This is a genomic window from Mesorhizobium sp. M0563 (assembly GCF_040321065.1).
Taxonomy (GTDB): domain Bacteria; phylum Pseudomonadota; class Alphaproteobacteria; order Rhizobiales; family Rhizobiaceae; genus Mesorhizobium.
On the sequence record NZ_JAMYQV010000020.1, the window covers coordinates 1 to 57,671 of the forward strand.

The following is a 57,671-nucleotide window of genomic DNA, read 5'->3' on the forward strand; positions in this document are numbered from 1 at the left end:
AGTTCCCATCAGCCATCGCATCAAGAAATGCGCCTGGAACGACGACTATCTCATCAATGCCATCACTCATATGCGATAGCCCTGCTATTCCCAGGGAGTAAACCGTGGCGACGCGCAGATCGCCGGCGGCCTCGGCAGCATGATGGATGCGTCGATGTCGGGCCACGTCGGCAATGTCGACAATCGCGAGCGCGATGGTGAGTGTCTTTGCTTCAGCACGCCGCGAATGACCGGACGGTAGACCCCAGATCAGGAACCGATTGATAGGGTTCTTGTGCTCCGGGACGCTAAGCAGAGCTTGCAAATGATGGTGTCCCGGGCGTGACGATCAGGCTTGCCGGTAAAACAGCGCCCGTCCGGTCGGAATTAGCTGAAGAAGATAATCGAAGTCGCTGATGTTCGCTGTGAGTACCGTGAACCCTAGCTTCTGCGCCTGCAGGAACAAGACACAATCCTGAAGCGCGCGGAGGCGAGCATCTTTCTGGTAGCCCTGAAGGCGGCACATGATGCCGGACAGCAGCGCAGCTTTTCCAAGCACGTCCGTATCCGGTGCGAAGACACGATGCGGGTGCATGCCGCGAACGGTAGCGCCAATCTGTTTGATTGCAGTCTTTGTACCGGGATGCTTGGGGTCCAGCACGCCGACGGTGTGCATGAGTTTCTGGATGGCAACTGTCGAATGATTACTCAGTCTGAGATCGAGCAGATCGGCGACAACATCCGGGGCGTGGCTCTGCAAACCATCAATGTAGACACAGGTATCGAGCATCAGCTCTTGCCCCGCCTCGGCAGTATCACCGAGGAACGGAAGGTCGTCGTCCTTGCGGCGAGACAGCCTTTCCTGAGGATCGAATCGTGCCCAGCGGACAGAACTGGCAAAATCAAAGTCAGTCAACTCAGAACCCGAGCTTAAGCGTCGGATCGACGGTGCCTCTCGTCTTTCTGAACGTCTGTCCGAAATTGTCGTCGAGGGCGACATTGGCGAGGGCGAATTCGATCAAGTCGGTGTCAGTCTTGATCCCGGTCTGCTTCTTGGCTTTTTCGATCAGCGCCGGACTGATACGACCACCGATCCGCGTGCTCTTCTCACCCAGCAGACCAGAACGTTCCGCCGCCTTCATGACGGCCTCAACACGGGTTCTGCTGACCGCGACAGACTTGCCGGTCTTTGTTGCCCGACCAGTCTTCGGAAGTGGCTCGCCGGCCTTCCTCGTCATTTCGATTATACCGGCCATACCGGCGCGCTTCTGAATGGCAAATCTCCCTTGCCGTTCCGCGCCACCACCCGTGTGTTTCTTCCTCGCTGCCTTCGCCATGACGCAGCCTCCAATGTCTGACATTTCACGATTTCGTCCAACATAACATGATTGAGACAATTTTCAAGGAGCCACCGAAATGCGGCGACGGCTGGGGGTCTCGGAAGCCCGGCAGGGCGAACGCCTGGATGCGATGCTTCTCGCCGACGCCGTGCGGCGCGCCTATGCGAGCGCGGCCACAGTCGGTTCCTCGATGCTGGTGGTGGATACCATCAGCGAGCGCGCCGCTGCCTTCTATGAGGGAAACGGCTTCGTGCGGCTGCCGGACTCCCTCCGGCTGGTCCTACCGATGCACGCAATCCAGCAACTGGTGGAGCCATGATCGACGCAGCACCTACATCGCCTAACGTCAGGCGCTCTGTCGCTCGGGCGGCCAAAGCCGGGCAACAATGTCGCAAAATCGCGTCACCGCATCCCTTGTTGCGCCGCTTCGCCAAAACAGAACCGAAAAATAGGCGACTTTTGTGTGCACCGAGCGTGCACGTAGCGCTCTAAACACTGGCTTCCTGTCCTGTTGCCAACCCATCACTGGATACCTCAGAGCACGCTGGATGATCCAAACGCTAATTCCGCGGCGTCATGGTCGGCCTTCAAAGCCCTTGGCCGGGAAGTTGGTACGCATAGTCGGAATCAAGCAACACCCTTCCGAACTGGATTTTGAAGCCGCGGATAAGCGGCTATGATGAGCGTGCCGAATGCAAGTAAGGTTCGAGGAGGCTCGAACAATCGGCATTAGAGGAGATTACGTCGATGACGAACGTTCGCGCCCTTGTCCTTGAACGCCAGCACGAACTCAAGCTGCGTGACATCGATCTGCCACAGACCGTGGGCCCGTGCGAAGTTCGCATCAAGATCCATACGGTGGGCGTCTGCGGCTCTGACGTGCATTACTACACGCATGGCCGCATCGGCCCGTTCGTGGTCGAAGCGCCGATGGTCTTGGGCCACGAAGCCGCCGGCACCGTCGTCGAAACAGGGGAAGGCGTCGAGCATCTGAAGGTCGGCGACCGCGTCTGCATGGAGCCGGGTATCCCCGATCCCAATTCGCGGGCGAGCCGGCTCGGCCTCTACAACATCGATCCGGCGGTCAGGTTCTGGGCAACGCCGCCGATCCACGGCGTCCTGACGCCCTATGTCGTCCACCCCGCCAACTACACTTTCAAACTGCCCGATAATGTTAGTTTCGCCGAAGGCGCCATGGTGGAGCCTTTCGCTGTCGGAATGCAGGCGGCTGCCAAAGCGAAGATCGCGCCGGGTGACACCGCGGTGGTGATTGGCGCCGGGCCGATCGGCACGATGGTGGCGATCGCTGCCCTCGCCGGCGGCTGCGCCCGCGCCATTGTTGCAGATCTCGCCCAACCCAAGCTCGACATCGCCTGCGGCTATCAAGGTGTGATCCCGGTCAACATCCGCGACAAGAGCCTGGCGGCGGAGGTAAAGCGCCAGACCGATGGCTGGGGCGCCGACGTCGTCTTTGAATGCTCGGGCTCGTCCAAGGCATGGGAGACCCTGCTCGATCTGTCGCGGCCCGGTGGCGCGGTGGTGGTGGTCGGCCTGCCGGTGGCGCCGATCGCATTCGATGTCGCCACCGCCTCGACCAAGGAAGTCCGCATCGAGACTGTGTTCCGCTATGCCCACCAATATGAGCGGGCAATTGCCCTGATGGGGTCGGGCCGGGTCGACCTAAAGCCACTCATTTCGGCGACCTTCCCCTTCGAAGACTCCATCACCGCCTTCGACCGCGCAGTCGAAGCTCGGCCGGCGGACGTAAAGCTTCAGATCCGATTGCCGGAATAAGGCGAGTTCCAACGAAGCCCGGGCGGTCCTCCCGATCTCCTGGACGCGTTCCGTAGCTTCTTGGGCCGCCAAGTTGGCGGCGACCCTGGCGCTTTTGATGCTGGTACACGGCATTGCCAGCGGCGTTGCCTCCAAAAAGAGCTCATATCAGGCGATGACGGCGTCCCGTGGGACCGGCGTGGGACCGCGAGCCATCCCTTGAGCACTGATGGAACCGACACTTGACAAATCGGCGGCCGTCCGACACGTTCTTAACAAAAGGCACAACAAACTTACAAAAGTTCAAGTTGGCACAATCTGGCCGATAGGGAGAAGGGCCGATGCGTCTCTGTGACCGAACGGAGATTTGCGCGTGAGCACGGTGACCGTGACCCACGAAACGCCCAGATGGGCCCTGCCCCGGTTCATGACGGCCGAGCATCCTTTCCCCTGGCTCGCGCCGATCACGGTGATGCTTCTCGTTTTCGGCATCTATCCCCTCGCCTATTCGGTCTGGCTGTCGTTTCACAAACGCAACGTCGTTTCCCGGCAGCTCGACTTCGCCGGGCTCCACCAATGGACGCGCGCCTTCTCGGATGCGCGTATGTGGCATTCGCTGGAAACGACGCTGATCTATACCTTCGTCGCGCTTGCGGTTCAGCTTGCGCTCGGCATCCTCATCGCGCTTCTGCTTGACACCGACCGCAAAGGCTACGGGGTGCTGCGGGCGCTGATGACATTGCCGCTGGTCGTGCCGCCTGCCGTGACCGGAATGATGTTCCTGCTGATGCAGGACGGCTCTTTCGGCGTCCTGTCGTTCTACCTCTATGCCCTCGACCTGATCTCGCCGGCACAGCCGATCCTGACGCAGCCGGGAACCGCATTGGCGGCGATCCTGCTGGCAGACATATGGCAATGGACGCCGTTCATGGTGCTCATCATCCTGGCAGGGCTCAGGGCGCTGCCGAACGAGCCTTTCGAAGCCGCCGCGATCGACGGCGCCAACGGCATCCAGACGTTCTGGCGGCTCACATTGCCCATGCTGCGCAAGGTGATAGCGGTCGCGGTGCTGATCCGCGGCGTCGATCTCTTTCGCATCTACGACTACGTCTACATCATCACCGCCGGCGGGCCAGGCACGGCCACGGAGACGCTTTCATTCTACGCTGGCCGTATCTACTTCACCGGAGACTTCCCCTATGCCGCGACCCTGTCGCTGATCGTGCTCGTCGTCTTGATCGTCGTGTCGAACGTCTTCGTCAGGCTGTTCAAGGTGAGGTTCTGATGGAACCGTCGCGCGCCCAAACGATCGCCCGTGACGTGTTCGCCGTCCTGGTGGTGGCGATCTTCATGTTCCCGATCGCGTGGTGGGCTCTGTCGTCCATCAAACCCTATTCGGCAATCTTCGACCGCAGCGGACCGGTCTACGTCGGTTTCACGGCGACGCCGGACAATTACCGTGTGACGTTGCTTGGCGTTTCGCGCGTCGACATCGGCATGGAACAGGGCGGCGAGGCGGCCGGGGTCATCAAGGGTGGCGCCAGCTCCTACGATTCCCGCCAGTCGCTGCTCGACAGCGCCGTCATAGCCGTCGGATCGACGGCCCTGACGCTGCTGCTGGCCACTCTGGCCGCCTATTGCCTGTCGCGAATGCAGTTCAGCGGCCAGCAGTCCTTCCTGTTCTGGATTCTCTCGCAGCGCTTCATGCCGCCAATCGCGATCGTCATTCCGATCGTTTTCATGTTCCGGGATCTCGGCTTGCGCGATACCTATACAGGGCTCATCCTCGTTCACAGTTTGATCAACCTGCCGCTGGCGGTTTTGCTTTTGAAGTCGTTCTTCGACGATGTTCCGCGCGAGGTTGACGAGGCGGCGCTGATTGACGGCGCGACGCGCTGGCAGACGTTCCGACGCGTGGTCCTTCCCATGGTCAAGGGCGGCATCGCTGCGACGGCTGTGCTGTGTTTCATCTTTTCGTGGACCGAGTTCCTGCTCTCACTGTTCCTGACAACGTCGATCCGCACTGTGCCGGTGAAGATCTCCACCTTTGTCACCTCGACCGCGACCGAGTGGGGCTACATCACAGCGCTCGGCACGTCTGCGATCATACCCAGCTTCATCTTTATCCTGCTGGTTCAACGGCATCTGGTCCGCGGCCTCACCCTCGGGTCCCTGAAGGAGTGAGGCGCAGGCGAGAAGAACGACGACAAAAACGCAACGGAGGAACGATCATGAGCTTCAGAGAACACGACAAGAAGACATTCGTCGCCGATACCTGCAATGACTTTACGGCGCGCCGAATAACCAAACGCGACTTCATGAGGAAGATGGCGCTCGCTGGTGTCGGCTTTTCTGCCTTCGGATCGGCTATGCTAGGTGGTGGCCGCACCAATCGGGGGATGCTGGGCCTCGGGGTTGAAGAAGCCCGCGCCCAGGACGCCGATATGCTGAAGTGGCTGGCCGACGTCGGCAAACCATACGCCGGCACCAAAATCCGCTACACTTCGGAAGCGACGCCGCCAACGATCGTGGCCAACCAGCTTGTCGCGGGTGAATTCACCAAGGCAACCGGCATTGAGGTGGAAGTCGAGATCGTGCCGCTGGAGCAGGTTCTCGCCAAGGCCACGCAAGACGTGCAGGGCCAGCTTGGCACCTACGACGTCTACTATCTCGACCAGTCCTGGATGGCGACATTTGCTCAAGATGTCGTCGATCCGCGCGAGTATTATGACCAGAACAAAGAACTGGCGATGCCCAACTTCGACTGGGACGATTTCTCCAAGCCGCTGGTCGACGGCATCGCCATGTACAACGGCAAACAGTGCGGAATTCCATTCGATATTCCGATCTTCATCCTGATGTACCGCAAGGATCTTTTCGACAAACACAATATTGCGCTGCCGACAGATCTCGACGCCTACCTCAAGGCCGTGCAGGCGCTCACAGAGGCAGAAAAAAGCAACGGCATCTTCGGCACAGCGTGCCAGGCGAAGTCCGGCCACTATTCGCTGGAATGCGACTGGACCTTCGCATTGTGGGGCCATGGCGGTTCGATCTTCAACAAGGACAAGAAGTTTGTCGGCAATGACGAGCGCGGCGTGGCCGGACTGCAATTCTATCAGGAGCTGGTCAAAAACTCGCCGCCCTCGGCGACGACTTGGACCTGGGACGGTCAGGGACAGGCGTTGACACAGGGTCAGGCCGCCATGGCAATCACCTGGGGCGAGGATTTCCCCGGCTTCGACGCCAACGATTCCAAGGTCAAAGGCCTGTTCGAGGCCCTGCCCGCGCCCAAGGAGGTTCCTGGCCGCCGCGCCGCCGCCGATTGCGGCTTCAACGAAATCCCGGCCGTCGGCCACCAAGGTGGCTCGACGATCTCGCTGTCGCAATATTCCAAGAACAAGGAAGCAGCATGGCTGTTCATGCAGTGGGTCTGCTCGAAGGATGTGATGGCGCGGGTATCGACGCTCGGCGGCGGCGCCTCGCCGATGCGCAATTCCTCTTTTACAGATCCTCGGGTCAAGGCGAAGGCCGTTGTCGGGCCCGGAACGACACGCCATTTCGACGCGATCAAATACACTATCGACAACCAGATGGGATCGGAGCCGGACATGCCGATCTGGGCGGATCTGTCGAACAACGACATTCCGGTTGAGCTCGGCAAATTGCTTACGGGCCAGGACTATGGCGGCGATGCCAAGGCATGCCTGGATGCCATTGCCGGCATTGTCGACGGCAAAGTCAAGGATGCCGGTCTTTAGCGGCTAGTCGGTGATTTGGGCGAAGGCGGCTTCGGCCGCCCTCGCCGTTTGGCAATGTGGCGGCAATGGTTCCGGATCTCGTCATCGGCATCGATTCCTCGACCTCGGCAACCAAGGCGATCGCCTGGGACCGCAATGGTCTGGCCGTGGCTGAAGGTCGTGCACCGCTTGCAATGTCCAACCCGCGTTCGGGCTATTTCGAGCAGGATCCGGCCGAATGGTGGGCCTCGACGGTCACGGCGCTTCGTTCTGTCGCGGCAACAGTTTCGCCCGCACGCATTGCCGCCCTTGCGATTGCCAACCAACGCGAGAGCTTCGGCCTTTTCGACGAGGAGGGCCAGGCGGTCGGGCCCGCGACCCTCTGGCTCGATGAGCGCGCCCGTGGGAAAGCGCGGCGCTTCGGCGAGAGCTTCGGCGCAGCACGTGTCCACGCAATATCCGGCAAGCCGCTGGACGTCATTCCTTGCCTCTACCGCATGATCTGGTTTCGCGAGGAACAACCCGAGATTTTTGCCCGCGTGGAGCGAATGGCCGAAGTCCACGGCTATCTGGTCTTTCGCTTGAGCGGCCGGTGGGTGACGTCCACCGCATCCGCCGACCCGATGGGCATACTCGATATGCGAGCTATGGACTGGTCGAACGAAATACTCGCCGCAGCGGGCATCGCCCGGCGCATGATGCCGGACCTGGCAAGGCCCGGCACCGTTCTGGGCCAACTGACTTCGGAAGCGGCCATTTCGACCGGCCTGCGCGAGGGCACGCCGATCGTCGCCGGCGGCGGCGACGGTCAATGCGCCGGAACGGGCGCTGGTGTGTTGCAGCCGCGATGCGCTTACATCAACCTCGGCACGGCGGTCGTCTCCGGCAGCTTCGGCACGGACTACGTCCACGACCAGGCCTTCCGCACCGAGACGGCGGTCGCCGATGACGGCTATATCTATGAGACGTGCCTTCGCGCCGGCACTTTTCTGGTCGACTGGATGGCGCGCGAAATGCTTGGCGTCGATCTGCATGGCTCAAGCGATGCTCTGGAGGCGCTCGAGGCCGAAGCCGCTGCCAGCCCGATCGGCGCAGGCGGCATAATGCTCCTGCCCTACTGGCAGGGCGTCATGGACCCGCACTGGGATAGCGCGGCCCGTGGTGTGATTGCCGGGCTATCTGGCTCCAGCCGCCGCGGCGACATCTATCGCGCCGTGCTGGAAGGCATAGCGCTGCATCAGGCCGCGACAAGTCAGCGGGCCGCTGCGGCTGCCGCCCAGACCATCGACCAGTTCATAGCCATCGGTGGAGGAGCGAAGTCCGACCTGTGGATGCAAATTCTGGCGGATGCACTCGATCGTCCCATAAAGCGTTCGACGACGGTGGAAGCCTCCTCGCTTGGCGCGGCGATGGCAGCGGCAAAGGGCGTGGGCTGGTTTTCCACCATCGCCGAAGCGTCGACCGCAATGGCCAGCGCGCCGGCCAAAACCTTCGAACCGGACGCGAAACGGGCCGAGCTCTACACCGAACTTCTTGCGATCCATGCCGATCTTTGGCCAACGCTTTCAGCCTGGAACCAGCGACTCGCGGCCTTCATGGAGACCGATCATGGCTGAAACGACCAACTGGAACGCGTTGATCGAGGACGTTGTCGCGGGACGCTGGACAGATCCCAAGACCGGCGCGGCCACGATCCTGCCGTTCCAGACGATCGAATTGCTGGAGACGACGGAGGGCCGCGAGGCGGATCTCGTTGCGCCCCTGGCGCTCGGCCGTCGCATCGCTGTTGTGTCCGATGTCAACACCGTCGATGTGATGGGCCGGCGCGTCGCGAAGGCGCTGCGCGCCATCGCCGACATCAGTGAAATCGTGCTGCCTGACGGCCTCGACTGCGATGAGGCAACGATCCAGATGGTCAGGGAGAAGACGCGTCACGCCGACGGGGTCGTGGCCGTCGGGTCTGGCGTCCTCAACGACAGCTGCAAGCATGCAACCTTCCTCGACGAGCGGCCCTATGCCGTCTTCGGCACGGCCGCCTCGATGAATGGCTATGGCGCTTCGACAGCGTCGGTGACCTTGGCTTCAGGGCTCAAGATCTCGCTGCCCTCGCACGCGCCGCGGGGCATCTTCCTGGACCTTGGCGTTTCGGCCGCAGCGCCCGCCTGGCTCAGCGCCGCTGGGCTCGGTGACAGCCTGTGTCGTCCCACCGCCCAGATCGATTGGTGGGCTTCGCATCGGCTGTTCGACACCTACTATTCTGCCGTGCCCTACCTGCTGCAGGCGGGCGATGAGGGACCGATGCTGGCCCATGCGCCTGGCCTTGCCAGGCATGACGTCACCGCTGTCGGGCATCTCCAGCGCGTCTTGACGCTGTGCTCGATGGGTGTGTGCTTTGCCGGCGTTTCCCATCCTGGATCCATGGGAGAGCACCAGATTTCCCATTGGGTCGACATGTTCGCGCAAGACCATCATCCCGGCACCACGCACGGTCAGCAGGTGGGGGTTGCCTCGATGGTCATGGCGCGTCTGCAAGCGCGGCTGCTGGACATGAAAGAGCCACCGCAGGTGAAGCCGACCGCCATCGACGAGGCGGCGATGCTGGCCCGCTATGGGGCACAACTTGGACCACTTTGCATTGCCGAGATGAAGAAGACGGCACTCGACGCCCGCCAGACGGAAATCTTCAACCGCAGGCTTGCGGAAATCTGGCCGGCACTGCGCCAGGAGGTTCGGCCGATGGCGATGCCGGTTGCCCGCATGGAGGCAGCACTCAAGGCTGCCGGGGGGCCGGTCACCGGCACAGAACTAGGCCTGCCGCGCGCGCTTTGGCACGACGCCATTCGCTATTCGCGGGAAATCCGTGGCCGATGGTCCTTTGTCAATCTGGCCGCCGATGCAGGGCTGCTGGAGGAGTTTCTGGAGAGCGAATGGTGAGACCGCATCCGACCGTCGCCAATGACTCGCATGGCGAAAGTTGAACCCAACCGGCAAGGGCAATCGAAGGATAACAATTTATGGCGTCTGTCACCATCAGCAACATAAAGAAAGACTATGGCGCCCTCTCGATTATCGATGGACTCGATCTCTCGATCGAGGATGGCCAGTTCGTCGTTCTGTTGGGGCCGTCCGGGTGCGGCAAGTCCACACTGTTGCGCATGATAGCCGGTCTCGAGCCCATCACGTCCGGTGAGATCACGATAGGAGACAGGGTCGTCAACACACTTCATCCCAAAGACCGCAATATCGCGATGGTCTTCCAGAATTACGCGCTTTACGCGCATATGACCGTCTTCGACAACATGGCGTTTTCCATGCAGTTGAAGAAACGCCCCAACGAAGAAATCAAACAGAAGGTCGGATGGGCGGCATCGATCCTCAATCTGACCCCTTATCTGGAACGGTATCCCCGCCAGCTTTCGGGCGGCCAGCGGCAACGCGTCGCCATGGGTCGCGCTATCGTGCGAGACCCAACTGTCTTCCTGTTCGACGAGCCGCTGTCCAACCTCGACGCCAAGCTGCGCGTGCAAATGCGCACGGAAATCAAGGAGCTCCACCAGCGGCTGAAGACCACCACCGTGTATGTCACGCATGACCAAATCGAGGCCATGACCATGGCCGATGTCATCGTCATCATGCGCGACGGCCAGATCGAGCAGATCGGGCGCCCGCTTGATGTCTACGATCGCCCGGCAAACCTCTTCGTCGCCTCCTTCATCGGCTCGCCCGCAATGAACATGTTCCATGGCGAGGTGGCTTCCGAGCGCGACGCCTGGGTGGTGCGGACCGACGAGCTATCCCTCCCGCTTCCGCCAGAGGCTGCGGTCCGGCCCGGCCAAAAGGTGATCTATGGCATTCGGCCCGAACATCTTCGACCTGTGGCAGACGGGCGCGGCATCCCGGCGAGAATTACGGTTGTCGAGCCGACTGGCCCCGAAATCCATATCTTTGCCGCCATGGGCAACATTGCGATCTGCTCGGTGCTGCATGACCGCATGGAGCTCTCTCCTGGAGCTGTGATCCACCTGGAGCCAGCGCCTGAGCGAATCCACCTGTTCGACCAAGGCAGCGGCGAGCGGCTGGACAAGGAAAGAAGCTGAATGGCGAAGATCATTATCCTCGGCGCTGGCGTCATGGGCTCTGCGATGACGCTTCCGGCCGCTCACGCGGGTAACCGCATCACTCTTGTCGGCACCCATCTCGACGAGGAGATCGTCAGCTCTGTGGCCGACACAGGTCATCACCCTCGCCTCAACATCACTCTGCCTGACGCGGTAGCCGCCTGTTCCTGGACCGAATTCGGGACGGCGATGAACGATGGAGCCGACCTGCTTGTACTCGGCGTCTCGTCGGCCGGCGTTCCTTGGGCGATCGACCGCATTGCTGAAAGCATCAAGTCGCCCATGCCGATACTTATGATTACGAAAGGACTCGCCGCGAGCGACGAAGGCATCGAAATCCTGCCGCATCTGCTTGCCCGCGAGATTGAGCAACGTACTGGCTTGTCGATCTCGGTGATGGCCGTCGGCGGACCTTGCATTGCCGGCGAACTGGCCGCACAGCGCGATACCTCCGTGATCGTGGCTGGGCACGATCCCGACCAGCTGGCCGCGGCGTCACGCATCCTGCGCGCGCCTTTCTATCATGCGCGACCATCATCCGATCTCATTGGCGTCGAGATCTGCGCCGCTTTCAAGAACTTCTATACACTCGCCGTTGGGGCTCCCGTCGGGCTGCTTGAGCGAGACGGCAAGGCGCCCAACGGTGCGCTCATGCACAACCTTGCCTCGTCGCTTTTCTCGCAGTCCCTCGCCGAGATGGCGATTCTGGTCGAAGCTCTGGGTGGAAAAATCGAAACAGTGCTGGGGCTGGCCGGCTCCGGCGATCTTTATGTGACCTGCCAGGCGGGCCGTAACGGTCGCATGGGACGCCTGCTCGGCCGCGGCCTGCCCTATTCCGTGGCGAAGCGCGAACATATGAGTTCGGACACGGTTGAGGGGGCGCAACTGGCGCTGGACCTTGGTCAGGCTTTGAAGAATATGATGGGCCGGGGTGTACTTCCCGATGATCGCCTGCCGCTGACGACTGCCATCATCGACGCGATTTGCCATGATGCTCCGCTGGTTTTGTCCTTCGACCGCTATCATCGAGGCTAGCGGAGCCGGGGAAACTCGATTGATGCCTCATATCGATGAGCACATGGCTCGGCCGAGCCCGCTCTGAACCCGCTGCCGCGGAGTGGACAGGATGATCTGATGGAGAAACCAGCACGAAAGAAACGCGACGGCCGCCAAGCCGTAACGAGTTCCGTCACGGCCGATCGCGAGGAAGGGCTGCTCGTGCGCGCCGCCTGGCTTGCTTATGTCGGTGACCTCACCCAGGCGCAAATCGCCAAGTCTCTTGGCCTGACCCGCCTTCGCGTCAACCGGATGCTGGCGCATGCGCGCCAGCGGGGGATCGTTCAGATTCGCATCAATTCCAAGGTGGCGAACTGCATCGAGTTGGAGAACCGGCTGCGGGACGCCTATGGTGTCTCGGATCCAATCGTGGTCCCGACACCGCCGGATCCTGCTCTGGTGCCACAGGTCATCGCAGCCGCCGCCGGCGAAGCCCTGTCGCTTAGAATCCGTGACGGGATATCGGTGGGCGTGGGATGGGGGCGGACGCTCCAGCTCAGTCTGCGGTCGGTGACCGTGCGCCCGGTCAAAGGAATGTCGATCGTTTCCCTGCTTGGCGGGCTCACACGTGGATCGGCGATCAACATCTACGAGATCGCTTCCCGGCTCGCGGCGCTCTTCGACGCGGAATGCTTCTACATCGCAGCACCGGTGTTCACGGATACCGAGGCCACACGCGATCTGCTTATGCGCCAGTCAATTCTGGAAGATGCTTTCACCCATGCCCGCGACGTTGACGCCGCTTTCGTTTCGGTAGGCGCGGTGCACAAGGACGCCACCATCTTTCGGATCGGACTGGTAGGGGACGATGATCTCAGATCGCTCCGCCAAGCCGGAGCTGTCGGCGATATTTGCGGCCACTGGATCGGCGCCGACGGACAACTGGTCGATCACCCGCTAAACAGTCGCGTCATCGGCCTCGCCCCCGAACATCTGCGCGACGTCGACACTGTGATCCTGCCCTCCGGCGGCCTCGACAAGGTTCCGGTGCTGCGCGCCGTGTTGCGCTTGGGTGTCGTCGATGTGCTGATCACCGACGAGAAAACCGCTGAGGCGATCCTTACGGAAAAGCCGTAGCGCAGACTGATCTCCACCAGCAGAGTGGCTCGCGAGTGATTGCTTCTTCACGTCACAGCACCTCGTGGATTTCCTCGATCGAAGTCTCGCCGATCGGCTTGTCCAGAACGATCTCTCCGCGCGCCATCGCCACGACCCGGTCACAGCATTCGAAAACATGATGCATGTTGTGGCTGATGAAGACGCTAGTGATGTTCTGGGCCTTGAGGCCACGAACGAAGCCGATCACCTTTCGCGTTTCCTTCACCGAGAGATGGTTGGTTGGCTCGTCGAGAATCATGACTTTCGACTTGAAGTGCATGGCCCGGGCGATCGCCACGCCTTGGCGCTGGCCGCCCGACAGTTCGCCGACCAGCGCGTCGGGCGACCGCAGATGCAGGTCGACGTCGGCGATCGCCTTGACGCTTTCGTCACGCATGCGCTTCTGGTCCAGGATGCCGATACCGAAAACCGAACCCTTCACCGGCTCGCGTCCGATGAAAACGTTGCGGGCGATGGTCATGGTCGGGACCATGGAATTGTACTGGTAGATCGTCTCGATGCCGCGTTCCATGGCGTCGCGCGGGTTAGAGAAGCGGACCGGTTCACCTTCGATCCTGATCTCGCCGCCATCGGGCTTTTGGGTGCCTGAGAGGATGTTGATCAGCGTCGATTTGCCGGCGCCATTGTCGCCGACGAGGCCCAGTGCCTCGTCGGGATAGATATCCAGCGTAACGTTTTTCAAGGCGTGGACGCCGGAATACCATTTCTGGAGGCCCTTGATCGCGATGATGGGGGCCGCCATGATCAGGTCTCCACCTTCATTGCCCTGCCCCGCTTTCGAAGCCATGCGTTCATGACGACCGCGAAGATAGTCAGAAAGCCGATCGCCATCTTGAACCAGTTGGCGTCAACCTGGCTCAGCACCAGTCCGTTGTCGATGACGCGGATAAGGGCCGCCCCGATGATGCCGCCGAAGATGGTGCCGATGCCACCAGCCAACGAGGCGCCACCGATGACGGCAGCCGACACGGCCTGCAGCTCCAGCCCCTCGCCGATCGACGGCAGCGGGGCGCCGAGCCGCATCACCTGAATGGTACCGGCAAAGCCGGCGAGCACCGAACAGATCATGAAGCAGGCGACCTTCACCCGGGCCGTCGGGATGCCCATCGATTGCGCGGCGGGCAGAAAGCCGCCGGTGGCGCGCACCCAGTTGCCGAAATTCGTGTGCGACAGGAGCACGGTCACCAGGATTGCCACGGCGAGAAACCAGAAGAACGACATGCGAAAGAGGTCGCCCGGTCCCACATAGACCGTAAACAGCCATTTGGGCAGAGCGTTAGCTGGTATGACAGGAGGGAAGCCGCCGGAGATTACCACCGTCAGCGAACGCGCGATGAACAGCATACCAAGCGTGGTGATGAAGCTTGGTATCGCGAAACGAATCGTTATGAACCCGTTGAAAAAGCCGATGAGGGCAGCGATCGCGAGGCCGGCGGCAAAGGCCGGCGCGAACGGAACGCCTGCCGCGAGCATCACCGCCATGGTCATCGGGGTCAGCGCAAAGACCGAGCCCACCGAAAGATCAAACTCACCGCATATCATCAGCAGGGTCACGCCGATCGCGACCAGCCCCATTTCGGGCAGCAGCCCAAGCATTCCGCGAAGGTTCTGTGTGTTCAAAAATACGCCGTTCGAGCGAATCTGAAAGACAATGAGGAGCAGGAGCAGGAACACGACCGCCGCAAGCTCCGGCTTCTCCAGATAAATCTTCATCAAACGCTTCATCATTCGCTCCGGCTCGGGATCGTTTCCGCTGGTTATCGCATCGGCAAAGGGGATGGCGGCAGTCTGTCTTCTACCGCCCTTGACGGGGAAGATGCCGCTGGAGGATGGGGACGGAGCCAACGCCCAAGACCGTGTTGCCTGGCCCTCCCCCTTGTCCAGCCGACCTCTCCCCGTAAGAACGAGGAGAGGACGCCGGCTTCGTGCCTACCGCACGCCCTTTGCGGCCAGTGCCTTGAGCTTTGGCACGTCTTCCTTGACGATGATGCCCTTGCCGGTGTCGATGTCTGCCGGCAGCAGACCGACGTTCTTGGCGAGATAGGCTTCCATCACCGGCATGAAGCCCTGCATGTAGGGCTGCTGGTCGACCTGGACCTGGATATAACCCGCTTCCATCTGTTGCAGGACTTCCGAGACGATATCAAAGCCGCCCATCAGCACCTTGCCCGGCTCGATGCCGCGATCGATCAGTACCTGGGCGACGTAGGCATGCCAAAGGCCGGTGTCGAAATACACCGTGGTGTCCGGGTGGGCAGACAGATAGGCGCCAACACGATCGGCGACGACGGCGCCATCTGTGCCGGTGTCGAGCCGTTCAATGACCACTTCGCGTCCGCCATTCGCGGCCTTGTATTCCTCAAGGAACTTCATGACGCCGGCAGCGCGCTGTTCCGACCAGTTCTGACCGGGCGCGGAGACGCCGACGAGGGCCCTGATCTTGCCTTCCTTGGGGAAGAACTCGGACATCTTCTTGCCGAGTTCGTAGCCGGCGGGAATGAAGCCCTGGCCGATGAAAGCCTGGCGGGCATTGCCGGCTGCTCCCTCGGTGTCGTCGACATTGGATGCGATGACCGTGACGCCGGCAGCGCGGGCGTCGGCGATGATCTGGTCGAAGGCATTGTTGTCGACGATCGAGGTGATCAGCGCGTCCGGGTTTGCCGCGAGCGCCGCCTGCATGTTGGCCGATTGTTGCTCGATCGAGCCTTCGGTCTGCGTGAAGACCATCTGGCAATTGGCCTGGATCTTGGCGCAGGCGTCGTCAAACCCCTTCTTCACAGCTTGCCAGAACGGGTTTGACGCCGACGAATGATGTGTGAAGACGATTTTCATCGGCTCCTGCGCGCGTGAGCCGATTGCCGAGCCTCCAGCCAGTACTGCTCCCAAGGCTGCCGAGATAAGTAGCTTCTTCATGGTTCTCCTCCTCCGTAGAAAGCTGCTTCAGGTTCATTTTCAGAGAGTCGATGCGTCGGTCACCCGTCGAAGCGCCGTGAAGGCGCGATCGATCTCCGGGTTCAGTTCCATGCCGAGGCCCGGTCCGGAAGGCACGGTGATCATGCCGTTCTTCACCTGCGGCAAAGCGGTCACAAGGTCGCGGTACCAGGTCTTGTAGAAGGCCCTGACACTCTCCTGGACGAGCGCGTTCGGCGCATTGAGCGCCAGGTGGGTCGATGCGCCGAGCACAACTGGACCGGTGCAGTCGTGTGGCGCGACCGGCAGGTGCCATGCTTCAGCCATGGCAGCGATCTTGCGCGCCTCCGAGAGCCCGCCGCACCAGCTGATATCGAGCATAATGACGCCGGCCGCCCCGGTCTCGAGAAGGTCACGGAAGGCCCACCGGGAACCGAGCGTCTCCGAAGCCGATATCGGCGCCAGCGAAGCCTCGGCATAGCGTTTCAGGCTGGACAGGCTGTCCATCCTGATCGGATCTTCGTGCCAGAAGGTCTTGTAGGGGGCAAGCTCGCGGGCGATCTGCATGGCCGGCAGCAGCTGCCACATTGAATGGAATTCAACCATGATGTCCATCTTGTCGCCGACCGCATTGCGGATTTTCTCGAATGGCGCCAGCGCGGAATTCAAATCAGGCTGCGAAATATACAAGCCGCGCGTTTTCTCGGCGGCCATGTCGAAGGGCCAGATCTTCATGGCCGTGATGCCTTCCTCCAACAACGAATGCGCCAGTTCGTCGGCGCGGTGAAGGAAGCCGTTCAGATCATCATAGGCGTCGCCGGGCTTATCGAGCCCGTAATTGGCCGTCGTCTGGCCGGTGGTCTTCTTGATGTATTCGGTACCGGCACAGGTGTTGTAGGTCCTGATCTCGTGCCGTGTGAAACCGCCGAGGAGCTGTGCGATCGGCTGACCCGTCGCCTTTCCGAACAGATCCCAAAGCGCGATATCGAAAGCGGAATTGCCCCTGACTTCCGCGCCCGTCGATCGGAAACCGAGATAGCCGACGAGGTCGGCGGCAAGCAGGTCGATCTGCAAGGGGTCGCGCCCGATCACGCACGGCGCGACATATTCGTGCAGATAGGTCTCGACGGTTTCGGCCATGAAGAAGGTCTCGCCCAGCCCGACGAGGCCTTCGTCCGTGTGAACCAGGACCCAGAGAAGGTTCGGCCGCTCCTTGAGCCGCAGCGTTTCCAGTTTCGTGATCTTCATCGCGCACCCCGCTCCTCAGGCGATGCCAGCCGCCAGCAGGGCCTTGACGCTCTCGTCAAAATGCCTCGCCATCAGGTCGCGAGCGGACTGAGGATCACCGGTCTCGATTGCTTCGGCGAGATCGATATGGATTTGGATCATCTCCAACTGCTCGGCATCCGAAGGGCGGCTCCGCCAGCCGATCGGCCAGGTCTGGCGCGATACGCGCTCGAACGCGCCGACGATGAGGCTGAAAACCGGATTCTTTGCAGCCTTGGCGATTTCGAGGTGAAAGGCGAGATCGTGCTCCATGACCTGTTCCGGCCGCTGGAAATTCTCGCGCATGGCGAGCGCATGCGTCCTGATCCTTTCCACTTCGTCGGCTGTTCTGCGCAAGGCCGCCAGCATGGCGGTGCGGGTCTCAATCGTGCGGCGCACGTCGTAGATTTGCTGCACCGTGATCTGTTCCGTGTGGACGCCATGCTCGATCACCAGTGACATGGCGCCATAATCCAGCTCGGCGACGGTAGCCCGTCTGCCTGCCCTAAGGTCGATAAGCCGCATGGCAGCGAGCGAGCTGAAGGCCTCGCGAACCACGGTACGCGAGACGCTCAATTGTCTCGAAAGCGCGGCCTCGCTGGGCAGCCGGTCGCCGGGCCCGAGTTCATGCGCGCGAATATGGCGCGTGATCTCGCCGATCGTATTGCTGACCAGGCTCGCTGCGTCGGAATGTTTTGCGGATACCGCCGTGCTCACGCGATCTCCAGTTCAGGGGGCCAACCTGTATGGCAGGTTTTCCAGATGTGTTGATAGTACGCAAGAAAGATGTATGTCAAGATCAGGCGGGCCGGCGTCGTCGCCAGGAGACCGATGGCAAGAGGCTTGCACGAAAGATGCTCTTGACGCGACCGTCGCCGGCTCGGCCGGGTGCAGGAGCCCGCGCGGTCGAGCAGGCGATTGTCTGCTTGGTGCGCTCGACATTCTCGTCGTGAACAGCGGCGTGCCGCCGACCATGTCGTTCGATTTTCTTGGCGGATGATTCACTGATATTTCGATCGACGCACCCCATATGAGCGGAAAGAGTGTCACTTGAGGACTTGCCTATGCTGATTTCGCGTTCAGGACGGTTTGCAATTTTGTTTGCGGGATTGTTCCTGGCATTTTCCATGGTCGCTGTGGATCACGCCGATGCGCGCCGTGGCGGCAGCTTCGGCAGTCGCGGCATGCGCACTCTCCAGCCGGTCCCGCCGACCAGGACGGCGCCACAGCCTTCCGCACCGGTCGAGCGCTCGATGACGCCCAATGCGGCAACGAACAATGCGGCCCGCCAGCCGCAGGCATTCCAGCGCCCAGGCTTCTTCAACGGCCTCGGTGGATCGATGATGCGGGGGCTGCTGCTCGGCGGCTTGATCGGCGTTCTTTTGGGCCATGGGTTCGGCGGCTTGGCCGGCATGTTCGGCCTTCTCCTTCAAGTGCTGCTGATCGGCGGCGTGGTCATGCTGGCCATTCGCTTTTTCCGCTCGCAATCGGCGCAAAACCCAGAGCCCGCTATGGCCGGTGCCTCGCGAGGTGCTGGGAGCTTTGGGCGAAGCGCAGCAGCCCGGCCCGAGCCGAGCGACGTCCAAGCATTCCCCATTCCAGGCATCGGGTCGGGATTTGGCGGAACGAGCCAGGCCAGCCCTTCCGATGAGATCACGCTCACTAAAACCGACCTCGACACGTTCCAGCAACGGCTGACGGAAGTTCAAGAAGCATTCGGGCGCGAGGACCATGCTGCCTTGCGCCGGTTGGTGACGCCCGAGATGGTTTCCTATCTGTCCGAGGAACTTGCCGATAATGCCAAAAAGGGCGTCCGGAATGACGTGTCGGATGTCAGCCTGTTGGAGGCCGATATTGCGGAAAGCTGGCGGGAGGATGACCGCGACTACGCGACCGCTGCTTTGCGCTACGAGTCTCGCGACGTGACCCGCGATCGCATCAGTGACAAGATTGTCGAGGGCCAGGCCGATCAGCCGACAAAGACAACCGAACTGTGGACCTTTACGCGGCAGAACGGCGGTGACTGGAAGCTTGCCGCAATACAGCAGCCGAGCTGATGTGCCCGGCCTTGATGTCTGCCAAGAGTTTTGTTCAGGTTTCTCGCTACCACTCGAAGGCCAGCGCGCCCCTTCCGCGCGCTTCTTTCCCCCAACGCGCGTTGAGGTAACATTATACCACCGGCTTCAACCGGGACCGGACAATCAGCATCGCACCGCGCGACTTTTTGCGTTTCCGGTCTCGTGTAACCCAATCGACGACCTCCTGCCGGGTTGCAGCCCGCCACCCCTCGATCCTCAGGCAGGCAGGCTCTTTGACAGCCTGCCTCTTCTGGTTTACGTGCGGCCATCAAGAATGTTCAACGCGTAACGTGTGTGTCGCCGTTCGCCGGTTCTTATCAGTGCACCGTTGGCAACGAGGTCCTGCAAATCTCTTGTTGCCGTCGCGCGCGATGCCTGCGTGATGGCGATATAATTCTCGGCGCTGAGCCCCCCTTTGAACCCGTCGATGCCCGCGCGGAACATCCGGGCGATGACCTTTTCCTGGCGCTCGTTGAAGTGATCCCGGTAGCGTTCGTGAAACTTGGCCTTGACGACGGAGAATTCGACACGGGCGAGCGTTACGCGCTGCGCTTCGAGGATCGTGTTGGCGAAGTAGAGCAGCCAATCTGTTACCGCGTTGCTCGTGTTGCTGGCCTCCAGATGGTCGTAGTAGGCCTTGCGGCGGCGCTCTATCGTATAGGCCAACGCGATGAGGCTGGGCTCACCCAGATTTTGCGCCAGCGCCTTTTCGCAGAGGGCACGGCCTATGCGACCGTTGCCATCCTCGAACGGGTGAATGCTCTCGAAATAAAGGTGCGCGATAGCGGCACGCGTCAACGCTGGGAGCGGTGTCTTGCCTTTGGGTGAGGTATCGTTGAACCAAGTAGTGAAGGCATCCATTTCGGGTTTCACCCGCGCGGAGGGCGGCGTTTCGAAATGAACTTTGGGCTTATCCAGCCGATTGGAAACGATCTGCATGGCATCGGCATGCTGGCGGTAGTTGCCGATGGTCTCGATACGACGCTCACCCGACATCACCATCGTATGCCAAGCGTAAAGAGTGCGATGCGTCAGCGTATCGGCAAAATGCAAGTAGACATCGGCCATCATTTCAGCGATGCCCCGCTCGGCAGACGGAATGCGCCTGGTCTCGCCGCCCAGACCAAGTTGCTGGCGCAGGGATGATTGCAGGCTCTCGCGGTCGAGGTACTCCCCCTCAATCGCGGATGTCTTCAAGGCCTCTTCGCTGATAAGCTCGATGCGGATCTGGTCGCGATCGTCGGAACCGACATGACGAAAGACGCCTAGGAACTCGCCCGATCGCAACAGGAACTCGCTTTCCAGCGGTTCCAACGCCTTCTTATCGTAGGTAAAATGCGGCCAGTCCGCTTGCTCCCAATTCCATACCATGAGTTATAGGGCACCTTGCTATAACTCACGATAGCAACAATTGTGAGCTATAGCAATCTTCTCTATGCCTCAGAAGTCGCGGCTTTGCCCCGGCGCGATCCAACGGCTAACCATCCAGATCAATTTAATCATGCTTGTAGGGCCGCCGCATTGCGGGCCGCGCTCAATCGTTGCTCGAACGTTTCGGTTTTTTCTCCCAGCTGAGCGGCTTAAGTTCTTCATACCCCGACGTGCAGCGACACGCGACGTGGTGCGACGGGATGACAACGGCGTGTGACCAGGCCGCATGCTTCCAGCCGCTTGAGCAACGGCGTCAGCGTCGCCGAATCAAGCCCAAGCACTTCGCCAAGCTCGCCCACCGTGCTTGGCGCTCGCTCCCACAGCGCGAGCATCGCCAGATATTGCGGGTAGGTCAGCCCCAGCGGATCGAGCAGCGGCCGGTAAAGCCGGGTCATCAGCCCGCTTGCCGAATAGAGCGCAAAGCAGAGCTGCTGATCAAGCCGCCGAATCCCGCCGGAAACCGCCGGGAGGTCCTCGGGTCTGGTTGTGATCTCTAGGGCATGCTGCCTTTGCCGGAAGTAGCACCGCCGAAAGCGCCACTTCGACATTGCCCCTGATGGCATTGGAATAGGGGCACATCCGATGCGCCGCCGATACAAGCGATCTATGCGCGACATCCGCTGTCGGGCCGCGGCGCCGAGGACGATTCCATCCAAAGGGCGTACCAGCGCTCTATTCTTCGCTATCGGGGGTGACGGCGCTGAGGGGAGCCAATCAGGCGGCAGCCTTCAGCCGACCACCCTGCTTGCCTATGACGCCGAGATTGAGGGCATATTTGATAGCCGGGATGAGGACGCCCTGAAAGCTGAAGGGATGGATCCCGCCGCCCTTGCCCACATGACATGGCGACCAGATGAAAGTTTCTGGAGAGGCGAGAACCCAGGCCATTGCCCGGCGCCTGACGGCCAGTGGGTTCAATGCGCTGTTGGTCAAAAGTTTCGCGCCCGGCGCGCCCGACAGCGACTTAAATCTCGCGCTCTGGCGTTGGAGCGACAAAGCCCCCTCGCGCCTCACCTTGATTGATGATGAAAATCGGCTTTCGCGCTGACGCGGTTTTGATAAGCGCGCCAACAGGTGCACTGGAACGAAAAGACGAACAGGGGATTGGAATTATCTACCCGTCGAACATCAGGACAGCGGCGTTCTATCCCGATCTCGTCCAAAATCTCAGACAAGGCGGCACCTGGCGCCTTGAATGGCAGGGATCCCCGCTTCCCACAGTTATCAACCTATCACTCGCGACGCAGGCGCCATTCAAAAGTGTGCCTGCTTTAGGTCCGGTCGGTCGTTGTCTCCCTCAACGCCCATGCCGTCGACGTCGGTCACTGCGACTTCCGCTGAGACCACGCCCTCGATTCTGTGGCAAATCTCCTTGATAACGCCTGATCGGTCGGCCGGTCTTCGCGCCTTCGAGATGGACGACTGCGGCTGTCGGCATAGGCATGGATCTCGACCGGGCGGCCGACGGCCGTCGACAGGACCGAGTATTTGTTGGTGTCGAAGCGAACCGTGCAGGTCTTCGACACCGAAGCCGGCACCGTGTGGAATCCGTCGAAGGGGCCGCGATACTCGACCAGTTTGCCGCGCTCTTCCTCGAACACGTTCCAGATCGTTCGTTCCGGTTGCTCGACGTGACGGTGCGCCTTGGCGTAGGCGACGCACTTGTCCTGCAGCCAGGCGTTCAGCTCCTCATAGGTCTTGAAGCGCAGCCTGGGCGTGAAGAAGCGCTCACGCACCAGCCCGACCTGGTTCTCGACCTGACCCTTCTCCCAGCCCGACGCTGGCGTGCAGGCGACCGGCTGCACCAGATAATGGCTACACATCTGCAGGAGGCGGCGATTGTATTGGCGGTCCTAGCCAACAAAGATCGTTTCCACCGCCGTCTTCATGTTGTCGTAGATGCCGCGCGTGCAGGCGCCGCCGAAGAAGGCAAAGGCCCTGTCATGGGCGTCGAACACCATCTCCTGCGTCTCGCGCGGATAGGCCCTGACGAACATCATGCGGCTGTGGCAGAGCCGGACATGGGCGACCTTCACGGTCACCGTCACGCCGTTGATCAGGACGATCTCGTGGCTCCAGTCGAACTGGTAGGCCTCGCCCGGCGCGAAGAACAGCGGCACATAGGCGTCCGCCGTCGCCGACCCCTGCGCCTTCGCCCAGCTCTTCGCGGAGCGGCGGACGGCGTCATAGCCACCCTCGTAGCCGAGACTGCAAAGCTCTTCGTAAATCCGGATCAGTGTCAGTTGCTCGCGCGCCGCCTTGCCACGGTTGCCATTCAAAAACCCGTCAAGCTGATCCTGCCACGGACCGATCTTCGGCTTGGGCTGCCGCTCGCGTTCGTAGGAGAGCGATGTCTCATTGGATCTGAGAATCTTGCGGACGGTGTTCCGCGACACATGCAGCTCGCGGCAAATCCGCTTGAGCGACCATCCCTGCACATGGCAGGCGCGCCGAACCCGGGCAATCGTATCCACCGACTTCATCCCCACACCATCCGCTCGCCACGACGAGCCGATGGTCGCAAATCAAAGCATCAGGGGGGCAAAATTGGACGCCGATTCCCCGGCTTATGGGGTCAATTTTGCACGCCGATTCACAGCTAAAGTCTTCGACTGTCGCCCCATGCCGCTCAAGCCCTGCGAGCAGGCTCGCTCGGGCGTCAGCCATCAACTCAAATTGAACGGGACGACCTGTCTTCTGCTGAAACACTATCGCGCGAGTCCGAATTTCGGGACCTGCGACTAACGTGCCGATCCTAAGCTATAGTTGTGCAGCCTTCCGCCACTTAGGTCCCATCTTGGCCCACTTCAGGAGTTCCTCGGCGGCACCCTCGACATTGTTAGACCCGTCGGTCGGTCGGTCTTGACGTACACTGGAGGGGAGAACCAATGGGTTGCCACGACACCTCCTACTCAGGGGAGAGATACATCTTGGCCTCCTTTGCGGCAGCCTCAAAGGCCTTTCGCACCACCTGAGGGTCAATCGAATCGCCCTCCAGATCTGACAGGCACAGCGTCACCGCCTTATGCCAGCAGGGTCCTCTCCGGGTCCACGTTTTGAGCTGCTCAAGGGCTGCCCTCGCATTGTTGCAGCCATGCCTGACACCGGTTTCAGTCTTCACGAACACCGGAGGGACGAACCAATGGGTTGCCATGATACCTCCTACTCAGGGGAGAGATACACGTTGGCCTCCTTGGCAGCCGCCTCGAAGGCTTCACGGACCTCTTGGGGGGAGGATTTGCCCTCGAATGCATCGACGCAGGATTGGACAGCCTTGGTCCACCTCGAGCCCTTTGTGTCCCACGCCATGAGTTCCTCGGCGGCTCCCTCGACGTGGCTGACCCCATGGCGAATGCCTGGACGTTTCGTCTTCACGTAGACCGGTGGAGAGAACCAGAAGGGACCCATGAGGATGAACTTAGAGCGGCAAGAGGCTGCTGACCAACCCAGTTGCAGCCTCCGCTGATAAGGGAACAACGCAGGCCCTCGCGGGTTTAGAACTCGCAGCGGTCGATTCTTCGTGGATGCACCCGCTGTCGGGTCCGTCGCTTTTCTCACGGGCGGCGGGCCCTCGTGGCTAGAGACTGACTTTGCAATCGAATTTAGCTATTTGCCGTTGAGGGGAAGTAACGTCCCCTCCTCCTTAGCGGCAGCCAGGAATGCCTTACGGGCCTCCTCAGCTCCCATCTCGTCGAATATCACGGCCATGCAAACGCGCACCGCGAGGTCCCAGCAAGGCCCACGCTTGGTCCACTTCATCAGCTCCTCGCCGGCTTTCTCGGCGTTGTTGACGTTGCGGATGATCCCGGGACGCTCGGTCCTGACAGGGACCGGAGGGTTGAACCAGTGGAGAGCCATACGTCACTCTTTGTCGGCCCTATCAAGTTCCTCCAGCAAATACCTTTGCTCAGCCGGCAGCTCCCGTTCTACAGGCAGATTTAGCATGTTGCGAAGGTAATTGCGGATTACCTCTGAGGTGATCCACCGCCGCACAACTTCGGCAATAACCTTCTGTTTGGCTTTATCGATTTCAACCAGATTCGGGCCTACATCTTAAAAGGACCGAACTGCACCTCGAGCGGATTTGTTCCTTAAGGGGGCCAGAATGTTTGATACAAAAATCTGGGCGGGTGATCGGATAACTGGCTCGCGCGAGGCCCCCGCGCGCCCTGCGTTTCCCACTGGCGAGGCCCTAACAATCCCCGTCAGAGAAGTTGGAACCGCCAAGCTGCTGCCGTTTCGTCCGCGACGCCATCCACCATTACATGACCGATGCTCGCGAGCAGCGCTCGATCCGCGCCTCGACGCGGTACACATGACGCAAGAGCGCCGGCGTGACGACATCTTCCGGCGTGCCGCAGGCGAACATCCGGCCCTCGGCGATAACGATGCATTTGTCGGCGAACCGGAGGTGTAATCAAGAATTATCTTTTAGAGCAATTCCAATGTACCGCTTTGGGGGAGAGCATTTCGGGTGATGACGGCTCACGCAAACTATTCGCTGCGCGACGAAATTCGGGACTATTGGTCCGATCGCGCCGAGACCTTCGACCTGCAGGTCGGTCACGAGATTTTTTCCGAGCAGGAGCGCGCCGCATGGGATGCGCTCATAAGCAAACACCTCGGACCCGGCGTCGGACGGGTGGCGTTGGATCTCGCCTGTGGGACGGGCGTGATTTCGCATCTGATTCACGATCTGGGGTTTGTGGTGACGGGCCTCGACCTGCTCAAAAGCCATGCTCGCCAAGGCACGCGCCAAGGCACAAAACCGCGGCGCCGGTATACGCTTCATCATAGGGGACGCCGAGCGGACGCTCGAGGACAAGGCGAGCTACGATGTCATCGCCACTCGTCACCTGGTTTGGACGCTGGTGGAGCCAAAGGCCGCGTTTGCCGAATGGTTCTCGCTGCTGAAGCCCGGCGGCAAGCTGCTGGTCATCGACGGCGATTTTGTCAGCCGCAACTGGGCGACGAGTTTGCGGGAACTTTGGGAGAAGCTCACAACCGGCAAGTCGCGGGTCGTGGACAATGACCTCGCCTCCATGGCCAGACGCCACCAGAGCATTCTTGCCCGTGTCTATTTCTCGGGCGGCGCACGGGCGGAAGAGATAGGGCGCCTGCTGGCCGAAGCCGGGTTCGATCAGCCCGTCGTCGTCTGGAGACTGGTTGCGATCCATCGCGCCCAAGCTCAACAGATGAGTTGGCCCAAGGCGCTCGAACGCACCACCCAGCACCGCTTCGCGATCTGCGCGACAAAGCCAAAGTAAACTCCTCGGCGCTGCCGGCGTCGGTCGCTCTAGTCAGGGTGGAACTTTAGGGATTTCTAATAATTGCCTGTGACCATTAGGCACGCTCCCTCCACTGCCCGCTGCAGATCGGGCCGCAACCCGATCGGGCCCGCGCTCTCCGCCAGAGGCGCGGGCTTCTTGGTTGCCTCGCGCTTTGCTAGCGTGTCGGTGAAAGCAGGCTTCGCTACTGAAGCGTGAACTGCGGGACGCGAAGTTGGCCTCAAGCCGTTTCGTGAGCATTACGATGCCATCGGCCAACTGCATCTTGACGTAAAGCGGGCGCTGAACCTGCTCAACGAACGAACATTCGCGCCACCCCGCGCAATTTCGCCTCAGTCGAACTTGGCCGGCGACGAGAACGGCCGATCGGCGTCTAGCACGAAGATGGCCAGCTCATCGAGATCGGTTGTGCCGGCGCTGAACACTTCTATCGGCGTGTCGGCCCCGTGTCCGGTCATGGTTGTGCCGGCTTCGGCATAGGTCACGCCGTAGGGCGTTCTCTGGCCGAGCTTGCCGGCCAGCACGTAGAAGGCCTCCGGTCCCGGATGTGTATGGATTTGCGACTTGGCGCCGGGCGCTCCACCGGCGCGGTTGACGCGCAGCAAATGCTCGCTCGCGCTGATCGGCGGAAGGGGCCCGATCTCGACGACCTTGGTTCCGTCGGGCGTGGAGCCATCCTTCGGTCCGAGCGTGAACAGCCAGACCTTGCCTGCGACCTCCGCCGCAAGCGAGGTCGGGCTTGCAGCGCCCTGGGCCTGCGCAAGCGTCGGGAAACTCTCCAGCCGCCAGTCATTGGCCGTGTGAAGCATCTGCGCGGCGAGGACGACTTGCGGCACGCGTCGTTGCAGGATTTCAGGGACGAAGGAACTACGGAATGAGCACCCGCGGTACGAACTTCTTGCACAAAAGGCTGAGCACGGCCTGCCTGAGAGCCATCTGCCTGCACAAAAGGTAGCATTGTCTTAGCTCCAGATGAACGTGAGGAAGAAACCGGCAATAGCAATTGCCGAGATGACATTGGGCCACCATACGGCATCGTGGGCCGGTTTGGCTGGCTTGTACCTGTGCCCCGTGCGGGGCAGCAGGTCCGGATCGTAGCGCACGTGGCGCTTGGGGTCGTATTTGATTGGCCGTTTCATCGCGGGCCTTGACCACCAGCAAGCTTAAGAGGAGGCGCTGTGCTGGCTGACCAAAAACTTGCGCTCAAGGCAACGGGATAGCATCATTCGAACGAACACTGTTCGTCATGACGAGGAGGGAAGTGAATGCTGTCGGCGGCGCTTTCAAAGCTCTTCCGCAACAGATAGGCGGGTCATTCAGAGGGCCGCATAGTCAGTGGCAGTGGTAGTCGCCTGTCTTGTGGTTCTTGTGACAACCATTGCTGTCGGTGCCGCCGCTGTGTGCATTGGCGCTGGTCGCAAAAGCCAAGATCAAAGCCGCCAATACGGCCAGAATTGCACATTTCATTTTAGCCCTCCCTCAATTAATCTGCACCAAAGTATCTTTGCAGGAGAGGTCCAAGCAACTTGCCGGAGGCGCTAGATCGGGGGCCGGCGCCAAGATCGAAGAGATCACGCCGAAGGTGAAGAGCTAGCCGGTCAGCTTAGTGAAGTCGTGGCGGCGCGCGCGAACATGTGCCAGCAAATTCGTTTCATTGACGACCCCGGATTGAAAGAGAGTCAGCGTCGTCGAGGCCAGAATCTGACCGTCTATCGAGGTGCTGTACCATTTAGCGTCGGCGGTTATTTGGTCGACCACCCGCTGGCAGATCGCCCGATCTTCAGGTCTCAGGAACTGGCTTTGCGGTGCTCGTAGCATCTCGACGCCTTTAAAAGGGGAGTTACTGTGCCTCCCACGCGACACCCATGCTGGTCGCAGACAATGGACCGTAAACGCATTCAGACGGAAAATTGCCATTCATTTGAGCGGTGCAAGCAAGGTCTTAGCACTTCGCCCTAACGGGGACGGCCCAGCGGCTTGGTTGCGGGGGGACTGGTAGCTGGAGGCCGCTGGGCCTGACCAGCGAGCCTTCGGGGGTGCTCGCCTGGCTGGCGAATACATGCGCTCAAGCGTAATAGAATCGAAACATGCGAACGAAGTACGTGGTGGAAATTCCGCTGTGTAGAAGCCATAAGGTGCCCCGGAATGGGTCAATGCGTCCGGCACCGCACTTGCAAGGTCAGGTATGGGGGAATGGGGCGGAGGCCCGTCGCTTCGCAAATGTAGCGGCGGGTCTTCTGCATAGAGGTCCCGTACCGTCCGTCTCGCTTTCCTCATCGATCGCCCGGACCGGCAGATAGGCGTTGGTTTCCAGCACGATCTGAATGCGGTCGGATCTACTGATTTTCATTTCAGCCGCGATGGAGTTGAGAGCGTCCTCCGTTGCGGGCGCCGGAGACGTTTCTAAGCATTAATGCGGCGCGGCGCAGGATGACCTGCAGATCCGCGCGTGAGATGTCCGCGATGCGGTCGGCCGCGCTTTCAAGCTCTTCAGCGATAGATTGGCGGGGCATTCGACTAGCGCTGTTCAAGTTCGCTGACTCTAATCTCCAACACTGCAATCTGCTGCGCCAACTCGCGGAGCAATTCCTGCTGACTATTCTGGTTCTCGACCTCTCTGTCGTTAATGTAGTTGACACAGGCGGCCAAGCGCTCGCTGACGCCATTGAAATGGTCAGCTAAATCGCGCGCGATTCTGCTCGCACCTTTTCGTCGATCTCCCGCCTTGGCAGCTAGGCGTTAGTTTCCAGCCACTCGCGCAGCACGATCGTAATGAGACCCGATCCGCCGATTTCCATTTCGGCCGCTATGCACTGCAAAGCGCCGCCCCCCGCAGGGGCGCGCTTGACGATAGCAGGACGAAGTGACTGGCGTTGATTCAATAACCGCGCGGTTTGGCCTTCGGCTCTGGCGAGCTTTCCGACGGGTTTGCAGCCAATTTTGCAGATCGCCGATCTTTTACCCACAGCGACTTTCTTCTTGCCAGTGAATCGTGGCGATCGCCTTCAGCGGTCGCTCGGCTATGCGTCGCAGCAATGGCATAGTCGGCTCTGTTGGTTCGATAGTCCTCTTCTTTTTGCACAGTCATCGTTTGCTCCCAGTTCGTGGCCCCTCTTTTGCCCTACCGGGGAAATTAACTGCCGGTGCATTCCGCGAGTCAATCGATTAAATAATGCACTCTGCAGTCGCGCCTACATCTCATTGTTTTCGATGATGCCGGCTTAGCCGTCGGGCAGTTTGGGCGCGGGCGAAGGGGACGTCTTGAGCCTCGCGCAGGCCCTACCATTCTCGCGTGGAATGGCTCTGGCTCGGCTTGGCGGTGGCTGCGGCGAGCACGTCGGCCGTGTATCGTGAGGCAGTTATTGGCGATGCGGCAATGGCGAATTAGTCATGGCAATGGCTGTGACCGGAAGCGCTCGCTTATGCGCTGTGCTGGAATGCACATCAAGTATGCGCGTGCGCGCCGCTTCGTCGATCTCTCGGCCTTCGAGGAAGTCGTCGATCTGATCGTACGAGACACTATATGCATCTTCCTCCGGCCGAAGCGGAACGAGGTTCTCCAGATCGGCGGTCGGGATCTTGTCAACAAGTTCACACGGAGCGCCCAGATGCGCTGCCAAGGCGCGAACCCTGCGCTTGTTCAACCCGGAAAGCGGAAGAATGTCGGCGGCACCATCGCCGAACTTGGTGAAGAAGCCCATCAATGCCTCAGCCGCATGGTCGGTGCCGATGACCAGCCCTCGGGTGGCGCCGGCGAGCGCGAACTGGGCGATCATGCGCTGACGCGCCTTAATGTTGCCAAGCAAGAAATCCTCGCGGCCGGCATCGCCGAGCTCGACACTGGCCAGCTTGATCGAATCCAGCATCGCGTCGGCAGCCGGCTTGATGTCGACCCGGTGCACTTCATCCGCTCCTATGGTGTCCAAAGCTCGCTGGGCGTCCTTCTCGTCCGCCTGAGTGCCGTACGGGAGACGAACCGCCACGAATCTTGCCTCGTATCCCGCCTTTCGCAGTTCCTCGACGGCCCGTTGAGCCAGAAGGGCCGCGGCGAGTGAATCCACTCCGCCGCTGATCCCCAGCACATACGCACTGAGGCCCGATGCACGAAGATAGGTGACGAGAAAGTCCACGCGCCGGCGCGCTTCCAGCGCGACATCGAAACTCGGAGTGACGCCCAATCCGTCGATGATCATTTCCTGTTCCGTCATGCGCAGTGGTGCTCCTGATGTCACAACATTCCGTCCAGCCGCGCGGCCAGGAGGTCGGCGGTGGTCACCGTCTCGACCTGCATGCCGTAGCGGCTCTCATAGATCGCGAGCATGGCATCGTGGGTCGAGTCAGCTCCGGAACATACCGCATCAGCCACGATGACCACCCGGTAGCCGAGATCGATCGCCCCCATCACAGTGGCGAGCACGCAAACCTCCGTCTCCGCCCCTGACACGATGAGTGAATCAATGCCCGCAGACCGCAGGCGAGCATGCAGTGACCCGTGCCAAGCGGACATGACGGGTTTGTCCTCCAGCAAAGCGGGCGGCACGAACCGCGCCAGTTCCGGAACAAGATCAATCAGCTGAGGATCGAGCCGATCGCGGGTCATCGTCCCCCACTTGTGATAGTACCGCCGCCAGGCGCCGACTGCGTCGTCGGGAGATTGAGGGGGAATAAACCGGGTGAAGATCGTCCGCGCCGGATCAAGTTCGACGAGGGCGACGACATTGGGCAATACACGCTCCATCCACGGCGTGTGCCATTCAGTCGCCTCGGCAAACATCCGTTGCATGTCGACGCAGAGGTGAACCCAGCGCTCACGAAGCGGTCCAAACCGCAGGGCTTGGTCCAATTTCGTCAAGGCCCGACCGCCTCCCTGACAATGCTCTGCGCCTCGGACTTGTCCTGATGACCCACGATCTTCGCTTCCTTGCCTTCGGCGACTTGGCAGCCGACGAAGTAGTCCTCGATATTCTTGAGCTTGTTCAGGGGCATGTAGGCGAACTCATATGGTGGATGATCCTGGTGCAGCAGGAGCGGTGCCGCCAGTAGGCGGTTGTTGCGTTTGGCGGTTCCCCGCTCCACACATCCGCCGCGATTCCTCCGAGGACGCGGCACCGCAGCAGTGAGCCCATCGGAAGATTGGGATCCGTAAGCAGCGACATTTTTCATTGGATCACCTTCGTCAGCTTGCGTCGAACCGAGAAGCCGAACGAAAAAGGCAACGCGAAACCCAAAGAGAGCAGTTTCTTGGCTCGCAACATCCTGATCTCAGCATCGTGGGCGTTCTGCGTCCGGCCTTCTTGGGGCGTCTCAACCGCAAAGCTGTAGCCGCCGGCCGCGTAGAGAGAGATATTGTCGATTGACTCGTTCATTTCGGGATAATCCGGTTCGACCATCCGTGTTCCTCGTGGTTCAATTGAGCTCGATCCAGGCCGGCGCATGGTCGCTTGGCTTCTCCCACCCGCGAAGCTCGACATCCACGCCGGCATTACGCAGCCGGTCGGAAAGAGAGGGGCTCACCAGGAGATGGTCCATGCGCAGGCCGGAACTCCGATCGAAGCCGCCCCGGTAGGAGAAATTCCAATAGGTGTAGATGCCCTTCTCCGGATGGATGCGCCGGACGGCATCGATCCAGCCACCTTTGAGCATTTTGGCATAGGCCTGCCGGCTCTCCGGGAAATAGACCGCATCGCCCAGCCATCGCCTCGGCACCACGGCGTCGATTGGGGTTGGAACGACATTATAGTCGCCGCAGAGAACGCTTGGTGCCCCGTCGTCGAGCAAATGCTGGCCGTAGCTGATGAGACGATCGAACCAGCGCAGCTTGTAGTCGAACTTTGGGCCAGGCGCTGGATTGCCATTGGGCAGGTAGAGGCAGCCTACGACTATCCCATCTACCTCGGCCTCGATATAGCGGCTGTGGGTATCGTCTGGATCGCCCGGTAGGCCGCGTCGACGTTCCACCGGCTCGATTCGGCGAGCGAGGATTGCCACACCGTTATAGGATTTCTGGCCGTGCCAGATGGCGCCGTAACCCGCCTCTCTGATCGCATCGACAGGGAACTTGTCGTCCGACGTCTTCAATTCCTGCAGGCAAATGATGTCGTAATCGGTTTCGCCCAACCACTTCAGGAGCACAGGCAGCCGGCCGTTGACGCCGTTCACATTGAAGGTGGCGATGCGGGTCATGTGCATGCCCCCTCATGAGATACTGGCGGCGACCGGCGCGCAGGGGGGCGTGGCCTATCCCGTTGCGCTGAACCCCCAGCTCTTGGTATGGCCAACTTCGCCGGCATCCTGTGCGGCCGAGGTTCACTTCTTGCCCAGCTCGTCTTCGACCTTCTTGCGACTGTTGCCGAGCGACTTCACCGCCGATTTGACGTCAGCTTTGCTGGCGCCGGTTTTGCCCGCCTCGTACTTCATTTCATGATCCTGCCCACCAGCGACCCTGGCACGGTCCTGATTGCGTCCACGTGTTGTTCCAGTGCTTGCCATTTCTTCCTCCGAGGATTGCCGTTCCAGTCCCAACAACGCAGCCGGACTCTTCCGGTTCAATCCTTCGACGCGCGGGCCATGGAACCGAATCCAGGCCGGGTTTGTTGAATCAGCCCATGTATTCGAGGCCCTCAGTCGACCAGGCGCTCACCGACGACGCCCCCGAGCTCGCCGCCAGCCTGCACGACTTGGCCGACCAGCTGCACACCCCCTGCCCGCCAGCCTGAGCGACCGCGTCGTGCGGCGCAGGCCACCGACCTCGGCCGGGTCGCCAGGGATACGTGGCACGGCGCCGCCACCGGCGACGCGACAATCCCCGCTGGCCTGGCTGGCGCCCTGGTCACCGATGCATCCGGCATCGGCGACGTGCGCGACCTGATCCACGAAGGCTGCGCCTATCTCGACGGCGCCGCCTATGACCCGGTCATCCTCGGCCTCGCCGCCGTCGGGCTCACCATCGCGGTCGTCACGGTGACCATCCTCGGCGCCACCACGCCGGCACGCGTCGGGGCCACGGTTCTCAAGGCCGCCAGCAAGGGCGGCCGGCTGTCGAAGCCGCTGCGCGGCGAATTGGTGCGGCTCGCCGGCGACGCCGTCGATGGCGAGGCGCTGCGCGCCACGGGGACTCTCGCCAGGGCCGGCGATCTCGCCGCCGCCTGCGCCACGCTTACGGGCGTGCTGCGCCCTGCCCCGTTGGCCACCCTGCGCACAGCCGCCGCCGACCTCCTCGGCATCGTCGCCAAGGCGCAAGGCTACCGCGCCACGGCGGATGTTCTGAAGCTGTGGACATCCGCGGCGGACATGGGCCGGTTCACGCGCCTGTCGGCGCGGTTCGGCAGGGGTTCCGGGGCCTCCTCGCCGTGCTCGGCGCCTCGGCGCTGACGCTCGCCGGCCTGACCGTCACGCTCACCAGTTAGCTGGCTGGCCTCGGCCGTGCTGTGGGCCCTGCTCTACTTCAGCTGGCGGCTCCTGCGCCGGCTGGGGCGGTGAGCTACCCCGTGGGGGCTGTCTGCCTGGCTGTCTGCCCGCACACCCCCGAGGATATTGTAGGACGGTTAGGATCCTGTTTTCGGAGGTGTCATGGCGCGGAGACGGGCTGGCAGGCGGGCGATCAGCTCGCCGATCGGCACGCCCGGCCGGGGGTCGCTAAGACTGGCACGCTGCATGGCCTCAAGGACGGGTGTGGGTCTCCGCATCGTCGACGCTCGAGCCGCCTTCAGCGGCCGGCACCTGACCAGGCGCGCTGTCAGTCGGCTTCGCCGGCATGGAACAGGGCTGCACCAGGCGTACCCCAAGCCCCCGCCCAGCCTGGCGCGACGCGTGACCGCCCGCCGCCCCTCGCGCTCGGCGGGTTTGTCATTTCCGCCGCGGTGCCCTTTCCGCCTTGTAAGGGGCGGTATCCAGCGACGAACATTTTCTCCACGCTGCTAAGGAGCGATATGACAATTCTTGCGGTTAACTTCCAAGCGATACCCGACTCCCCTCTCTGATCTGGGAATCACTTTACCAAATCAATGCGTTTCCACACAGGCTGGACCCAAGGCGGTCGCCATCAGTCAGCAGTAGACCTGCTCAAGCTCCGCCCGACCGAAGAATCCGTGTGTTGCGGCCGCCTTAACGCCGGATGTGAGCGCCGCATCTACCGCTCGCGACTTCGCCTACTACGCTCACTGCCGCGGGCTTTTCGACGGGCAACTCTAAGTTCGGCGAGCGTTGGCCTCCACCAGCCTCTGAAGCGTTCGGTCGGCCCGGCGGATAGCCGAGCGGGCCATGTGCTCACAAGTTCGGCCAGCGTAGCCGAACGCCACCTGCCCCAAACGAAGTCGCCGTTCGCAGGCATTGCGCGGGGGTAGAAGGCGGCTGCGTCGGATAGCTCAAGCAGTTCACCGGAAATTTCAGTGAAGACGACAATCCCGTACTGCTCGGTTGCGACAGCGCGGCCCAGAGTAGGTAGATCTTGAGCTGGCAGCGGATAGCGATGGCGCCGGCGTTCAGCAGCCCGCTTTTGTGCGGCTTTATATGCTTCGGTGTTCCTGGCGGCTGCTCGTCGCCGCTTCCTCTCCTCCGGTTCGGCATGCTGCGCAGCTTTTTCGATGCTTGGCCATCGGCGCCGTAGCTCTTCATATGAGCGGAACGGAACTCTCCAAGCCCGCAACTCATCGTCCCAACTCGCCCACGGAACAGCGCGCAATTCTTCAAGCACGGTCCTCGAATAGGAGGTGCGAATGCGGAGGTCGTCCGCGATCTCCAGATACTGGCTCGATATTGGGTCGAAGGCGAAGGCATCGCGTCCCTTGCTATCGTCATGGGGCGCCCGTAGCGCTGCCTCTTGCGCCAGCCAGCGGTCGATCCGCCGGGCCGCCGTCTTGCCGGGTACGAACCAGCTGCTGCGCTCGTCGCTCCATCTGGCACGCGGAAAGGTTTGCTGAAACCGCTCGATCGCCATTCGATCGAACGAAAAGCGGGTTTCGGCACCACGTGCATCCTTTTTCTGCGGCGCGGGACGAGCGTTGGATTCCGTCATTGTGCATCAACCGAGTTCGCTGCACGGAACGCAGCGCCGGCCCTAAAAGTTCACCAGCCTGACGGACTCCGCGGAATATGGCGCCTGAAGTGATCCCCGATGCTCGAGACCGGCGAAGTGATCTTTTCCCACGCTCGGCGGTTAGGGAGAGCCGAGAGGATGACCAATGTCTAAACCAGATGGGAGAGCGGCTTGCGGCCGTGCGGCCGATAAAAGCTCGTTCGTGGCAACCGTGGTGCCGAGACGTTGGCTAGGCGGACGCAGTCACCTTTCCGGAGAGCCGGCAAGCCTACGCCGAAATGCTGGGTAACGGCTGGATTGATGCCGTCCGCCGCATCCATCCACAGAAAGGCATCTACACGTATTGGAACTTCTCCTACCGGGGCGGTTATGATCGGAGTTCCGGCCTCCGAATGGATCATCTCCTCGTGAGCCCATCACTTTCGAACAGGTTACGTGATGCCGGCGTGGACGCTGATTTGCGAGGTTGGGAAAGGCCGAGTGATCATGCGCTCGCCTGGATAGAGCTCGACCTCTGCGGCAAATAGTTGAGTGATCCATTGTTCGGCTAGGCGTCTTCGCCGACTGCTGACAAAAATCCCTGCCGGGAATTTCGTTTCCTGCCCTTGATCCTCACGCTGCCTTTCTGACGGCCGCCCTGAACGGACGGTCGATGGTGAAGGCATCTGGACGGATGGCTGCCTCAACCTGGCTCCAGGTCACGGGATGAGCGATTGGGAAGCCAGGTCGCGCTCGTGGGGAGAAGGCGCCGACCGCCGTGTTGCCGCGCCCATTGCGGAGGTAATCGATGAAGATGCGGCCCTTTCGGGCTGCCGGTGCGGCGGAGAGCAGATAGCGATCAGGATGAGCTTCAGCGAGGCGCTTGGCGAACGACCGGGCAAGGAGCCGGGCATTGTCGTGCGTGATCTTCGTCGCAAGTGGGGCCATCAGGTGAATTCCCTTGCCGCCCGTCACCTTCGGCCAGCTCTCCAGACCTTCTGGTTCCATGATGTCGCGGAGCGCTAGCGCGGTCCGGATGACCTCATTCCACTCGACCCCCTCACCCGGGTCGAGGTCCAGAACGATGCGGTCGGCATGCTCGATGTCATCAACGGTGGCATTCCAAGGATGCAGCTCTACAGCATCCATCTCGACCAGCCCTAGCAGGCCGGCAAGGTCGTCCACCCACACGCGCACACCTTCGCCACCCTCGCGCTTCTGAACGCGCAACTGATGCACTGCTGGCGGGATCTTCGGCAGCGCGCCCTTGTGGTAAAAGGTTGCGCCGAGAGCATGGCGGACCAGCTTCAGCGGTCGGTGGCCGAGATGGACGAGTGCGTGATCGGCAACCCTCTGCCAATAGCGCGCAAGCTCTTCTTTGGACGGCGAGACCGCCTCGGGCAGCAGTTGCAGGATGTTCTCGCTGGGAACGCCATATTCCCGGGCTGGCCCACGTCGCTTTGATGGCGCAGGAGGCTTGGCGGGGATCGCCACGAGGTCTTCTCGCAGACCCTTGAACACGGCTTCACGCAGCACGCCGCGATCTGTTACGCCACTGAATTGCACCTCGGCCAGCACGTCCGGTCTGACCCATGTCGCCTTCGGTTTCACAATGGGCTCTGACAGAGGTGATTTGTTGATGATCAGCGGGTCAAGCCGCTCTCGAACCAGTCGCGCAGCGCTCAAGGTGTAGCCGCTGCGAGCCTTCCCGGCATAGAGCAGTCGGTCGCCCACGCGACGGCCTATGTAGAGCGATGCGATCCGGCGCGGGTGAGCGCCGAGCTTTTCCACGAAAGCGACAATGGGGAAGGTGTCCCTCTTGATGCACTTCACTTTGAGCCAACTCGTCTGGATACCCGAGCGGTACGTGGCATCGGTGCGCTTGGAGACAATCCCCTCCAAGCCCATTCGGCAGGCATGTTCAAACACGTCCGTGCCGCTCACCTCCAGATGCTCGGCATAGGTCAGTGTCGGCGCTGAGTTCTTAAGCAGCTTCTCTAGGGCTGCCTTGCGCCTCACCAGCGGCTGCTGTCGTAGATCGCGCCCGTTGAGGTGCAGCAGGTCGAACGCGTAGAAGATGAGCCTCGCCGAGTCTGGATTGCCCAACTCCCGTTCCAAGGCTTGGTAATCCGGCAGGCCGCTGTCGCCGAGAACGACAGCCTCCCCGTCGATGATCGCCGCCTTCACCGGCAGACCCGCCGCTGTTTGAACAATTCGTCGGTATCGATGCGACCAGTCGTAGCCACGACGCGTGAAGGCCCGCGCTTTACCGCCCTCAATGATCAGCTCGGTGCGGTAGCCGTCGTATTTGATCTCGTGAAGCCATTCGCCGCCCTCGGGCGCATTCTCGACCAGCGTGGGCGACTGGAACTCAATGAAAGAGAGCTGGCCATCCCCAGCTTTGGAACTCATGGCATACTCCTGACCTTCCACCCAAACCTTGCGGCCAGTGAATAGGTTCCGCAACAGGGCTGGCCGGAGGAGTAAGGCCCCGAGCCGGTTTACCCGATCCTTGCTCGAACCGGGCGTGGTTGAGGGAACTATTAGTTAAGCCGTCGCTTATGTACGAATGTCGCTCCATTGGTTCTCTCCGCCGGTCTCCGTAAGGACCACCCGTCCTGGCATTGCTTATCAGTGCAACAACGTCGAGGGAGCCGCAGAGCAACTGTTGCAGTGGACCAAGCGTGGCCCCAAGTGGCACAGCGCAGTGCAGCTCTGCATGGATGATGCCATGATCGATCAGGTGAAACCCGAAGTGGTCCGCAGGGCGTTTCTCGAAGCGGCCAAGGAAGAGGGAAACCTAGTCCCTCCTTAGCATCTGCGACCGAAAGCCCTACTCTTGGTCGGGCACGAACCTAACAAAGGGCATCGTCGGCTCTGCAGCGAGGCGGCGGTCGTAGAACTGGCAACCGAAACCATTGACTTGCCGACTACCGCTGCGCCTTCAGCGATAGTCAAGCTATCCGGCATCTAAGCTGACTTGCAGGGGATTTTCTCCGGCCTTCTCACTATCGATAATTACCTCTTATCGATAGCGATCAGACCAAGGCTTGACCAATCGGCGGAATCGGCGCTATCGTGGTGCAGAACCGTGTTTGTCGTGCATGGCTGGGCTCAGCGCGACGCGAGTCGCATAGCGCGCTACAGCACAGCAAGCTCCTACGAGGACAAAACAATGACCATCACGGTGAAAATTGGCGAGGCCAAAACCCACCTTTCGGAACTGCTCGCTAAGGTCGAGGCCGGTGAGGAGGTGATCATTTCGCGCGGCAACGATCCCATTGCCAAGCTGTCCCGCCTTCCCCAAAACCAGGATCTGGGCGCCTTGATCGAAGAGGTCCGCGCCGCGCGGGCCCACGCAAAACCTGTCACCACCGAGGAAATTCTGGCCTGGAAGCATGAAGGCCACCGTTACTGATGCGTCTCGTCCTGGACGCGTCCATAGCCGCGGCCTGGCTGCTGCCGGAGGAGCACAGCGCGGTCGCCGAGACCCTGGTCGCCGGCCTGACAGGGCGATCGCCGGTGCCGTCGCTGTTCTGGCACGAGGCGCGCAGTGTCGTGCTGATGGCCGAGCGGCGTAGCCGCATCGCCGCAGGCGAAGCGGCCACCGCCATGGCACGGCTGCGCCGATTGCCGCTGGAGGACGCCGGCGGCGGGTCGGACGGCGCGGTGCTGGCGCTAGCGGCCGCGCACGGTCTCAGTGCCTATGACGCCGCCTACCTTGCGCTGGCCATCGAAACCGAGTTGCCGCTGGCGACCCTCGATCGCAAGCTCGCCGTTGCCGCGCGCGGCAAGGGAGTCCGCATTTTCGGACCGCTCGCCAATGGCAACTGACCTCGTCGCTCGGCCACCTGGCAATGGTGTTCGACGCGCCGAGGCGCTCGACGCATTGGATTCGGTGCTGCCCTTCGACCGGCGCGATCTTTTGGCCGAAATCCTGACCGACGACGATGTCGCAACGCTGCGCCACCTGGCCAAAGAAGGCATCGGCGCAAACTCTCTCCGCGCGCTGGCCTCCGACCTTGGCTATCTCGAGGCATGGTCTTTTGCCGCCACCGGTTCTCCGCTGCCCTGGCCGGCGCCGGAAACGCTTTTGATCAAATTCGTCGCCCACCACCTGTGGGATTCTTCCCGGCGCGAGAGTGATCCGACCCATGGCATGCCGGCTGACATAGCGGCGTCGCTGGTAGCCCAGGGCCTGTTACGGGTGACAAAAAGACCGCATGCGCCGTCCACCGTGCGCCGGCGCCTGTCGAGCTGGTCCACCTTGACCAGATGGCGCGGACTTGTCGGAAACTTCAACGCGCCGGGGCTGCAGAGCGCCATCAGACTGGCGGTGCGCGCCGGCGCCCGGCCGCGGAACTGCAAGAGCAAGAAAGCGGTGACCGCTGACATTTTGACCGCCCTCCTGAAGGCCTGCGCCGGCGACCGCCTCGTCGACATGCGCGATCGCGCGCTGCTCATCACCGCCTTCGCCTCGGGCGGTCGCCGCCGCAGCGAGGTTTCTGACCTCCGCGTCGAACAGCTCATCGAAGAAGAGCCGGTGCCCGCGGATCCCAAGGATTCAGAGGGGCAAAAAATTCCCTGCCTAAAAATCCGGCTCGGCCGGACCAAGACGACACAGGCCGATGGCGACGCTTTCGTGCTGCTCGTCGGCCGGCCGGTGACGGTGCTGCGAGCGTGGCTCGAGCGCGCCGGCGTCACTGAAGGCGCCGTGTTTCGCGGCATCGACCGCTGGGGCAATCTCGAAGCGCGCGTCCTGACGCCGCAGGCCGTCAATCTGATCCTGAAGCGCCGCATCGCCGAGGCCGGGTTCGATCCGCAAGCCTTCTCCGCCCACGGCCTGCGCTCCGGCTATCTCACCGAAACCGCACGCCGCGGCATTCCGTTGCCCGAAGCCATGCAGCAGTCGCAGCATCGCTCTGTGCAGCAGGCCTCGAACTACTACAGTGACGCGGAAAGCACGCTCGGGCGGGCGGCGCGGATAATCGTCTGAGTCGCAGATCGATCCGACCCTTGCGGCGCGCCCAGAATCTCAAGAGTCGCCGCCGGCGATGGCCTGCCAAGACTGTGACTGTCACCCACGCTTGCCCTGGGCACCCGTAATGGAAATGATCGCGGGCGCTACCGTGACGAACAGGATATAAGGCTCTCTGGCAGCAAGCTGGTTGAGGGAAGCCCCACCGTCATGAAGCCAATGAACGAAGAGCACCTCGCGGTCCTACGCAGGCACATGGTCGAGATGATTGCAATCCATACCGACCTTGCAAGCGAAGAACTCGGCAAGGCGGCGCTCGATGAGCAGGTGATGGCAGCGATGCGGCGAGTGCCGCGGCATCTCTTCGTGCCAGCCTCGGTTGCACCTTATGCCTACCAGGACATGCCGCTGCCGATCGGCTTCGATAAAACCGTCTCGCAGCCTTTCATCGTCGCTCTCATGACCGATCTCCTCGCGCTGCAACGGCACGAGGCGGTGCTCGAGATCGGCACCGGCCTGGGCTATCAAACCGCAATTCTCGCGGAGCTCGCCGGGCAAGTTTGGAGCGTCGAAATCATCGAGGAATTCGCAAGCCATGCCGAGGCTCTGCTGCAGGGCCTCGGCTTATCCAATGTCGGCATTCGTGTCGGAGACGGGTCGCGCGGCTGGCCTGAGCACGCCCCATACGACAAGATCCTGGTCACCGTGGCGGCTGGGCGGGCGCCGCCGGCCTTGCTTGAGCAGCTCAAGCCGGGGGGACGCCTGGTTCTGCCTGTGGGACCTGAAGATGTGCAGTTGCTGACGGTCATCGACAAGGATTCGGCAGGGCAACTGAAGACTCGCAAACTCATCCCGGTTCGGTTCAGCCGGCTCGAAACGGTCTAATGAGGTGCGACAACTGGCGCGACCGCGCGTTTCCGACCGTCAATCAGATGCCAGCCTTCCGCGTTTCTTCGCCCTTGGTGAACGCGAAGAAACGGTAGAGTCGAGGTGTGGCGCAATGGCGGTAGGTTGAACATATCTGTTTGCCGCCCCTTCGTCTGGCCCTGCCTTATTGATTCAACTTTGGCTCCGTTTCCACACCCCGCTCATCGAACCGGACCTGCAGATCTCCCGCATCCGGCTCTCGGACAAGTACTCACGCCTTCACCCACGACACGCCACGTCCAAGTCGGGTCAGACGTACGAGCCCGAAGTGCTCGTAAAGATGCGAGTCTGGATAGGCTCCGCCCTTGCTTCGTGCAGGCTAGCTGCTGCTGAGCAATGATCTCACCACACTTCTGCAGGGGCGTAGATCGTCTCGCCGAAGCCGGAAGACTTGACCGCCTGATGCTTGCAACCCTTTGATCTAAACGCAGTCTACCTCATTCGAACAGACGAGGACAGTAGGCCATGCTGCCTCTACCGTGGGTGGTCCTTCTGTCAAACTCGTGCGGGAGAAATTATTGTAGGTTGTGCGGAAATTGAAGCAACATGCAAACACTGTTGCAGTTCATACACTCGCATCCCGTAGGGGGGACATTCTCGAAGGACGATTGGGGTAACAACGATTTTCTCGGTGTTACCGCAAGAATTTACAAACCCCATTCGGTGATATCCCGCCAGGATGACAACAACGATGGGATATTCATCGTAAAATCGGGTTGGGCCCTCCTTTACCGCGGACTACTGGACGGAGAACGGCAGATCATCGACACTCCTCTGCGGGGGGACATTGTCGGTTTCCGTTCCGTGGACGGACCCCGTTTAGCGTCTCTGGCGTCCATAACCGAACTAGCTGTTTATGAAATTTCCAGCAAGAAACTGATAGAGGCCATCTTGTCGGAAGGCCGCCTTGGGAAGACCATCGCCTGCTCCCTAGCCCGCCTGAACGCCATCCTTGCCGAACATCTCATGAATGCCGGGCGGCGGAACGCGATGAGCCGCACCGCCCATTTCCTGCTCGAGTTGGAGGAGAGGCTCTCGATCGTTGGCCTGTCGGCCCATGGAAGATATGAGTGTCCCCTTACCCAGCACGAATTGGCCGACATCCTCGGAATGACCACCGTTCACCTCAATCGGACGTTGAGGGAACTCCGCAAGGCCGATCTCGTCGCTTTCAAGGCAGGCCATGTAGAGGTGATCAACCGCAAGAAGCTGGTCAAGACAGCCGGATTCGACAGCGAGTACCTCAGGTAAAGGTTATTCCCTCTAGCTCGGGTTCAACCGTCTCGCGAACTTTCGCGTCGCCGCCTGCGGCGCGGTGCTGGGCGCCAGCGCGTAGGCCATCAGCAAAATTTCTGCTGGAAGACGACAGTGCGCCGTCGCTTGAGCAGTTCCAGACGATGCTTAGTGCGCGGCTTACCTGGCGGGCCCGCAATCTATCTTGACGAGGGCAGCCGCAAAGGCCCGATTATCATGACCGACGGCACCATGGCCTATCGCATGAGGAGAACGTCCTGCCGAAATGCGTGTAAGCTGCCCATAAACTGCGGCAGATACAGCCAGGTGTTCTCGGACCTAAAGCGCTTGGCCACGGATGCCACGAACTGCGCCCTGGTCATGCCAATATCCACCTTCAGGATTTCTCGTCCACAATCACGAGGAACTACCGATCCTCCCTCGAATGGCTGCTGGGCTTGGGGTTTGGCTGAGCGGTCCCATCCTGAGAATGGCATCATCGCCTACCCGGTTAGTCAACCTCGCAGAGCTATCCCACTCCTTGGCATTCCTTAAGCGGTCGGGAATCATTCCAACGGTTGGCACATGGCCAAAGAGATTGAACCTGACCGGACCCGCGCGTCACGATCGAACTCGCGGGAGCTTCAAGGCGGGGTGACGCGGTCTCAACACATGCCTCAGGCGACCGTCGACGCGAAATTTTCTAAAAATTAACTTATGTTAGAGAACGCTTATAAATAGACGATAGGCTGCACAAGCTGTTCTCGGCTAGGGGCGAAGAACTGCTGAAAACTGCTGGGTGAGCCTCAGGCTTTCACAAGGGCTGGGTGCTCAATCACAAACGCACTCAAACACACGGCAGCGGATTCAAGCTTTCAGATTGCGAAGAATGAGGGGGTTTTGGCAGCCGCAACGCGGCTTGTATCCGAAAGATTGGGGATTGGCATGGGTTCCACAGCAGGGCGGCATAATTACACTTCGACCGATCGGCCAGGAGTCCTGTCCAGCGGAACGAAAAGCGTCCACGGCCAAGCAGGCAAAGGAAGCCTCCTCGTCCTGGACGGAAGGGCCCTGGACGGCGAGTGTCTCGCACTTGCCCTCGCGGACCACGAACTCGGCATGGAAATCGCGGCCATGGGTTCGATCGATGAATGGCGCGTGAAGAAGGGCTCGGTCCCTCCCCTCGCAGCCATACTCTTCAACCTTGGCGGCCGGAAGGTCACCGATCATGGGATCGCAGACGAGATTCGGCATATTTCGTCCGAATTCAAATCAGTTCCTGTGGTTATCCTGGCCGACACCGAAGATCTTGCACACATACTGACCGCTCTCGAATGCGGCGCACGCGGCTACATTCCGACCTCGGTCGGAATCGATGTCTGTGTCGAGGCTATAAACCTTGCGGCAGCGGGAGGCATCTTCGTCACTGCGAGCAGTGTCCTTTGCATGCGCCACCTGATAGGGGCGGACAGCCGCGACACCCAGCCTTTGAAAGGCATGTTCACGCTTAGGCAGGCCGAGGTCGCCCAGGCGCTCCGGCGCGGAAAAGCGAACAAGATCATCGCCTACGAACTGAACCTGCGAGAAAGCACCGTGAAGGTCCACATCCGAAACATCATGAAGAAGCTGAAGGCGACCAACCGCACGGAAGTCGCCTACAAGGTCAACGATCTCTTTGCGAGAATGAAGTCTTCCTGAAGCGTTCCCAAGCAATAAGACGGCCAGCCTCGAGTGAATCCCGGCGCCGTCTTATTGAAGTCGGGGGATCTCCGTTGCAGTGAATGGCATCCGGGAGCCGCCCGAGATACACCGGCCCCCGCCCCGGTGGGGTTCGTTGCCCCGAGCTTTCTGATTGTATGCTGTAGGGAATCTTGGCGGGGTGCTCCGAAGCGCCCGGTTTCGTCGCGATGAACTTGCTCTGCAGTCCTCTGGAAAGCTGTTCCAAGGGCGCGGTGTCAGAGGCAGTGGTCCGCATGCGGCCGCAGAAGCTCTCGGCGCTTGACCCCACGGCAAGCCGGCTGGACATACCGTCCCGTGTTCCTGCAGGGCATTCAGGCGTGGAGTGCTCATCGCGCTCTCGTCGTCAGCTACACCCGCGACAAGGGGGCTGTCATGAAGATGATAGCGGCCGCCGACGGTGCGCTGGCGGTGATGAGCACGATCTCACTTCGGTTGCGGACCAAATAAGGCGACGGTGTCTGACAAACGCGTCTAGCCTGGGTCCCGCCGAAAGGCTTCGGTGGGACCTGCACATACGGCGGCACACGAAGGCCTGGAGGACGACCGCTTGAAAGGGACATGCGCGACTTCCGCCAGCTCGGAAGCTGACCGCGATTCGGGTTAACTTCCTGCCGCTGAATCCGCGGATCCATCTGCAGTGTCAGGGAAAGTGTGCCTGGCCACCCATCTTACGGCTTCTTCGATCGTATCGAAATTCTTGTGCTGCCCGCTCAGCAGCCCGAAGCCTGTCTCGAGGAACCATTTGCCCTGCGTGGAGTAGGCTTCCTCGTCGATCTGAGTAAGGACCGCTACCAGTTGGTCCCATTTCCACACCAGAACCCCGGATTCTCCGCCCTCGACCGTTCCGATCCGGGCTTTCTTGAACGAAAATCCAGGAGCAATTTTTGTCATGCCCACTTTGATGAATCCCTCAACTTCAAAATGGAAAGTAAAAACGGGCGGCTTGCATGGTTAGTTCTGTACTGTCTTTCCTTGTAGATGTCTACTTGCCGGACCGCTGTAGACGAATTAGTTAGCAGATCGCCCGGTGAGTTCAAGGCCCACTCGATTTTTCGATGGTCTCCCCATTGGTTTTTTGCGAGAGAATGTGTGCAAACTGCTAAAGAATTTTGGCCTTCCGGAGCGTGAAAGCCTCGGCGAAATGCTCGGTGCCCGGCATTCCATTGCGCGCAATCTCGCTGATCGCGGAAGACGTTCCAGGTCAGTTGGTTGAACCTCCCGGTGGTCCTGATGGGTGTCGAACCTGGCCTGGATTAACACCACGTCGGGATGAACCCGTGATCTTGCATCCGTCAGCCGCTGCTTTATCGATCGGCTGTGGGCGGGGAAGTGGCTGTCTTCGAAATCCGCGACGGCAATCACAAAAGGCCGGTCGTCCCGTTGGCGGGGTCCAGCGCAGCGCCCCGTTGCGATCCCGTCTCTACTGCACCCTCCTTACGCTACCATCGCCGGGGGTGATTTGAACCTACCCGTTCTTGATCGCGCAACCTCGTATCAGGGCGTAGCTTTGGAAAGTGCATCGTAGAAGGTGTGGTTGCGGGGACCTGAGACCATCTCAAAATTGCGGTTTTCAGCATCGGGATTTAATGTACTGGTAGCTCGTCGCATCGGTCGACCGGGGTCTCCTTCGTGCGGCAGCTAATGCAGCGTACAGGTCAGCAGCCCGAAGGTGATATTGTCAAGACGCGGAGGCGGTCACATCGGATGAGTGTTCTTGACAAGGTGGTACTCCTTTTGTGCTTCAAGTAGCTCTTGCGGATGGGGAGAAGGCTGAGTTACCGTCTTTTCGGTCCCTGACGGGCCAGTGCCAGGAGCGGACGTGAGCATACCATGGTTCATCGCCCAAACTGCAGCCTGGGTGCGGTTGCCGACCCGAATCTTTCGAAGGATGGCCTTCACGTGCACCTTCACCGTAGCCTCGGCGATGTTAATCTTGCGCGCGATTGTTTTGTTAGATTCCCCTCCGATCAAGCAACGTATAATACAATCTTCCCGAGTTGACAACATTGATGGTTCTCGATCAGTGTTCTCCATTGTAACAGCCACATTCGTAAACTCATGTACCGCATCATGTTTCAGACCATGTCTTATGTCTTGAATAAACGTCGAAGTTTCTGCAGGTAGCACCGTCTGACCTAGCATAACCAATTCGAGAGCTTTGATGAAGGTGTCGTGAGCGGCAACTTTAGTCAAATACGCGTCAGCTCCCGCACGAAGGGCTGAAACTATATCGTTCGGTCGACAGTGATCGGCTAGCGCAACGACATGGCTGGTCGGATAGATCCCTTTAAATTCTGAAATTTGTGCGAATCCAGCACCCGCATCAGTACCGTCGAGATCCATGATGAGCAAGATGGACCGGTGCTTGGGTAGCGGCTTCTGCAGAAGGTCGTGAACACAAGCCGCAGAGAAAAGAATGCGAAACTTTGCTGCATCGAGAATTAGAACAAGGCCCTCTCGGAGTAACTCGCTTTGGCTGACAAGCACTGTCATAAAAGACTTTGTGGTCACCAAGGATTTCGTTGTCATCATAGCCTCCCCTGACGCGATTGAGGTACGCGCGTCTCGCAAGGCGCTCCTCGCATAGTTTCTTTTTTGACCGTGTTACCTTACGCCAGGAAAACCCTAGACAAGAACACCCTCTTTAGGCGTAGGGTAGCTTCGTCGAGGGGTACCCCGGATTCTCAAGCCTGAGGTCTTGGTGAGGAGTGCGAGCCCCGGGTTTCAGCCGCTCCGGGCGGCAGCCAGCACCATCGTGGCGCCGCATGCGCGGACTGCGAGAGTTGTCGGGCTTGGTCTCCCTGGGGCGTGGGTGGTGCCGCCGGTCTGGCGCGGGGCGACGCGGCGTCTCAGGCGGGAGAACCGCAGGCCAGGGGCCGCGCCGCGACCAGCCGCCATTTTGGGATGACGGCGCAGGCCGGGAAGAAGGCGATCTTGACGCGGCGCGCGCTGATCCTGACCAGCGCCCGAGCTTCACCAGCTTGAGGAGCAACGTGCCACAGCTGGCGTGGCGACTGGGTGTGGGCCAGGGCGATGAGCCGCAGCGCGCACAACAGCACGGATACCTTCCGGGCATCGAAATGGGCGATGGTCTGCCGAGCCGCTCCTTGCGTTGCACCTGCGGTGAGCAATAGAGGAGTTGCCTGGCGCGGCCCCTGGGGCGGCCCATATCGGGGGCAGCGCTGCCGGGGGAAGTCCTATGGCAGGGGCCGGAATTCGAGCCTGGTGAGATCCGGCGAGACAAATGATGGGGCGGGCCAGTTCTGCTATTGCTAGCTCGATAGGTGCCGAGATTGACGGCTTCGTCGGGGCCGCCTCTTCATTCATCAGGCGAGTCAAGCCGTCGATCAGGTCATCGACGTAGCAGAATGATCGGCTTTGCGACTGGGAGCCGGAGATCGTGATCGGCTCGTTCTCCAGGGCCTAGATGACGAAGTTGGAGACGACGGCCCAGCCATTCTGCGACTGCATGTTGGGGCTGAAGGCGGTCCGAGACGCTGCGTCGGACTACTGTTTCCGGCTCTCGTTGCGTTCGATCGCCTTGGTCCCGTTTGCCTTCAAAGAGGTTCTCCTTCAGCGCAGCAATCTGCTCATTGGACGAGTTCGCCGGAGGGGTGTTTATCCGGAAGGAGTGCCTACAAAGGGATAGTTGTGCCGCTGGCGGTGAAGGGTCACGATAAGGCAGAGCCTTCCTCGTCGACCGATGCCCGCCAGTTCGGGACGGGCTGGCCACCACTGAAAGTGAAAGCCACGCGCCATGGCCATGGATGCAAAATACAATTCCGAGCCCGTCACTCCCTCGTCACAGGCGGCCCGCCGCAGGGGAATGAAGACCGTCCTGCTTGTCTTGGGGGTCTCCGGGGTCGCCGTCCTGGGAGCGGGAGCGGTCAGAAACTGGCGGCCCATCGAGGCTGCCTCCGGAGCCGTGGCGCAGAAGGTCGAGGCTGCCTCCGGAACCGTGAGACGGAAGGTCGAGGATACCTCCGGAGCCGTAATGGAGAAGGTCGAAGATGCCTCCGCAGCCATGGTGCAGAAGGTCGAGGCTGCCTCCGCAGCCGTGGCGCAGAAGGTCGAGGCTGTCTCCGCAGCCGTGGCGCAGAAGGTCGAGGCTGTCTCCGCAGCCGTGGCGCAGAAGGTCGAGGCTGTCTCCGGAACCGTGGTGCAGAAGGTCGAGGATGTCTCTGGAACCGTGGTGCAGAAGGTCGAGGATGTCTCCGGAACCGTGGTGCAGGGGGTCCAGGATGTCTCCGGAGCCGTGGTGCAGAAGGTGTCTGCTGCTATCGATAGCTGGCAAGAACAACCGGTTCAAGCCATGCCCGAATCCTCCCGTGCGATCGTGTCGGGACCGGATGCGTCGGCCGCGACGTTCGTCGAACGGAGCGCCGTCCCTGCGGTCCCCACTAGTGCCGAGCCCCCCAAAATCCTCAGCACGGGACCGGATGCATCGGCCGCGGCGTTGGTCGAGCGGACCGTCGTCCCTGCCGTCCCCACCAGTGCCGAGCGCCCCAAAACCCTCAGCAACGCGCCAGGCATGCCAACCGGAGCCCTGTTCGGCGTCGGCGACCGCCTCAAGGTCGCATTCTACGAGCGCGTCGACGTCGAGGAAGACAAGTGGGGGGGCGCGTCCTCGGCCTTGCACGGCATCCTGCAGCGTCCGGAACTGAGCGGCGAATATATTGTCCAAGAGGACGGCACGATTTCCCTGCCCTTGCTTGGCTCCATTCCGGTCGCCAACCGGTCAACGCAACAGGTACAGGCCGACCTGGTGGAAACCTTCGATCAACTACTGGGCCGCAAGGGGCTGGTCAACATCCTGCCGCTGGAGCGCCCGCCCATTTACGTGCTGGGGCCGGTCAAGAATCCAGGCTCGTTCAAGTACGCGCCCGGCATGACGATCCTCCACGCGATCGCGCTGGCCGGCGGACTCGACCGGGCCGAGAGCGAGCCGTGGCAGAAGATCGAAGCCGTGCGTGAGACCCAGAAGCGGAGCGGGGCGATCGATGCCTTGTTGAAATTGCTCGCGCGCGCGGCAGTGCTGAAGGCCGAGCGCGACGGTACAGCACCCACTATCCCGCGCCAGTTGCTTGAACTGGCCGGCGCGACCGAAGCGGCTAACCTCGTCAACGAGCAGAGCGACCGGCGCAAGGCCGTCGCCACGGCCCACAGGGATCGCGAGCGCGCGAACCTGCGTGCGCTGGAGGCGGCCAGGCAGGATGTTGTCGCTTATGGGCGCATGGAGTCGCTCGACAAACTCGTCAAGCTGCGCCAGGAGCGCGTCAACAGCATGCGCACGCTCGTGGACCGCAAAGTTCTCAGCATGACGGTGATGGATCAGATCCAGAGTGAGTTGTCCGACGCGGAACAGCGTCGGCAGGACGCCCTCAACCAATACGCGAGCGCCAAGCAGCGCCTCGCTTCGCTGGAGTCTGAGGTCTTGCGGACCCGGGCCGACCTCAGGAACGATCTGGAGGTCGAGATCGAGACCATCGAGAGCCAGATCGCGGCCAATATGCGCGAGTTGAACGCCAGCGAAGGCGTCCTGTACACGTTGCCGGTGACCCGCGTCCAGTTTGCTAAGGACGCGAACAGCGCAACGTATCAAATCGTGCGGCAATCGGCAGCCGGGCCGGTCAGCATTGACTCTGTCGGGATGACCCTGTTGCAGCCAGGCGACCTCGTCAACATCATCGTGGGCGAAAACGAGCCAAGAGAGCCGGCCGGTTCGCCCGTCCCGACCTCGTCGCCGACCAGCGAGAGCTTGCCGGCCGCGTCCAACCGCAACGATGTCGAGCTTTCCCGCGTGGTGAGGGAGTAGAGGATCGGTTTGATGCCCGGCAAGTGGATTGGTCTGCATGGCCGGTCTCCATGGATGAACTCGTCGGGACGAAGTGGGAAGCGCGAAACGACCATTCGCCGACAGCTTGAACGCTTCAGGAACGAGCATGTCCGCCTCCGCTCAGGAGTTCGGATCATTGGCAAGGTGCAGTGAGATGACATCGAACGGGACACAGGTGCCCATCAAGCGGGATTGGTCAAAGATTTCGGAATTTTGTCACGACCGGCGCGCACGCTCGAGCGGATATTTGCGCTAGCGTCTACACTTCCGGCGCTCCCAAATCTTCGCTTCCAGCGACATGAAGTCTTCACCGAACAGGAAAACCCCGAGTGCTCCATGGACGAACAGCAGCTCGCAGCGAGGATACTCCTGGCATTCCCGCCGCAAGGCGCAAAGGATCAGGAAGATGGCTGTATGTCAGGACCTCTTGATGTCTCAGCCATCGGTGCGGAACCCTATCGTGTGGCTTCAGTAGAACAAGCCATGCGCCAGGATACTGTCATCGACGTTACCGTGGAGGCCTTGCCGGACATCGCGAGGCTCGAGACCGTTTGGAGGGAGCTCGAAGCGCGAGCAACTCACTCGTTCTATCTGTCCTGGCTCTGGATCGGAACTTGGCTGCGGCATCTGCCGGGGGGCGCGCAACCACATGTTCTAATCGCTCGGACGTCAAGCAGGATCGTTGGATTGGCGATTATTTGCCGGCGGAGGGCGTGGAGTTTCGGGCGGCATGCGCGGGCGCGTTGGCTGCTCAATGAAACTGGAGATGTTCGTTTCGATCGATTGTTCATCGAGTACAATGATATTCTTGCGGAGCGATCCCTGGCCGATGCCACTCGAGTGGCATGCGTCGAGGCCTTGGCGCATCACTTGCGCCACTCTGACCAACTGGTGCTCTCCGGAATTGAACCGGAGTTCGAGTTGGCCGCTTGTCGCACCGCGGGCCGGGCCGGGCTCCTTACCGAGGTGAAAGCAGAAGATACGGCACGGTGGATCGATTTCGCCAAAGTCCGCCAGAAAGGCGGAAATTACCGCGCCACATTGGGCCGCAATACTCGGCAGGCGGTAAGCCGTGCCATGCGGTTATATGCGGAACGCGGCCCCATTGCGTTCCGGACTATGGAAATGACATCGGAGGCGCTCGCCGCGTTTGATTTGCTCGCCGAGCTTCATCAGGCGCGGTGGGGACGCAAGGGGGCTTTTGCCAATCCGAGCTTCCGTCGATTTCACGAGGAGCTCATTGCACGCGGAGCTCCCAGCGGGACGGTCCGCATCTCACGGACGTTGGCTGGGGACCAGACAATTGGGGTCCTGTACAATTTCGTGCATGACGGCCGTGTTTACAACTACCAAAGCGGCTTTCTGTATGAGCGCGACGGCCGGCTCAAGCCCGGGCTTATCAGCCATGTTCTGGCTATTGAGGACAGCATCCGACGCGGGGAGCGCGGCTACGATTTTCTGGCAGGCTTCTCCGGGCACAAGTCCCACCTGGCCAATGCGGAGCATCCCATGAAGTGGATCGCAATAGGCAGAGACAATCCGGAGCGCCGCATCGAGGCAAAGCTGCGCGGTGCCAAGCGGGTGCTGGGGCGCATTGTTGCCCGGATGAAACAAGCCGCGGCTTGAGGCGTCGGCCAAAAAAGGACCCGCCACTCAATGTCAAGTATTGGTAGCAGGTTCTTGGATATGTGGTCGGCGGGTGCGGGCCTTCGGCAGGCGAGGATCAACAGGAGGTGCGCTTTGTATACGATGTGCGATGTGACCATTGTCGGTGCTGGCCCCTATGGACTGTCGGTAGCCGCACACTTGCGCGGACTGGGCATTGACTGCCGGATAATCGGCAGCCCCATGGAGAGCTGGAAAAGCAAGATGCCGAAAGGCATGCTGCTCAAGTCAGCTGGGTTCGCATCAAACCTTTCTGATCCCGAGCATGCTTTTACTCTTCGGCAATTCTGCATCGAGCACGGCAGTCCTTATGACCATTTGGATCTTCCAATTCCGCTGGAAACATTCTCCGCCTACGGGTTGGCGTTCCAAAAACGCTGCGTGCCGGACGTGGAAGACGAGGAACTCGTTTCCTTGGTTCCGGCTCCAGAAGGATTCGATCTTCGCATGAAGAGCGGGCTATCCTTCAGGACGCGCAAGGTGGTGATCGCAACAGGCCTGACCTATTTCCGCCATATCCCCGAGCTGTTCTCCCGACTGCCCACCGATAAGCTTTCGCATGCCGCTGACGTTCACGACCTCCAAAGATTCGGGGGGCAGCGGGTCGCGGTACTCGGAAGCGGAGCATCCGCAATTGATATAGCGGTGCTCTTGAACGAAGCGCGGGTCGACGTTCAGCTTATCTCGCGCAAGCCGGCCATCATTTACAGTGGTCGGTGGGGAGGCTCAGGCTCGCACCCCGGGCTACGCCGCCTGGCACGTCCCGTTTCTGGAATCGGCCCGGGTTGGAGACATCGACTGTTCGCGGACTGGCCTTGGCTGTTTCGGTATTTTCCCGAGTACTATCGACTTGAAATGGCAGAAAAGTTTCCCTCGCCGTCCGGAGGGGAGTCAATGAAAGATCGGGCAGCAACCATTCCTTTGCTTGTGGGACGCTCGCCGCGGGAGGTGAGATTATCAGAGCACGGAGTACAATTGAAACTACTCTCCATGGACGGCAACGCTCACGTCGTCGAGGCAGATCATGTAATCGCGGCGACGGGATATAAGGCCGACGTGCGTCGTTTTCCTTTCTTAAGCTCTTCAGTTGTCGAACAGCTGCGTCTTGTCGGAAAAACTCCCAGGCTGTCCACGAATTTCGAGTCGTCCATCCCGGGATTGTATTTCGTCGGGCATGTATCGACTACGACGTTTGGACCGGTCATGCGTTTCGTGTTTGGCACCGGCTTCACCTCTCGCACGATATCAAGGCACCTAGCGAGCCTGCGGCCTAGGCCGTGGCGAGCGGGGCAGCATCGGCCCACTGTGCCGACAACTTCAGCCGGAAATGTGGACGCTCGCCTTGAACCAATCAAGGGAAGTCAGTCTTCTCGCTAGGATTGGGGCTATCATGCCTAGTCACGTGATAAATCCGCGGCAACACACTCTAGCAGCCGATGGCGCACCGACACCCGTGGTCTTAGGAGGAGGAATAAACGGCCTGTCCGCTGTACGCAGCTTGGCTCAAGCGGGACTGCGGCCGATTGTAGTAGTTGAGACAAGGTATGATGTGTCAGCTGTATCGCGGTATGCCCAAAGAGTTATTGTTTCGACATTTAACGGCGAAGAATTCGTGGAGGAACTAGTTAGATTGCGAGAAGTAATGCCTCAGAAAGGCGTGATAATATTTGCCGATGACCGTCCACTTTTGACTGTGTCACGGTACCGCGACCGTGTAGCTCCCTGGTTCAGCTTCCAACTCCCACTCCACGAACTGCTGGTCGACTTAACGCTGAAGGAGCCATTTTTTCGTTTGGCCGAGCGCGGTGGCTTTCCGGTGCCAAGAACCCTCTTGGCGCAGAACCATGGTGACTTGATTGGCCTGCGTGACCTTCGGCCTCCGTTGTGCGTGAAGCCAAACAGCCGTTCCCCGGCGTATGATGGCTCGTTCAAGAAGGCCTATCGCATCGAAACCCAAGCCGATGCTCGGTTGCTCTGCGAGCGAGTGCTGGACGCGGTGGGGGAGGTGATTGTTCAGGAGTGGATTGAGGGGTCGAATGACTCCATCTACTTTTGCCTGTGCTATCTGCGCCCGGGTGCTTCGGTCGCCTTTACAGGCCGCAAAGGCCGTTCCTGGCCACCTCAAATCGGCGTAACCGCTAGTTGCTGGGCGGCGCCGGAAGTCGCCGAGGAATTGGAGGATCTGACAATCCGTTTCTTCCGATCAATCGGTTTGACGAACGGGTTCGCCAGCATGGAATTCAAGCGCGACCAGCGTGACGGTGTATTTCGATTTGTTGAGCCAACCGTTGGCCGGATCGATGGGCAGGTGGAGATCTCCGCCCTTTGTGGCGTCAATCTCTGTCATGTCGGCTATTGCGACGCCGCCGGGCAGCCACACCCACCATTAGAGCTTGATCCGACGCACGTCTGGCGCGATGAATTCAGGGATTTCATCTCGGCCCGGCTCCTTGGCGCCGGCTGTTTCTATCCGCCGAGTCATCGGATTCACAACGCCTACTGGCGCTGGGACGATCCAGGTCCGGCGCTACTGGAGTCAGCCAAAGCCGCGAAAGAAACGCTGCGCCGTGTGATCTGGCGCGCTATCAAAACTGAACCGATTTCAACATACCGAAAAGAACAATCAGAGTTTAGGTGCTGATTGGCTCAGCGTTATCCCGACTCGCCGGTCAACAAAGAGGCGATCCGCAAGAGCGCTCAAACGTAGGCATCTGCCGAAGGCCGCGGATAGTTCGTTGCACGCGCGGCACGACGGCCCGCCAAAGTGCTCGACGCCGACAAATCCGATCGCGATGGCCCGCAGGCTCGCCGCTGCCAACTACAACTTCGGCCAGCTCCTGCGTTGGCTCGCAGAGCTTTTACGTGCTTTGATCCGGACGTTCGTCAAGACCGGCGCAGCTCGGCAACTCGCTTGAATCAGAGCTCAAGCGCTTTCTTCAGAGACGACTATCGCTGCGCGCCCTTGTAGTAGGCAATGATGTCCTTCGGTTTCATTGCACGCTCCGAACGGCGGCCAAGAAAATAGACTGCGCTCGCGCCGTCGGCTGCATATCCCGGCTGGGAGAGTCTTTCGAAATGACGAAGCCAGAACAGCCCCGTGGCCGCCATCGTGCCGATCTTATAACTCCCAAAAAGAGAGCCGACGAAGTAGCGGATGGACCAGAGCATCACAATCGCGGGGCCACGCGTAATGCCGCCGTCGATCTCGTCAAAATGGCGGAACAGCCAACGATGTCCGCTTGGGGTGAAACGGGTGAAATCGTAGGCCCCCTCGTGGACTTGCTGCATGAAGGGCGTCTCTGCATAGACCACCCCGTCCGCGACTAAAACACGATGAATCTCGGCGACGACCTGCTCGGGCGTTAGAACATGCTCCAGGACGGCTTGGACCCAGACGCCGTGGATCGCACCCGAGGCCAACGGAAGCTGATGCCCATCCGCGATGATCAAGGTGAGGTCGGATTTGTAAATATCCGTTCCGATTAAGCTAAGATCGCGGTCTCGATAAAGCGCTTCCGCGTCGCTGCCGATTGTGCCGCCTCCGATGACCAGGATGGTGGGATGGGCATCAAGGTGCTTCGCCTCGGCGATGAAGCGGTCGGCATTCGCGGCGGTCGGGCCGGCGGATCGCCAGAAGAAGCCGTGGATCTTCTGGAGAAAGCCCGCGCTGCGTTCCTTGTAAGAGCTACCCCCGGTAAGTTGCACCTCCTCCCGGCACAGGACGGAGTTGTCGAAGTCAACCAGTACAGGAATGCCGTCGAGAGCGGGAAATCCAGCTTGCGACATTTCGCAATCGGCGGCCTGGCATACGAAGGCGCGTGCTGGCGCACCCGCCTGAACAACCGCAATGCCGGATTTACAGCGCGGGCAGCGCAATAGCCCATGGGGGAGTAACTTGGCTGTCGAGTCCACCTTGCCTCCAGTTGCTAGCAAGTGCTGGCGGTTGAATCTTCATCCTGGTTCGGCCCGGAAGCTTTCACTCGGACGCGCGCACAGGAGCCCCCCATTTGGGAGATGCGAGCCTCTATTTTCTGCCGCAGGCGGCAACACCAAGCGGACGTGTGCGCCGCAGCCGTTACCATGATCACCACGGCCGGGATTGCCTCTCTGCTGCGACTGGTTTGTTGTTCCTTCTGCAAATTCTCTGGACCTTCGGAGGCAGGCTGTTTTCCATCCAGTTGCCGTCGATAACCCTGCACCATGAGCGGTTTCCTCAAGTCTGGAGCGGCGACGCGGTCGGGCTTTCGTGTACAGGCCCGGCGGCAGAATTCAGTTTCGTCGCAAAGGCCAAAACGAGAGCCGCACATGCACCCTCGACGCTGACGGCGAGCGTCCAGCCTAGGACCAGGCCTTGAAGTCCATCAAGCTTCGCCCCCGCGACCACGAAGCACAGCTCCAGCAATCCTCCAAGCGCGAACCAGCGAGATGCCTTGCGCATCCTGTCGCCCAGTCGCGCCAGCGTGCAGGCATGAAATTTGAGCGTTGATCCCAACAGGCTGAAGCCGAGGAAGCGCAGGCTCGAACCGGCGATCTCAGAATAGGCCGGATTGAAGACCGCAAGGATCTCTTGCGAATAGATGAAGACAAAGACGGCGCAAGCCAGCGAGAAGAGCAATGACGCCATGAGCGACACAAGGAAGTCGTGTCTGGATTGTTTCGGGCTCGCTCTGACCACGGGAAACAGGATCGTGGCCATGGCTGCTGGAATCAACGAGGCCATGGAGACCAGCATCCACAACGGCACGAAGGCGGCATTTGTGATCGGCGACAGGAGAACCAGCACAAGGTAGGGCATGATGACGATCGGGGCCTGCAAGGCCACATCGAGCGAGTAGTGGTCGAACACCTTGCGTCGGAGCGTATGGAGCAGCTGGAAATCGGGGGTCCCGACGAGGCGACGCGCACCGCCTCGGGTCAAGAGATCGACGCCGATACAGGACGCCAGCAAGCCGGCCGCCCAGGTCAGAAGAAGCGCTGCATTGGAGGCGTAGCCGGCGGACGCGGCGGCGGCGATCAGCATCAGCTTGATCGTGGAGAACAGCACTTGCCTGATCATCTTGCTGCTGCTGCGCAGGTTGCCCATGAACGCCTGATCGGCCACAATGCCGAGAACGGTCAGGCCGCAGCCGAGAACGAACGCAATACCCTCGAGCCAGCCGCGGATCGGGCCGGTCGAGCTGTTGAGGTACGCCTCCCCGAAGACAAACAACAAGGCCAGGCCGACCGCCAGCGCGACCCCGACGGATGCTGCAGCGGCCACGAGGCCGCGCTCCTTGCCGGGATGCCGTACCATTTCACCCATCAGCAGGGTCCCGAGCCCGGCCTCCCCCAGCAGGCCGAAGAGCGCCATCACGGACAGGAGGGCGGAGGCGTTGCCGATCACCTCCGGCGCAAACAGCCGGGCCGCGAGCCACCAATAAACAAACCCAAGACCGGCCGCTGCAATCGTTCCGATCGCCAGAGCGCCGGTATTCATGACTAGCGTTGCGCACATTCGAAGCTCCCGGCGCACGCGAATAATGGCCATCCCGGCGAGATCTACCTGCAGGCATGATGGCTCTCCCGAGCCTTGCTGCGCCGGCACCGGGGACCTGCTGGCCGCGGTGCGCAGGACGTCCTGATAGACCTGCTCGATCCGGGTCACGACCGCTCCGGCCTTGAGGCGTCCAACCCTGGCGAGGCTTGTCGCCTCCAGGCGGGCCAGCAAGGCGCGGTCCTCCAAAAGTGTCTGCATTGCGTGGGCCAGGGCATGCGCGTCAGCTGGGGGCACGAGAAGCCCTGTTTCGCCATGATCGATGAGATCCGGCATGCCGCCGACATCGGTTGCGACGACAGCCTTGCCTGACGCCATTGCTTCCATAATGACCGTTGCGCAGGCTTCGGGCCCGACCGATGGCAGCACGCCGAACAGTGAGCGCCGCCATGCATGCATGATGGCGGAATGCGGCCACGTAGTGAAGACTCGGACATTCGGCGGAAATTCGGTTGGCGTGTCGGCGACATGGCGCCCGATCAGGACCAGCTGCGGCGCCCGCTCCAGGCCGGCATAGGCTTGCAGGAGAACGTCAATGCCCTTGAGCCGCATCATGTCGCCGACGAACAAGATGAATCCATCCCCGGGTAGCTCCCGCAGGCAGGGATCTTCCGGGCCAAGCAGCCCGACATCGTCGGGCACGAAGTT

54 protein-coding genes and 6 pseudogenes (1 of these 60 running past the window's edge) are annotated in these 57,671 nt (G+C 60.8%); 26 read left to right on the forward strand and 34 right to left on the reverse strand.

Annotation, left to right across the window (positions count from 1 at the left end; translation table 11 throughout):
• From NKI50_RS22995 to NKI50_RS23005, 3 genes are all read right to left on the reverse strand, one after another.
• On the reverse strand, positions 1-304 hold a 304-nt coding region (locus NKI50_RS22995), incomplete at its 3' end, for a hypothetical protein (RefSeq protein WP_352717627.1).
• A gap of 24 nt (positions 305-328) precedes the next feature.
• Positions 329-895, reverse strand: a complete 567-nt coding sequence (locus NKI50_RS23000; RefSeq protein WP_352496462.1) for a type II toxin-antitoxin system VapC family toxin — start codon at positions 893-895, stop codon at positions 329-331.
• Position 896: 1 nt separating this feature from the next.
• Complete coding sequence (locus NKI50_RS23005; RefSeq protein ID WP_352717629.1) at positions 897-1,316, reverse strand: hypothetical protein; 420 nt, start codon at positions 1,314-1,316, stop codon at positions 897-899.
• Positions 1,317-1,395: 79 nt separating this feature from the next.
• On the opposite strand from NKI50_RS23005, the gene NKI50_RS23010 reads away from it, so the two are divergent.
• From NKI50_RS23010 to NKI50_RS23055, 10 genes are all read left to right on the forward strand, one after another.
• The gene (locus NKI50_RS23010) at positions 1,396-1,638 is read left to right on the forward strand and encodes an N-acetyltransferase (RefSeq protein WP_352717631.1); all 243 of its coding nucleotides are present in this window, start codon (positions 1,396-1,398) and stop codon (positions 1,636-1,638) included.
• A 428-nt stretch (positions 1,639-2,066) separates the two neighbouring features.
• Positions 2,067-3,113, forward strand: coding sequence for an NAD(P)-dependent alcohol dehydrogenase (locus NKI50_RS23015; protein ID WP_352496459.1), 1,047 nt, complete (start codon positions 2,067-2,069; stop codon positions 3,111-3,113).
• 352 nt (positions 3,114-3,465) lie between these two features.
• Positions 3,466-4,377 (forward strand): carbohydrate ABC transporter permease, encoded by a 912-nt coding sequence (locus NKI50_RS23020; protein ID WP_352717633.1) that lies wholly within the window; start codon positions 3,466-3,468, stop codon positions 4,375-4,377.
• Complete coding sequence (locus NKI50_RS23025; protein WP_352717635.1) at positions 4,377-5,276, forward strand: carbohydrate ABC transporter permease; 900 nt, start codon at positions 4,377-4,379, stop codon at positions 5,274-5,276. Before NKI50_RS23020 ends, NKI50_RS23025 begins: the two co-directional genes overlap by 1 nt.
• Positions 5,277-5,323: 47 nt before the next feature.
• The gene (locus NKI50_RS23030) at positions 5,324-6,853 is read left to right on the forward strand and encodes an ABC transporter substrate-binding protein (protein ID WP_352717637.1); all 1,530 of its coding nucleotides are present in this window, start codon (positions 5,324-5,326) and stop codon (positions 6,851-6,853) included.
• 65 nt (positions 6,854-6,918) lie between these two features.
• A complete protein-coding gene (locus tag NKI50_RS23035) occupies positions 6,919-8,448 on the forward strand; it encodes a xylulokinase (protein WP_352717639.1) in 1,530 nt (509 codons plus the stop codon).
• Positions 8,441-9,766 (forward strand): iron-containing alcohol dehydrogenase, encoded by a 1,326-nt coding sequence (locus NKI50_RS23040; RefSeq protein WP_023722152.1) that lies wholly within the window; start codon positions 8,441-8,443, stop codon positions 9,764-9,766. Before NKI50_RS23035 ends, NKI50_RS23040 begins: the two co-directional genes overlap by 8 nt.
• A gap of 80 nt (positions 9,767-9,846) precedes the next feature.
• Entirely contained in the window at positions 9,847-10,929 is a 1,083-nt protein-coding gene (locus NKI50_RS23045; RefSeq protein WP_023722153.1) for an ABC transporter ATP-binding protein, read from the forward strand.
• Positions 10,930-11,985, forward strand: a complete 1,056-nt coding sequence (locus NKI50_RS23050) for an NAD(P)H-dependent glycerol-3-phosphate dehydrogenase (protein ID WP_352717642.1) — start codon at positions 10,930-10,932, stop codon at positions 11,983-11,985.
• Positions 11,986-12,168: 183 nt separating this feature from the next.
• Positions 12,169-13,083 carry a sugar-binding transcriptional regulator gene (locus tag NKI50_RS23055; RefSeq protein ID WP_352717644.1) on the forward strand — a complete coding sequence of 305 codons (915 nt, stop codon included), beginning with the start codon at positions 12,169-12,171 and terminating at the stop codon, positions 13,081-13,083.
• Positions 13,084-13,135: 52 nt separating this feature from the next.
• Here NKI50_RS23055 and NKI50_RS23060 read toward each other — a convergent pair whose 3' ends face one another.
• From NKI50_RS23060 to NKI50_RS23080, 5 genes are all read right to left on the reverse strand, one after another.
• Positions 13,136-13,867 (reverse strand): ATP-binding cassette domain-containing protein, encoded by a 732-nt coding sequence (locus NKI50_RS23060; protein ID WP_031194992.1) that lies wholly within the window; start codon positions 13,865-13,867, stop codon positions 13,136-13,138.
• A 2-nt stretch (positions 13,868-13,869) separates the two neighbouring features.
• On the reverse strand, positions 13,870-14,850 hold the full coding sequence (locus NKI50_RS23065; RefSeq protein ID WP_031194994.1) for an ABC transporter permease: 981 nt from the start codon (positions 14,848-14,850) through the stop codon (positions 13,870-13,872).
• 204 nt (positions 14,851-15,054) lie between these two features.
• Positions 15,055-16,038: a sugar ABC transporter substrate-binding protein gene (locus NKI50_RS23070; RefSeq protein ID WP_352717646.1), complete on the reverse strand. Its 984-nt coding sequence runs from the start codon at positions 16,036-16,038 to the stop codon at positions 15,055-15,057.
• A 39-nt stretch (positions 16,039-16,077) separates the two neighbouring features.
• Positions 16,078-17,283 (reverse strand): mandelate racemase/muconate lactonizing enzyme family protein, encoded by a 1,206-nt coding sequence (locus NKI50_RS23075; RefSeq protein WP_352717648.1) that lies wholly within the window; start codon positions 17,281-17,283, stop codon positions 16,078-16,080.
• Between the two features lie 15 nt (positions 17,284-17,298).
• Complete coding sequence (locus NKI50_RS23080; RefSeq protein WP_352484283.1) at positions 17,299-18,018, reverse strand: FadR/GntR family transcriptional regulator; 720 nt, start codon at positions 18,016-18,018, stop codon at positions 17,299-17,301.
• A 350-nt stretch (positions 18,019-18,368) separates the two neighbouring features.
• On the opposite strand from NKI50_RS23080, the gene NKI50_RS23085 reads away from it, so the two are divergent.
• Positions 18,369-19,358 carry a Tim44 domain-containing protein gene (locus tag NKI50_RS23085; RefSeq protein WP_352717762.1) on the forward strand — a complete coding sequence of 330 codons (990 nt, stop codon included), beginning with the start codon at positions 18,369-18,371 and terminating at the stop codon, positions 19,356-19,358.
• 276 nt (positions 19,359-19,634) lie between these two features.
• Here the strand turns inward: NKI50_RS23085 and NKI50_RS23090 are convergent, their stop codons facing one another.
• Together NKI50_RS23090 and NKI50_RS23095 are read right to left on the reverse strand one after the other, a co-directional pair.
• Positions 19,635-20,750, reverse strand: coding sequence for a Fic family protein (locus tag NKI50_RS23090; RefSeq protein WP_352717650.1), 1,116 nt, complete (start codon positions 20,748-20,750; stop codon positions 19,635-19,637).
• Positions 20,751-20,989: 239 nt separating this feature from the next.
• Positions 20,990-21,358 (reverse strand): annotated as a pseudogene (locus NKI50_RS23095) (MarR family winged helix-turn-helix transcriptional regulator); the annotation flags it as partial.
• A gap of 45 nt (positions 21,359-21,403) precedes the next feature.
• Between NKI50_RS23095 and NKI50_RS23100 the strand changes: the two are divergent.
• Positions 21,404-21,858 (forward strand): annotated as a pseudogene (locus tag NKI50_RS23100) (RES family NAD+ phosphorylase).
• Between the two features lie 382 nt (positions 21,859-22,240).
• Here the strand turns inward: NKI50_RS23100 and istA are convergent.
• The 5 genes and pseudogenes from istA to NKI50_RS23125 form a co-directional block, all read right to left on the reverse strand.
• Positions 22,241-23,293: pseudogene (gene istA / locus NKI50_RS23105) on the reverse strand (IS21 family transposase); the annotation flags it as partial.
• A 425-nt stretch (positions 23,294-23,718) separates the two neighbouring features.
• The gene (locus NKI50_RS23110) at positions 23,719-23,964 is read right to left on the reverse strand and encodes a DUF982 domain-containing protein (protein ID WP_352496211.1); all 246 of its coding nucleotides are present in this window, start codon (positions 23,962-23,964) and stop codon (positions 23,719-23,721) included.
• An 8-nt stretch (positions 23,965-23,972) separates the two neighbouring features.
• Complete coding sequence (locus NKI50_RS23115) at positions 23,973-24,218, reverse strand: DUF982 domain-containing protein (RefSeq protein ID WP_352717764.1); 246 nt, start codon at positions 24,216-24,218, stop codon at positions 23,973-23,975.
• A 198-nt stretch (positions 24,219-24,416) separates the two neighbouring features.
• Entirely contained in the window at positions 24,417-24,668 is a 252-nt protein-coding gene (locus tag NKI50_RS23120; protein WP_352717652.1) for a DUF982 domain-containing protein, read from the reverse strand.
• Positions 24,669-25,015: 347 nt separating this feature from the next.
• Positions 25,016-25,221 (reverse strand): annotated as a pseudogene (locus NKI50_RS23125) (hypothetical protein); the annotation flags it as partial.
• A gap of 63 nt (positions 25,222-25,284) precedes the next feature.
• Here NKI50_RS23125 and NKI50_RS23130 point away from each other — a divergent pair.
• Positions 25,285-26,077: pseudogene (locus tag NKI50_RS23130) on the forward strand (class I SAM-dependent methyltransferase).
• Positions 26,078-26,430: 353 nt separating this feature from the next.
• Here NKI50_RS23130 and NKI50_RS23135 read toward each other — a convergent pair.
• The 12 genes and pseudogenes from NKI50_RS23135 to NKI50_RS23190 all read right to left on the reverse strand — a co-directional run bounded on the left by NKI50_RS23135 (position 26,431) and on the right by NKI50_RS23190 (position 32,931).
• Entirely contained in the window at positions 26,431-26,934 is a 504-nt protein-coding gene (locus tag NKI50_RS23135) for a cupin domain-containing protein (protein WP_352592177.1), read from the reverse strand.
• A 126-nt stretch (positions 26,935-27,060) separates the two neighbouring features.
• Complete coding sequence (locus NKI50_RS23140) at positions 27,061-27,237, reverse strand: hypothetical protein (protein ID WP_023722174.1); 177 nt, start codon at positions 27,235-27,237, stop codon at positions 27,061-27,063.
• Between the two features lie 193 nt (positions 27,238-27,430).
• Positions 27,431-27,532, reverse strand: coding sequence for a YHYH domain-containing protein (locus NKI50_RS23145; protein WP_352717766.1), 102 nt, complete (start codon positions 27,530-27,532; stop codon positions 27,431-27,433).
• Positions 27,533-28,349: 817 nt separating this feature from the next.
• Positions 28,350-28,611: pseudogene (locus NKI50_RS23150) on the reverse strand (hypothetical protein); the annotation flags it as partial.
• Between the two features lie 365 nt (positions 28,612-28,976).
• Positions 28,977-29,186: a hypothetical protein gene (locus tag NKI50_RS23155; protein WP_352717654.1), complete on the reverse strand. Its 210-nt coding sequence runs from the start codon at positions 29,184-29,186 to the stop codon at positions 28,977-28,979.
• A gap of 271 nt (positions 29,187-29,457) precedes the next feature.
• A complete protein-coding gene (nadE, locus tag NKI50_RS23160) occupies positions 29,458-30,306 on the reverse strand; it encodes an NAD(+) synthase (protein WP_352717656.1) in 849 nt (282 codons plus the stop codon).
• A gap of 20 nt (positions 30,307-30,326) precedes the next feature.
• Positions 30,327-30,950: a cysteine hydrolase family protein gene (locus tag NKI50_RS23165; RefSeq protein WP_023722180.1), complete on the reverse strand. Its 624-nt coding sequence runs from the start codon at positions 30,948-30,950 to the stop codon at positions 30,327-30,329.
• Complete coding sequence (locus tag NKI50_RS23170; protein WP_352496216.1) at positions 30,947-31,261, reverse strand: hypothetical protein; 315 nt, start codon at positions 31,259-31,261, stop codon at positions 30,947-30,949. Before NKI50_RS23170 ends, NKI50_RS23165 begins: the two co-directional genes overlap by 4 nt.
• On the reverse strand, positions 31,258-31,488 hold the full coding sequence (locus NKI50_RS23175) for a hypothetical protein (RefSeq protein WP_352717659.1): 231 nt from the start codon (positions 31,486-31,488) through the stop codon (positions 31,258-31,260). Before NKI50_RS23175 ends, NKI50_RS23170 begins: the two co-directional genes overlap by 4 nt.
• 16 nt (positions 31,489-31,504) lie before the next feature.
• Positions 31,505-32,281: an exodeoxyribonuclease III gene (gene xth / locus NKI50_RS23180; RefSeq protein WP_352717661.1), complete on the reverse strand. Its 777-nt coding sequence runs from the start codon at positions 32,279-32,281 to the stop codon at positions 31,505-31,507.
• 123 nt (positions 32,282-32,404) lie between these two features.
• Positions 32,405-32,587 (reverse strand): DUF3606 domain-containing protein, encoded by a 183-nt coding sequence (locus NKI50_RS23185; RefSeq protein ID WP_031195005.1) that lies wholly within the window; start codon positions 32,585-32,587, stop codon positions 32,405-32,407.
• 131 nt (positions 32,588-32,718) lie between these two features.
• Entirely contained in the window at positions 32,719-32,931 is a 213-nt protein-coding gene (locus tag NKI50_RS23190; RefSeq protein ID WP_352717663.1) for a hypothetical protein, read from the reverse strand.
• Positions 32,932-32,953: 22 nt separating this feature from the next.
• On the opposite strand from NKI50_RS23190, the gene NKI50_RS23195 reads away from it, so the two are divergent.
• Positions 32,954-33,469, forward strand: coding sequence for a hypothetical protein (locus NKI50_RS23195; protein WP_352496217.1), 516 nt, complete (start codon positions 32,954-32,956; stop codon positions 33,467-33,469).
• Between the two features lie 757 nt (positions 33,470-34,226).
• On the opposite strand, the gene NKI50_RS23200 is transcribed toward NKI50_RS23195, so the two are convergent.
• Both NKI50_RS23200 and ligD read right to left on the reverse strand, forming a co-directional pair.
• Positions 34,227-35,111, reverse strand: coding sequence for a hypothetical protein (locus tag NKI50_RS23200; protein ID WP_352717665.1), 885 nt, complete (start codon positions 35,109-35,111; stop codon positions 34,227-34,229).
• Positions 35,112-35,744: 633 nt separating this feature from the next.
• On the reverse strand, positions 35,745-37,523 hold the full coding sequence (ligD, locus tag NKI50_RS23205; protein ID WP_352717667.1) for a DNA ligase D: 1,779 nt from the start codon (positions 37,521-37,523) through the stop codon (positions 35,745-35,747).
• A 157-nt stretch (positions 37,524-37,680) separates the two neighbouring features.
• On the opposite strand from ligD, the gene NKI50_RS23210 reads away from it, so the two are divergent.
• The 8 genes from NKI50_RS23210 to NKI50_RS23245 all read left to right on the forward strand — a co-directional run bounded on the left by NKI50_RS23210 (position 37,681) and on the right by NKI50_RS23245 (position 44,436).
• Positions 37,681-37,926: a DUF982 domain-containing protein gene (locus NKI50_RS23210; protein ID WP_352717669.1), complete on the forward strand. Its 246-nt coding sequence runs from the start codon at positions 37,681-37,683 to the stop codon at positions 37,924-37,926.
• A 360-nt stretch (positions 37,927-38,286) separates the two neighbouring features.
• The gene (locus NKI50_RS23215; RefSeq protein WP_031195006.1) at positions 38,287-38,529 is read left to right on the forward strand and encodes a type II toxin-antitoxin system Phd/YefM family antitoxin; all 243 of its coding nucleotides are present in this window, start codon (positions 38,287-38,289) and stop codon (positions 38,527-38,529) included.
• The gene (locus NKI50_RS23220) at positions 38,529-38,945 is read left to right on the forward strand and encodes a type II toxin-antitoxin system VapC family toxin (RefSeq protein WP_352548630.1); all 417 of its coding nucleotides are present in this window, start codon (positions 38,529-38,531) and stop codon (positions 38,943-38,945) included. Before NKI50_RS23215 ends, NKI50_RS23220 begins: the two co-directional genes overlap by 1 nt.
• On the forward strand, positions 38,935-40,107 hold the full coding sequence (locus NKI50_RS23225) for a tyrosine-type recombinase/integrase (RefSeq protein WP_352717671.1): 1,173 nt from the start codon (positions 38,935-38,937) through the stop codon (positions 40,105-40,107). Before NKI50_RS23220 ends, NKI50_RS23225 begins: the two co-directional genes overlap by 11 nt.
• 192 nt (positions 40,108-40,299) lie before the next feature.
• Complete coding sequence (locus NKI50_RS23230; protein WP_352642053.1) at positions 40,300-40,974, forward strand: protein-L-isoaspartate(D-aspartate) O-methyltransferase; 675 nt, start codon at positions 40,300-40,302, stop codon at positions 40,972-40,974.
• A 588-nt stretch (positions 40,975-41,562) separates the two neighbouring features.
• Positions 41,563-42,267, forward strand: a complete 705-nt coding sequence (locus NKI50_RS23235) for a Crp/Fnr family transcriptional regulator (protein WP_352496223.1) — start codon at positions 41,563-41,565, stop codon at positions 42,265-42,267.
• A 927-nt stretch (positions 42,268-43,194) separates the two neighbouring features.
• Entirely contained in the window at positions 43,195-43,947 is a 753-nt protein-coding gene (locus NKI50_RS23240; RefSeq protein ID WP_352717673.1) for a LuxR C-terminal-related transcriptional regulator, read from the forward strand.
• Positions 43,948-44,247: 300 nt separating this feature from the next.
• Entirely contained in the window at positions 44,248-44,436 is a 189-nt protein-coding gene (locus tag NKI50_RS23245; RefSeq protein WP_352717675.1) for a hypothetical protein, read from the forward strand.
• Between the two features lie 153 nt (positions 44,437-44,589).
• Here the strand turns inward: NKI50_RS23245 and NKI50_RS23250 are convergent, their stop codons facing one another.
• The 3 genes from NKI50_RS23250 to NKI50_RS23260 form a co-directional block, all read right to left on the reverse strand.
• Positions 44,590-44,886, reverse strand: a complete 297-nt coding sequence (locus NKI50_RS23250; RefSeq protein ID WP_502895924.1) for a hypothetical protein — start codon at positions 44,884-44,886, stop codon at positions 44,590-44,592.
• A gap of 798 nt (positions 44,887-45,684) precedes the next feature.
• Complete coding sequence (locus NKI50_RS23255) at positions 45,685-46,521, reverse strand: LuxR C-terminal-related transcriptional regulator (RefSeq protein ID WP_352717677.1); 837 nt, start codon at positions 46,519-46,521, stop codon at positions 45,685-45,687.
• 317 nt (positions 46,522-46,838) lie between these two features.
• The gene (locus NKI50_RS23260) at positions 46,839-47,120 is read right to left on the reverse strand and encodes a hypothetical protein (protein ID WP_352717679.1); all 282 of its coding nucleotides are present in this window, start codon (positions 47,118-47,120) and stop codon (positions 46,839-46,841) included.
• Positions 47,121-47,983: 863 nt separating this feature from the next.
• On the opposite strand from NKI50_RS23260, the gene NKI50_RS23265 reads away from it, so the two are divergent.
• From NKI50_RS23265 to NKI50_RS23280, 4 genes are all read left to right on the forward strand, one after another.
• Positions 47,984-49,804, forward strand: coding sequence for a polysaccharide biosynthesis/export family protein (locus NKI50_RS23265; protein ID WP_352717681.1), 1,821 nt, complete (start codon positions 47,984-47,986; stop codon positions 49,802-49,804).
• A 357-nt stretch (positions 49,805-50,161) separates the two neighbouring features.
• A complete protein-coding gene (locus NKI50_RS23270; protein ID WP_352549111.1) occupies positions 50,162-51,451 on the forward strand; it encodes a GNAT family N-acetyltransferase in 1,290 nt (429 codons plus the stop codon).
• A gap of 123 nt (positions 51,452-51,574) precedes the next feature.
• Positions 51,575-52,867, forward strand: coding sequence for an NAD(P)-binding domain-containing protein (locus NKI50_RS23275; protein WP_352717768.1), 1,293 nt, complete (start codon positions 51,575-51,577; stop codon positions 52,865-52,867).
• Between the two features lie 265 nt (positions 52,868-53,132).
• Entirely contained in the window at positions 53,133-54,131 is a 999-nt protein-coding gene (locus NKI50_RS23280) for a carboxylate--amine ligase (RefSeq protein ID WP_352549109.1), read from the forward strand.
• A 305-nt stretch (positions 54,132-54,436) separates the two neighbouring features.
• On the opposite strand, the gene NKI50_RS23285 is transcribed toward NKI50_RS23280, so the two are convergent.
• Complete coding sequence (locus tag NKI50_RS23285) at positions 54,437-55,402, reverse strand: methyltransferase domain-containing protein (protein WP_352549107.1); 966 nt, start codon at positions 55,400-55,402, stop codon at positions 54,437-54,439.
• A gap of 301 nt (positions 55,403-55,703) precedes the next feature.
• A protein-coding gene (locus NKI50_RS23290; protein ID WP_352717684.1) for a glycosyltransferase crosses the window boundary here: on the reverse strand, positions 55,704-57,671 show its 3' portion. The gene runs 639 nt beyond the window's last position; the window shows 1,968 of its 2,607 coding nt (coding positions 640-2,607); its start codon lies off the right edge, out of view; its stop codon occupies positions 55,704-55,706.

Coding starts and splice junctions, on each gene's coding strand:
- NKI50_RS23005 (WP_352717629.1), bottom strand. CDS start 1,316: ATGGCGAAGGCAGCGAGGAAGAAACACACGGGTGGTGGCGCGGAACGG.
- NKI50_RS23010 (WP_352717631.1), top strand. CDS start 1,396: ATGCGGCGACGGCTGGGGGTCTCGGAAGCCCGGCAGGGCGAACGCCTG.
- NKI50_RS23015 (WP_352496459.1), top strand. CDS start 2,067: ATGACGAACGTTCGCGCCCTTGTCCTTGAACGCCAGCACGAACTCAAG.
- NKI50_RS23025 (WP_352717635.1), top strand. CDS start 4,377: ATGGAACCGTCGCGCGCCCAAACGATCGCCCGTGACGTGTTCGCCGTC.
- NKI50_RS23030 (WP_352717637.1), top strand. CDS start 5,324: ATGAGCTTCAGAGAACACGACAAGAAGACATTCGTCGCCGATACCTGC.
- NKI50_RS23035 (WP_352717639.1), top strand. CDS start 6,919: ATGGTTCCGGATCTCGTCATCGGCATCGATTCCTCGACCTCGGCAACC.
- NKI50_RS23040 (WP_023722152.1), top strand. CDS start 8,441: ATGGCTGAAACGACCAACTGGAACGCGTTGATCGAGGACGTTGTCGCG.
- NKI50_RS23045 (WP_023722153.1), top strand. CDS start 9,847: ATGGCGTCTGTCACCATCAGCAACATAAAGAAAGACTATGGCGCCCTC.
- NKI50_RS23050 (WP_352717642.1), top strand. CDS start 10,930: ATGGCGAAGATCATTATCCTCGGCGCTGGCGTCATGGGCTCTGCGATG.
- NKI50_RS23060 (WP_031194992.1), bottom strand. CDS start 13,867: ATGGCGGCCCCCATCATCGCGATCAAGGGCCTCCAGAAATGGTATTCC.
- NKI50_RS23065 (WP_031194994.1), bottom strand. CDS start 14,850: ATGAAGCGTTTGATGAAGATTTATCTGGAGAAGCCGGAGCTTGCGGCG.
- NKI50_RS23070 (WP_352717646.1), bottom strand. CDS start 16,038: ATGAAGAAGCTACTTATCTCGGCAGCCTTGGGAGCAGTACTGGCTGGA.
- NKI50_RS23075 (WP_352717648.1), bottom strand. CDS start 17,283: ATGAAGATCACGAAACTGGAAACGCTGCGGCTCAAGGAGCGGCCGAAC.
- NKI50_RS23090 (WP_352717650.1), bottom strand. CDS start 20,750: ATGGTATGGAATTGGGAGCAAGCGGACTGGCCGCATTTTACCTACGAT.
- NKI50_RS23110 (WP_352496211.1), bottom strand. CDS start 23,964: ATGGCAACCCATTGGTTCGTCCCTCCGGTGTTCGTGAAGACTGAAACC.
- NKI50_RS23115 (WP_352717764.1), bottom strand. CDS start 24,218: ATGGGTCCCTTCTGGTTCTCTCCACCGGTCTACGTGAAGACGAAACGT.
- NKI50_RS23120 (WP_352717652.1), bottom strand. CDS start 24,668: ATGGCTCTCCACTGGTTCAACCCTCCGGTCCCTGTCAGGACCGAGCGT.
- NKI50_RS23140 (WP_023722174.1), bottom strand. CDS start 27,237: ATGAAACGGCCAATCAAATACGACCCCAAGCGCCACGTGCGCTACGAT.
- NKI50_RS23155 (WP_352717654.1), bottom strand. CDS start 29,186: ATGACTGTGCAAAAAGAAGAGGACTATCGAACCAACAGAGCCGACTAT.
- nadE (WP_352717656.1), bottom strand. CDS start 30,306: ATGACGGAACAGGAAATGATCATCGACGGATTGGGCGTCACTCCGAGT.
- NKI50_RS23170 (WP_352496216.1), bottom strand. CDS start 31,261: ATGAAAAATGTCGCTGCTTACGGATCCCAATCTTCCGATGGGCTCACT.
- NKI50_RS23175 (WP_352717659.1), bottom strand. CDS start 31,488: ATGGTCGAACCGGATTATCCCGAAATGAACGAGTCAATCGACAATATC.
- xth (WP_352717661.1), bottom strand. CDS start 32,281: ATGACCCGCATCGCCACCTTCAATGTGAACGGCGTCAACGGCCGGCTG.
- NKI50_RS23185 (WP_031195005.1), bottom strand. CDS start 32,587: ATGGCAAGCACTGGAACAACACGTGGACGCAATCAGGACCGTGCCAGG.
- NKI50_RS23200 (WP_352717665.1), bottom strand. CDS start 35,111: ATGACGGAATCCAACGCTCGTCCCGCGCCGCAGAAAAAGGATGCACGT.
- ligD (WP_352717667.1), bottom strand. CDS start 37,523: ATGAGTTCCAAAGCTGGGGATGGCCAGCTCTCTTTCATTGAGTTCCAG.
- NKI50_RS23210 (WP_352717669.1), top strand. CDS start 37,681: ATGTCGCTCCATTGGTTCTCTCCGCCGGTCTCCGTAAGGACCACCCGT.
- NKI50_RS23215 (WP_031195006.1), top strand. CDS start 38,287: ATGACCATCACGGTGAAAATTGGCGAGGCCAAAACCCACCTTTCGGAA.
- NKI50_RS23220 (WP_352548630.1), top strand. CDS start 38,529: ATGCGTCTCGTCCTGGACGCGTCCATAGCCGCGGCCTGGCTGCTGCCG.
- NKI50_RS23225 (WP_352717671.1), top strand. CDS start 38,935: ATGGCAACTGACCTCGTCGCTCGGCCACCTGGCAATGGTGTTCGACGC.
- NKI50_RS23230 (WP_352642053.1), top strand. CDS start 40,300: ATGAAGCCAATGAACGAAGAGCACCTCGCGGTCCTACGCAGGCACATG.
- NKI50_RS23235 (WP_352496223.1), top strand. CDS start 41,563: ATGCAAACACTGTTGCAGTTCATACACTCGCATCCCGTAGGGGGGACA.
- NKI50_RS23240 (WP_352717673.1), top strand. CDS start 43,195: ATGGGTTCCACAGCAGGGCGGCATAATTACACTTCGACCGATCGGCCA.
- NKI50_RS23255 (WP_352717677.1), bottom strand. CDS start 46,521: ATGATGACAACGAAATCCTTGGTGACCACAAAGTCTTTTATGACAGTG.
- NKI50_RS23265 (WP_352717681.1), top strand. CDS start 47,984: ATGGAGAAGGTCGAAGATGCCTCCGCAGCCATGGTGCAGAAGGTCGAG.
- NKI50_RS23270 (WP_352549111.1), top strand. CDS start 50,162: ATGGACGAACAGCAGCTCGCAGCGAGGATACTCCTGGCATTCCCGCCG.
- NKI50_RS23275 (WP_352717768.1), top strand. CDS start 51,575: ATGTGCGATGTGACCATTGTCGGTGCTGGCCCCTATGGACTGTCGGTA.
- NKI50_RS23280 (WP_352549109.1), top strand. CDS start 53,133: ATGCCTCAGAAAGGCGTGATAATATTTGCCGATGACCGTCCACTTTTG.